This is a genomic window from Chlorogloeopsis sp. ULAP01 (genome assembly GCF_030381805.1).
Taxonomy (GTDB): domain Bacteria; phylum Cyanobacteriota; class Cyanobacteriia; order Cyanobacteriales; family Nostocaceae; genus Chlorogloeopsis.
The window spans coordinates 115,344-173,014 of record NZ_JAUDRH010000006.1; the positions used below are offsets into that span (position 1 = coordinate 115,344).

Genomic DNA, 57,671 nt, shown 5'->3' on the forward strand with positions numbered 1-57,671 from the left:
GTCGAGAATATCGTTGACTAGACGGATCAGGCGTTCGGTATTGCTGATGGCAATGCTGAGAACTTTTTGTGCTTGTTCGCTCATTGTTCCCAGCTTGCCTGCGCCTAAGATATCTAATGCTCCCATAATTGAGGTTAAAGGTGTACGCAATTCATGGCTAACCAAAGAAATAAACTCGTTTTCCAGGCGCTTACGTTCGGTGATGTCATTAGCAATCAACAAGGTACACTGCACATTAGCTATATCAATAAATTCTATAGATAGCAGTATAGTTTTTAACTCTCCTGTCTTGGTACGAAATTCAACTTCCTGGTTGTGTAATGATCCTGTTTCCTGGAACTTTTGAATGATATGAGCGAGGGTTTGGGAAGAAGATGGCAAGTCTAGTTCTGTAGCAGTATGCCCAATTACTTCTTCCAGAGAATAGCCGCAAAATCTTAAAAAGCTGGGATTAACATCAATAAACTGTCCTTCCTCTAATGTGGCGATCGCGATGGGATTGGGGCTAGAGCGAAAGGCTTTAGTAAACCGCTCTTCTGCTAATTGACGAGAGTGAATTTCCTGTTGCAGTTGCTCATTTTGTGTTTGGAGTTGTTTCTGCAATCTCCGAATCGTCAAATGGTTTTCGATTCTGGCTAAAACTTCCTCTACTTGAAATGGTTTGGTGACATAGTCTACTCCACCGACTGCAAAGCCTTTCACCTTATCCAGCACATCCCCTAAAGCGCTGATAAAAATGACGGGAATTTCACGGGTGCGCTCATTTGCTTTCAAGTGTTCGCAGACTTCATAACCATTCATCTCCGGCATATTAATGTCGAGCAAAATTAAATCCGGAGGTGCTGCTGTCGCTCCCCGCAATCCTGTTGAACCTTTAGTCACGCTGCGAACTTTGTACCCCTGCTCCGTCAACATTGCAGATAAGAGGTTCAAATTTTCCGGAGTATCATCAATCACCAAGATATCTGCTCTGGGTGTGCTAACTGACTGACTGGGCATTGCAATATTTTGTTTGCGTCAGAACTGGCAACTAAATATAGAGATTGTAGCTTGAGTTGATCGTAACTATTTGCCGTACAGAGACGAAAAAATTTTTTCATCATCTCCTCTAGTTCTCCCCGATTGTTTCTTATTCTGCAAATTATCGACTACCTCCAGTACAAGTCACAGTCATCTTTCAGGGAGGGTTCTCAAGGTGAAGTGCAAAAACTCAGTTATTATCTACTTTCTTCGGCGTTGCTCTTGTCAAAACAACATTGATATCAGCACCATCTTTACAACCTTGTGTTCAGCCGCACACTAACTTTCTATCTGGAAGTAAAGCGAATTCTGTGGTAGTCGAGGGTATGCCAAATATAAAAAAATCTGTTTACAAGCAATTAGGTAACACCTTGATTCGAGAATCTGCAAATAAATTGCTTATCCCAGAAGCACCATACCCATCCACACCAATGAAGGTTAGAAATTTACAATTTCTAGGGATTCCACAACGACGTGAAGCGGGGTAATGAGTAAAAGGCAGAGGGCAAATGGCAGTAGGCAGAAGGAAGGCTACTGATTAATTTTGAATTGGAATGCGATCGCCAGACTCTTTTATGAATCAGCAAAATACTATATTATTAGCTGTTTTAAATCATACAATCTGGAAATAGCAATAAAAGACCCCGATAGTAATCTACCGGGGGAGGAGGTTTTCGCAATTCGCTAAAGGACGGCATGTATTAACAAAATTACCCGTTTTCAATGGAATATGTTGCCAGAATGGCAGATTTCTTTGATGTTTCAGATTTTGTATTTCCGCTCTCCATCAAGAAATATAGGACTAGTATTTGATTTTTGAATACAAATGCGATCGCGTCTTTAATTAAATTCCATCTATGAGTCACCTAAATCCCCAACCCATCTCTAATATTTTGCACGATCACATCTGGTGGTGCGGAAATATCTATGTATAAGCTATCAGCAGGCTCTTCAAGAGTATCTAGCTGACTTTTAAGGAGATTTGCGGGCATAAAGTGATTTGTACGCTCTTGCAGACGTTTTTGTATCAACTCAAAAGAACCTTTGAGGTACACGAGCTTGATGCGTTCATCGCCAATTAAAAAATATTGGCGGTAGCTAGCTTTGAGTGCCGAACAAGCTAATACAACATTTTGATTTTCTTCTAACCATTTTTTGATAGCTGTTTGTATGTCTTGTAGCCAAGGTAAGCGATCAGCATCATCTAGAGGAATACTACGCTGCATTTTTTCGATATTTTCAGGCGAATGAAAATTATCAGCATCGTAAAAATCCCATTGCAAAATATCCGCTAATAATTTTCCAATGGTGGTTTTTCCAGAACCGGCAACACCCATGACTAAAATTATCATTGCTAATTTATGCGATCGCAAATTTTTTAGCTTGCTAGGCTTGTGCATCCCAACATCTATTTAAGCTGATATGTGAGCATATTGTCTTTGCAAAAGTTTCAGCATGGGTGACGAACTTCTACAACAAACCACCTCAGACGATAAGTTGCGCTCGCTCTTTTGCTAAGTAATCAAGTCCTAGAGTAACTGATATCACTCTTAAGTTAAGTAAGACTACAGACATAAAAAATGCGATCGCCACACTAAATATTTATGCCATTGAGTAACGAGGAGATATCAGCCTGCTCTCAGTTATTGACAGTTAACTTGCTGCAACCTGATTCCAATTTAAATATGGCAAGTTTGCTGCTGTTGCTCGAATTTGATCGGCATGAGCCACCAACTGTCCGCAAGCATCCCAAGTACCGGAAACAAACATATTTTTGGCACCTTCGCTCATAAAAATAGGAGCAGAAAACTCGCTACATTGCACCTGCATAGCTTCTAAGTTAACTGTCATGGGTGCTTGAGGATGAGCAGCCAAAATATCTTGCAGTTGTTTAACAGTATTTGCATCCGCACTCACGCAGGGAATTCCCATTGCCACACAGTTACCAAAAAAGATTTCTGCAAAGCTTTCACCGACAAGTGCTTGAATTCCCCATTTAGCGATCGCCTGGGGTGCGTGTTCCCGCGAAGAACCACAGCCAAAGTTACGATTGACAACCAAAATCTTTGCCCCTTGATACTGCACTTGATCAAAGGGATGTTGCCCACCTAGTGCAACGCGATCGTCAGCAAAAGCGTGTTCGCCCAAGCCATCAAAAGTGACACAGCGCAAAAAACGAGCAGGAATAATGCGATCGGTATCAATGTCATTGCCGACTAAAGGAATACCGCACCCGGAAATTGTTTTAACTTCACTTACCATAATATTCTTTTAGGGATTAGGGGCTAGGGACTAGGGGCTAGGGACTAGGAACTAGGGGCTAGGGACTAGGAATAAAGAGATCCTAATACCCAATCCCTAATCACCATTACCCAATACCCAATCACCTTTACAACAACTCACGCACATCAATTACTTCACCTTTAACTGCTGCTGCCGCAACCATTGCCGGACTCATCAGTAAAGTGCGGCCGGAGGCTGAACCTTGTCTACCTTTAAAATTACGATTAGAGGAAGAAGCACTTAGTTGACGTCCCTCTAATTTGTCGGGGTTCATGGCAAGACACATTGAGCATCCCGGTTCACGCCACTCAAATCCTGCGGCGGTAAAGATTTTGTCTAATCCTTCGGCTTGTGCTTGCTGTTTCACTCGTTCGGAGCCAGGAACTACGAAGGCTTTTACTCCTTGGGCAACATGACGTCCTTTGGCAACTTTGGCAGCTTCGCGCAAATCGCTAATTCGTCCGTTGGTACAACTGCCAATGAAGCAGACATCGACTTTAGTGCCACAAATTGGCTTACCAGGAGCAAGATCCATATAGCTGTAAGCTTCTTCAGCAATTTGGCGATCGTCTGGAGGTAGTTGTTCGGGAACAGGTATAGACTGGTTAATACCAATGCCTTGTCCGGGGGTGATGCCCCAAGTGACGGTAGGAGGAATGTCGGCAGCGTCGAAAACTACCACATCATCGTACTCGGCATCGGCATCACTTTTGATGGACTCCCACCAAGCAACTGCTTGCTCCCAATCTTTACCTTTGGGGGCAAAGTCTCTACCTTTGAGGTATTCGTAGGTAACGTGATCGGGGTTGATATAACCGCAACGAGCACCGCCTTCAATGGACATATTGCAGACAGTCATCCGCTCTTCCATATTCATTTGCTCAAAGGTAGTGCCTGCATATTCGTAGGCGTATCCCACACCACCTTTGACGCCAAGAGTACGGATGATATGCAGGATCACGTCTTTGGCATAGACACCAGGTTTGAGAGTGCCGTTGACTTCAATTTTGCGAACTTTGAGTTTAGAGAGGGCAAGGGTTTGGGAAGCAAGAACATCCCTGACTTGACTGGTACCGATACCAAAGGCGATCGCTCCAAATGCTCCATGAGTTGAAGTATGACTATCACCACAGGCGATCGTCATTCCCGGTTGGGTAAGTCCTTGCTCTGGTGCAATCACATGGACAATTCCCTGACTGCCAGAGCCAATATTGTAGAAAGTAATACCGTTTTCTTGACAGTTGCGCTCTAGCGCTTGCATCATTTCCTCTGCCAGAATATCAACAAACGGACGTGCTTGATTGGTTGTCGGCACAATATGATCTACTGTGGCGATCGTCCGCTCTGGAAAAAGTACTTTTAAGCCTCGTTCCCGTAACATAGCAAAGGCTTGGGGACTGGTAACTTCATGAATCAGGTGTAGCCCAATCAATAGTTGCGTCTGTCCCGAAGGAAGTGTACCAACTGTATGTAAGTCCCAAACTTTATCAAAAAGTGTACCTTTGCTCATATTGAAATTCGTTTTTAGCCGTAGCATCTTTAGATAGTATCAAAAAAGTGAATTACCCACTGCCAAGCTTTATCAGCTATGAAAGGGGTTTCTTTTTACCCCTCCTCTAACAGAAGGGCTAATCTGCGAGAAACTTTGGAATAGGAATATTTATTTTGAATCTCCTTATTTACCACAGTAGACAAAGCTGCTTAAGTATGTCCAATATATTTTTGTCTTCTCATTAATATTTAAAAGATATTAATTTCACATTGTATCTTTCCCCGGCTCCGCCTGATGAACATGAGGCGGAGCCTGCCAGTTTTCATCACCATGCAGAGTATGTCCTTAAGACAGCAACAGTGCCGAGAATAATATTAGGATTGAGAGATTACGAAACCTTCTATACCATAAAATGACAATTTCTGTAGTTTACTTGACGACAGTTTAATAAAAAATAGCCTAGACTAGGAGTATAAGTAATAAGCCTCCCATTAAAAAATTAGGGAGAGCTTGAATATGCGAGGAGGTAAATCCTATGCAAAAAGTTCTGGGATCAACAGAATTAGAATATGCTTTTCTTTTTACTTTAAGAAAGGTAAATTCTATCAATCCAGAAGGTTTCAAACCATTTTTTGACAATCTACCTGTCGATCCTTACATTCAAGGTAAATATCGCTATAGAAGATTATCGCGTTTTATAGTTTCCGGAGATAGTGTAATTAAATTGCCTCATGGATATCTCTTTCAAAGTAAAGACTATAATCCTTTGGTGGGTGATATCAAAAGAGAGTTTGCAGAATTAGATAATGTGCTTATAGAACAGGATATATTTAGAAACATGATCCTAGCATTTAGTGATTCTTGTAAACTACATCCAGAGGCAGAAATAGGAGTACATCAAATTAGAACTACTTGCTCGCCGGATAATTTTGGTAATCCAGCACCTGAAGGTATTCATAGAGACGGCACTGATTTTATCGGTATCTTCTCTGTTGATAGACACAACATTCAAGGTGGAGAAACACATTTATACACTACTAAAAAAGAGAAGCCTGTATTTAGCAAAATTTTGAATCCAGGTGAACTTCTTCTCATCAACGACCATGAATTTTTCCACTTTACCACTCCTGTTAAACCAATTGCTGAAGGTGTAGGTACAAGAGATGTTTTTGTACTAACTTCACCAAGCTTGCTTTCAGATTAAGTAGTAAAATGCTCTCTTTAAGATCCCCGACTTTTTAGAGAAGTCGGGGATCTGTGTTTTCATAGCATAAGCAATTCATTAGGTAATACCATTTCTACTCAATTAACAGCAAATATTTTGCAGTCTACAAGATATGGGGAATTGAATATTGTCATTTCCCCAGCTTTTTTACCAGGAATTGGAAATAATCTTGCTGACAAAGGTTTATCTAGCTTAATGGCTAAAGTTGCCATATCAATTAATATGGCTGCAATTTTTTCGATTGTAATATCACCTGGAATCGGTACTGTATCAAGTCCACAACCACAGACTGCGGAATACAATAATAAATTAGTAATATCGAAGGTTTGCTCGTTAGCTCTGACTGCTAAACCCACATCTTCACAAACAGGAAGCATTAAACCAGAGTAACCACAAATTTTGACTGGTACATTTTTCAAAACACGAGTTAACATACTAGAAATGAAAAGTGTCCCTTGATGTCCAAACTTGCCGTCCATAAGTTTTTCATAAGCGAAAGCAATACTTTCCTTTTTATCTAATGGTGATGTCAGAGATGTATCAATACCTTTGTATTTAAGAGCAAACTTTTTAGATATTTTCTCAGCAATATATTCTATTTGCTTTAATTCTTCTGCTAAAAGTAATTGGAGGTTTTTCTCTGCAATTTCAGGTTTGTTTTGAGCTTGTGAGAAAGCTTTCATCACTAAGTCACTACATTCTATGCCAATAGCAAAAGATGTATCACCCTTATGGTAAGCAGTAGGGAAAAATGGTGTGCCAGATTTACAGTTTGCCCAAGCACAAAAACGAAAGTTGCCATAACCATTTTCGCTTTCTTGGGATATACGTTTAATCGCTTTTGCTGATTCCCACACATTTTCAAAGTTGATACCTGTTTTGCTGTCTCCAATTTTACTGGAAGCGTAAATAACTGATGTATTTTTGTTTATATCTGGAATGATTGCAATTGTTTGAAGTTGATTAGCATAACCAATATTGAAAAAACTGATATTTAATTCTTGGCAAATATTTTCTAGACTTTGAATTTTACTAATAATTTCGTTTGTAGATAAGTTTTGTAGATATTCTTCCCAAGAATTTGTAGCTATCCTCGTTGTTTGAACTTCATAGCCAGATTTTTCAAACAAATATTTTGCTTGCTGATTAAATTCAACAGCTTGTTTAATTTTGTCTATTTCTTGAGGAGATTGTAGTAGTATACCCGTAGTAATAGTTCTGATTTTCATATGTAAAATTATCCAATAAGTTAGTTATTTATTGCTATAATATCTGTTGCATTGTGTTGCATAATTGTAGAGTGTCATTTTCATATCTTATAAATCTATACTGACATAAATTTTTAGAAAGTCCTCTTGATAATCAGAACTCATAATGTAAAGTTACTCATATCTTTTATCTATGCCCTTGTCCGCTAAGAAATAAATTTCTAGGCTTCAAGCTAAAGTCAGTTAACTATAAGCCTGGAATTGAAGCTCCAGAGGTTTTAAGGGCAAGGTGCAAGATGTGAAATATGTATTCTAGATATTCCAACACCCCAGAAGAGTGCGGCTAATGTAGAAACGCGCTGTTTGAAACTTTTCTAAACATCACCAAATCTCACTCGGCTGATCGGAGAATACGGCTTTCCACAGAGTATTCTTTTTTGTTAAATTTTGAGTTTTGCCAAACCTAAGTAGCGAATACCAATCGGTGAAACTTCAAAACGACAGGGTAAAACTTCTAAACCCAGAGCAAAAGCTTCTCGCAGTAACTTACCATATACAGGATCGGCGCGATCGCCTGGAGTAAACTCATCGCAATCGCCCCGGTTGATAAAGTAAAGCATCACTGCACGACATTGAGGTAACAGTGCAATCAATTCTCGCAGGTGTTTTTGTCCCCGTGTTGTTTCCGTGTCGGGAAAGAGCGCTAATTTGCCTTCTACCCAAGTAGTGTTTTTAATTTCTAAATAAATCGGCCGATTTTTATCAATTATTACCGAATTAATATCTTCTACTGCTGGTTCTTCAAGCAACTTATTATTTTCTGAGTCCAGTTGCAGCTGATTTAAGTTTTGAATTTCTGGTGGAGTTGAAGAGAGAAAAAAATCTACTCGACTTTTTTTATCTTGTCCGTAAACAACTTCACCACGAATTTGACTATACTCACCCAATTCTGGGAAAAGATACTTTTCTAAAGCTAACTTAATAATTCGATTAGGTAAAGCAGTATTGACACCAACCCAAGTCGGTTCGTTATCATACACTTGAATCATTTCCCAAGTGTAGGCTAATTTACGGTTTGGGCTGTCACTTTTAGAAAGCTGCACTGTATTACCAGGAATGCAAACTCCTGTCATAGGGCCAGTATTCGGGCAGTGTGCTGTTACAATCTCTCCAGAAGCAAGTTGAACATCAGCAAAAAAGCGTTTGTAGCGTCTTAATAGGATACCAGAATATAAGGGTGGGTAGCGGTAAAGATATTCAGTAGTCATTAGTTATTTGTCAATAGTCATTGGTAGGGGAGGCAGCGCGTTGTTGAGAGAAGCGCAGTGCGGGGCTTCCCCTCGTTGGGGCGACTTCGGAGGGTTCCCTCCGTTGTAGCGACTGCCGTGAGGGTTTTGTTGATGATTTTTGGATTAAAACCGAGAATCTATCTTCTAAACCCGCCCTTACTCTATGTGGGTAGGCGCAAATATTTATAACTATGTAAAGACAAATTAAGTGTAGGGTGTGTTGTCGCCAAGCGCAACGCATCGCTAATAATTCAAGGTGCATTGTCTCCTTGTCTCCTTGTCTGCCCCTGCCCTTCTCTTACTCGCTCTCCTCATTTTTGGCAAATTTATGATGTTTTGTCGAAAATAGGAAATAGGTTGAGTCGGCATGAATATATACAAAATAGGGATGAGCAACTAATACCAATTTAAAAAATGATTAAGGGCAGATGGATTTACGGAACCAGGATACACCAAGGCGATTTTCAATTCCATTTTCCAAAATCGTATAAGACAGACTATCGCAATATATCTTAAACATCAACTAGCTGAGTTTAATAAGCGCTATGAATGATGATTTTTACAATCGGGGATTAGAAAAAGCTAGACAAAAAGACTGGGCTGGGGCGATTGAGGAATTTAACAGTGCTATAGGGCTAAATCCTTACTTTGCTGAAGCTTACTTGCAAAGAGGTTTGGCATACTATGATTTAGGAGATATTCTCCAAGCTGTTTCTGATTACACGGAAGCTCTAAAGCGAAATCCCAAAAGTATAGAGGCTTATTATTGTCGCGCTTTAGCACGAGTAGGGCTAAAAAATTTCCCAGGAGCGCTGACAGACGTAAATCAAGCTATTTTTTTGAACTCTAATTATGCTTCAGCTTATAATTTACGGGCAATAATACACCGCAAACAGGGGTATATCCAAGATGCGATCGCTAACTTTAAAAAAGCTGCAGAATTATATCTACAGCAAAAAGATAAAGAAAACTGCCGCCTTTGTTTGGAAAAAATTAAGGAACTACAACCAAAAGAAAAACCTGTTCTGGTACGGCAGGTAAGTTCTCAAGCTTCATCAATTCAATCACCACAGGCATATTTAACCCAATTGTTGGAGAAGGCAGAAAAGGGAGATATTCGCCAAGCATTAGAAGATTTAAACTGGGCGTTGCAAGTCGATCCCCAGGATGCCCAAGCTTATTGCTGTCGCGGAGTTGTGCGTTGCAAACAAGAAAATTATCGGGAGGCGATCGCTGACTTTAACCAAGCACTGCTATTGAATTTCCAAGATTCAATCGTTTACCGCAATCGAGGTAGAGCGCGTTTTCATTTAGGAGATTATCAAGGGGCGATCGCTGATTTTAACCGAGCACTCCAAATTCAACCACAGGATGCGCTGCTTTATATTGCCAGAGGAAATACCTATCGAGCAATGGGCCATTATTTGGCAGCCATTCAAGATTATACCCAAGTACTGCAAATTAATCCCGATGATGCCCAAGCTTACTACAATCGCGGTATTGCCTACGCTCACTTAGAAGAAATGCAAGATGCTATTGCAGATTATCAGCGAGCAGCAAGTATTTTTTGTGAAAAAGAAGATTGGGGAAATTACCAACAAGTGCTAGATAGTCTGAAAAAAATTCAGTCTCCTAGCTCTGAACTTAAACAGGCAAGGCATAACATACTGCGACAGCGCCTGTTGAGGTTGGTGGGAGGATATTGGGAAATTGCCCAACGACTGATTGAGCAGGCAAAAAGATACTATCCCGGTATGTCTGAAGAATGGTATATGGAAAAAGTGATTGATGATTTAGAAAGCGATCGGGGTAGGTGAAGACAGAGGGTAGGGGCAGATGGAAATATGTCAGAAGTAAATAAATAATGTCACTCATTACTAAAGTCGATGAATTATTCATCCAGTGGGATAAACCTGATTCTCCCGGATGTGCTCTTGCTGTTATTCAGAATGGGGAGACAATTTATCAGCGCGGTTATGGTATGGCTAACTTGGAATATAAAATTCCTATTTCCTTTAATTCTGTCTTTGATATCGCTTCTAACTCCAAGCAATTTACAGCAATATGTATCGTTTTACTAGCCAGACAAAATTTTATTAATTTAGATGACGAATTGCAAAAATATATTCCAGAAATTCCTCAATATAGTCAGCCTATTACTATTCGTCATTTACTCGAACACACCAGTGGTTTGCGCGACTATTTGGCTTTGATGTTCTTTGCTGGAGTGATGTTTGAAAATAAGTATTCAAACGAAGAAATTATTGCCTTAATTTCTCGACAACAAAACTTAAATTTTGAACCTGGAACTGAGCAATTATATTGCAATTCTGGCTACATTTTACTAGCAGAAATTGTGAGACGCGTCTCTGGCAAATCTTTACGTGTATTTGCTCAAGAATATATTTTTGCTCCGCTAGGAATGCAAAATACCCATTTTCACGATAACTTCAAGGAAATCGTGGAAAATAGAGCCAATGGATACGCTCCAAAAGATGGAGGTGGTTTCCAGCTCGATATGTCTTTTCACGATTTCTGTGGAGATGGGCAGCTTTACACGACGATTGAAGATTTACTACTTTGGGATCGAAACTTCTACCACAATATCTTAGGTGGCTATGGACAAGATTTAATTGAAGAGGTCACTACTTTGCGCAAACTCAATAATGGCAAAGTTATATCAGGTTCATTTGGGTTGCAGATTGGCAATCGCGGCGGCTTGAAAACAGTTAGTCATGGAGGCTCTTGGACAGGTTATCGGAGTGACTTTGTTCGATTTCCTGATTGCCAATTTTCTGTTATCTGTCTGGCTAATTTAAGTACGATTAATCCAACGAAATTAGCTTTTCAAGTTGCTGATATATATTTAGAAAATGATTATATTGAAGATATCGTTAAACCTATTTCGTGTTCTATTAGCTCTATTATTTTACCCGTAGATGAACTACAACTAAAAACTGGATTTTATTATAATCCCACGACTGGAAGCATATGGAAGTTAGAGATAAAAGATGGAAAATTAATGGCTAAATTAGCATGGATGTATTTTCAAATTGTTCCAATTGACACCAACCATTTTCAATCTGTTGATAATGAGATTGACTATGACATTGAGTTTTTTGAAGATTTTACTCGAATGATAGTCAAAGTAGATATTGGCAATGAAATTAAAATCTCCACTCTTGAAAAAATGCTAGATTCTCCAAAAGATTTATTGACAGATTATCTTGGTACTTATTATTCTGCTGAATTAGAGTCTGACTTTAAAATAACTTTAGCAAATAATAAATTATATTTTAAGAGCAAAGGCTATTCACCATCTCATCTCAGAGTTGCTGGGCAAGACCTCTTTCTTATATATCTTATATGTACAGATATATATGCAGATAAGTTTGAATTTGTGCGAGATCAAGAAGGTCGAGTTGTCGGTTTATATCGTTGTAGTGACAGGATACGAAGACTCTACTTTAGCAAACAATAAATAATCAAGAGCAGTAACGAACCCACTGGAGGAATTTATTTTATAAAGTTGTGTGGTTCACCTCTACACGGTTAATGTCACTTTGCCGACTGCGTTCCCAGATTCAGCGTATCGATGTGCTGAGGCGACTTCGGTAAAATTAAATTCTTTAGGATCGAGCAAAGGCAGACACAATAAACCAAGTTTCACTACCAGGCATGAAAATTTAAGTCCCCGTGTCACCGCCTCTATTTCAAGAAAGTCTGTTGGTATTTATAACTCAGGTAAGCCTTTCCGCTTATGGATGCGATCGCCTCACACCTGCCAAAATAAAAGCGATCGCTTCTTGGGTATGTTCCTCAATCATTTCTTGACTAAGCCGATCAATATTTGGCGTTAGATGTTTCCAGTTTTCATGCACTGTGAAATAAAACAGACAAACACTCAAGATATGGGTAAGTGCCAAAAAAGGTTGGAGGGGGCGAAAACACCCTCCTGCGATGCCTCGCTCTAAAATTTTGAGTAGATGTTCATGGAGACTCAGAACATTGCATTCCTTGAAATAGGCTCCTTGATTTTGACTTGCTTCCTGAAACCACAGCATTTGACGTTGGGGATTTTGAGCTTCATTGGTAATCGCAATCCGGATAATCTGTTTAAGGGCTTCTTCGGGGGATAAAGCATCAAAGTTCAATTGCCCAAGCAGAGTTTGAACTTCATCAACCGGACGTTGCAAGACTGCTTTATACAAGCTCTCCTTACTCTCAAAATAGTAATGAAGTGTTGCTGTTGTCACCTTGGCACGATTAGCGATCGCGCTCATCCGCGCACCGTTTAAGCCATGCCGTGAAAATTCATGTTCTGCCGCATCCAAAATTTGCCGTTGTGTCATCTGGGCATCTCGAACTGGGCGGACAGATTTCGCAGCTCTTTTACTGGATCGAACCACTGGATCTTAATTAGTCATTTGTTTTTCTATCGTACCAAATAGGCAACTAGGTTGAGGTCACTCTACCTTTGAATTGACGTCATGGCAAGCAATTGATAAACTTACTAATTAGTTAGTAAGTTTATCTTCGTAGCTATGAAGCAACTACAAGGCGCACCGTGGCTTTTGGCGCATCGTTCCATGCTAAAGCCCAATCAGCCAATGAAGATTTCTCTATTGGGTTATGATTACGTACTTTGGCAAGACAGTCATGGCAAAATTAGCGCCTTGCCTAATGCTTGTCCTCACATGGGTGCAATGCTATCACAGGGGTGGTGTGTAACTAAATCGGATGGCAGTAGCGCGATCGCTTGCCCCTTTCATGCGTTGGAATTTGACCATTTAGGCTGTACATTTTTACCAGGTTCCAACAAACTAACCAAATCGCTTATCCAACCTTTGAAGTTAATTATCCAAGGAGATTTTATCTGGTCTTATGGCGGATATAAACCGCAGATCCCAATTCCAACACTCATGAATGAGATTGCGGCAGAGTACGATTTTATCGGAGTCACGGGAGAACGTACTATTTCAACCGATATTCTGAGCTTGCTGCTGAATATGCATGACTACAATCACCAAAATGGAACTCATCGAGAATTATTTGAGATTGAACAAGTGGTAGTGAAGCGGTTTGTTGATGAGGGGTTACATTCTCACGCTTACTTATCGCAACCTAGAAAACAACCGAAATTTCGCGACATTCTAAAAAACCCCGGTTTACTTGCGATGCCGAAGGTGCTGGAGGCACATCTAGAAAACTTTTTCCCATTCATGGGATTGCTGCACGCCGACAATAAGTTGTTGAGCTTGAAGGAATGCCACTTCTATCTTCCAGAAGCAGATCGTCAATCTCGTGTGTTTGTGTTGATGTATATGAAAGCGTATTCTCCGATTGCACACTTGCTAAAAAGTAATCTGTTGAAGTTGATTGATGTAGTTGTAGATCAAGACGCAAAGATTTTAGGTAAGATTTATACCGATACAATACAACAAATCAAGTTGAATAATGAAGTAGGAATGGATTGGGTGCGGCGCAATTTTAAAAGTTTTCCAGCAGTTACCGAACCGAATCTATCTCGGTAGTTACAGCCAATGCGAAATCTCACAATTGTTATTTACGGTTCTTTATTAATTACTCTCCACTAACTTTAACCAAGATTTGAGATTAGCTGGTAACTCAGAGACAAGACTTAACGGCAGTTGAGATGTAGATAGAGATTGAGCATAAGCCGATGTAAGAAACTGTTGGTAAGTTTTTGCTTCTGGTGTCAGTTGTTTGACAAATGCTAAACTCACACCCTGCAATAGCTGGCGTAAAGCTTTAGTTTCTTCACCCCGTCGTTCTTTGACGATGGTATTAGCATTAATTCCCAAATATTTTGGATCGCTAATACTCAAATGAGTACCACCAATTGCACTTAATAAATACTTTTCACCCTGCAATTTGCTAAAAGGTGCTATTTGATGTTTCAAGGCTGGGGTAAGGGCATCTTCGGTTCCAGTTAAAATTAAGACTGGCTTATTAACTTGAGTTAACCCGTTTTTTCCAAACAGATTGCCAACCAGAGGATTAAGTGCGATCGCACTATTTACTCTTTCATCTTTGAGTTGTAGTTTTTTCCCTGGCAAAGAAGCTGCTGCACATTGCAACCAGTCACCAGGAGCTTCACCGATAGTTAAAGAATTTTGGCAGAATTGCCGTAACTGTGGCAAGTCAATCTCTCCTCCCACCAAAGCTAAGGCAGTATAACCCCCCAAAGAATGCCCAATCACTGTTACTTTTTCTGTATTTAATTTTCCTTGCAGGGAGCCTGTTTGATTGTTTAATATCGCCAGTTCATTGAGCAAAAAACTAATATCTTTTGGTCGATTTACAAATTCAGAGGCTGGTAATAATTTTGCTAAACTCGCTTTATTGTTAGCTCTTGCTACAGCAGCAACGTTGCTATCTGGATGTTCAAGGGCGGCAACAGTCAAACCGTGAGAAGCAAGATGACGTGCTAAATAACTAAAAAATCTGCGGCTTGCTCCAAATCCGGGAGATATGACAACTAGTGGATCTTGCGCCTTACTGCTACCCCAATAAATATCCACAGGTATGCTACGATTTCGCTGTCGATCCTGCAAAATAAATGTTTGTTGCTGAACTGTTTCTTTACCGATCACTGCGGGATCTAATTTTTTTTGAAAAAGATTACTATTTGCAATAGATGATTCCCGTGCTAATAAGGCTCCGAACACTTGACTTTGCCAGTAATTAGGATTGAATTCCACTGCCAAAGACACAACTTGGGAAGCATCTACGGTAATATTATCCCCTGGATATGCCCGCAAGAAACCCAATGGACTCAAACCATTGGCTTGCCTTAGCGCTATATTCATCGCTGCTTGTAGGCTTTCAATGCTACTGCCTGGAATTGCTGCTGTTAATGATGAGACAAATTTTTTGCCTGCTGGGTTACGGTTCAATTCATCAAAGAGTTTATCAGCAAAAGCCGGATCTACTTGCAAACGTCTTGTCAGCAATTCTCGAATTTGCGGCGTCAGTATCGATGAAAATAATTGTAGATTGTCTGGCAGTTTTCCAGTTTTGGCAAATTTTTCTAAATCGGCGATCGCGACAGACTGCTGAAACGGCCCTAAAACAATAGTAACTGTTTCTGCTGCAAGAGTAGGAGGCATTCCTACACTCCCACCGCAGGCAATGGTAAGACAGCACAATATTCCTCGCAGCCAATATACCTGACGCCGATATCTATCCATTTGAGATTTTATATTAGTCATTAGTTAATTAGTTATTGGTAACTAATAACTAATAACTGATTATTCACAACTTTTGTTTCCATCACAAGTCTGGGGACTAGTGTGATTGAAAAGCGCCCCCAGTTAAAGATACACCTAAAAGCCAGTGAATATACTTCTGATAATACCGAAGACTGTACCGATAGGATTGAAGATAGCACCCACTGAATCACCAGTTTTAGCTACTCCAGAACGGTAAACTACCACAACATCATTATTGCGGAGGATGGGATTGGTTTTGTCGTTAATGTCAGCAGAAAAATCCATTTTTACTTTACGTTTGGTTACAGAACCATTCGGATTGAGACGGATTAAATCTACAGCAGAACTACTTGCTCTGGCATCATTAAATCCACCAGCCGCAAGTACAGCCTGATTCAAAGTACTGTTGGGCAGAAGTTGTAATCTGCCTGGAGTTTTGACTTCCCCAACCACACCAACTGTAATTGTTGACGGAGATAAAGTAGTTTGAGCTAATTCTTGAGATTCTGCTGTATTCAGTGTAGTGGCAGTGGCAGTGGGAATAAAAATCGTATCTCCTTCTTGTACAATGATGTCTTGATTGGTGTCACCCTCTCGCAACAATCTCCACATATCAATATTAATTGTTTGTTCTGTCCCAGTTCTTGTCGGGCGACGGACTATAATATTACGGATATTAGCTTCTGGTCTAATTCCTCCAGCAAGTTGAATTGCTCTTGACAAAGTTGGTTGTCCAGAGGCGACAGCCGCACCAGTTCCACCACCAGCAGTATTATCTGCGCCACCAGTATCTGCGCCTCCTTGAGTAATAAGATAGGTACCTGGGCGGTAAACTTGACCCACAACAGCTACTGAACGAGGTCTGGTGGGATCAGCAGCAAAGCTAGCAGCAGATAAATTACGAGCTTCTGCTAAATTTAAAGTAGTTGCTGTTGGTACAAAAATGGTGTCGCCGTCCCTTAATGTTACATCCTGCGGCAACCTGCCTGATTGTAAGTAATCCCGTAAATCTAAATTAACTATTTGTTCTGGCCCGCGACCAAGCCGTCGTCGCAATTGTACTCTAGTAACATCTGCTGCTTGAGTAATTCCCTGAGCTGTAGTTAGTGCCGCTAATACTGTTGGATACTGTACCCCAGGATTATCACCTGCACCTCCTTGTAAACTAAGGGCATAAGCTCCTGGACGTGTCACCTCTCCTGCAACAGTGACATTGATGGGACGAGGTGCTAAAAGATTCACTGAAATCAGGGGACGCTTGAGAAAGCGAGAATATCTTTGCGAAATATCGTCAGCTGCTTGTTCTGGCGTTAGTCCTTCCACTGGCACACTACCAATCAACGGTAGGTTAATTGCTCCACCAGGAGGAACTGTATACTCGCCTGTATATTCGGGAACTTCAAATACGTTGACGCGAATGCGATCGCCACCACCTAATGTATAGTTGGTGTCTATTTGCGTAGACGTAGGTGAGGGAATAGATTGTGAAGGCGGTACTACAGGTTGTGAGCTTGGAATTACAGGTTGTGAGGGCGGAACTACAGGTTGTACAGGTTGCGAAGGTTGAAATATCGGTTGTGAAGGCGTAGTTGTTGGTTGTGTAGGTCGAAATATCGGTTGTGAAGATGGAGCTGTGGGTTGTACTTGTTGAGCAAAACTAGCCTTAGGAAAAACTACAGAGAAAGCTGTTAACAATGCCAGACCTAAAACAGGCTGGCTGATAATTTTAAGCAAACAAGCGTTGAGCATACAGTCCTCACACTACAACCATGAACTAAAGTGTTGTCTAATCAATCAATATATTGACTATACTTAAGTATTTGAGTTCCTCAATAATCTTAATTTTCCGAAAAAACCGTGTTTCTCAGGATAATAATTATATATTGGAATTGAATTTTTAGTGAAGTTAGTTTAAAGAAGTCTCCTGTGAATCTAGTAAAATAAAAAAATATTTGTGCCAATCATAACATTTATCTGTACCTGTTTACATCAAAAGATAAACAAGTAGCAATACGAAGATTTACTGAATTATAATCTAGATGAAAAACAGCTTGACTTTAATAGCTTTCATTTCTAAGTTAAAGTAAAAACGAATCTCTTATACAAGCTTTCATTAGCCTTTATATGCAACACTCATGCAACACCCATGCAACATGGGAACACTATAATGCTTGTTATTTTGTAAAATTGCTGCAAAGGTTTATGTAAGCATTGATAAAGATATACATCATCAAGTTTAATTAACTAAGTTTTTGTGTTTTTGAATTTGTTGGATAAAAAACTCTTCTAGAGAAGGACGAAACAATTTCATCGCCAAAATTCTTCCACCCATAAGATTAAGACTGGCAACAAAATCATACATATCTCCTTGCAATTCACCCTCCCAAGAAGTATCTGGCTGAAATTTTATATTAGGAAGCCATTTTTGCAAAATTTCCCAATCTCCACCTTGTCCTTGAACTTGATAGGTTTCACAAGTTCCAAGAAGTTCATTGAGGGAACCAGAGCAAATTAATTTACCTTGGGCAAGAATAGCAACGCGATCGCAAATTAGTTCTACTTCACTAAGCACATGACTGTTGAAAAAAATTGTTTTTTCAGCAGCTTTGAGAGATAAAATAATCTCTCGCATTTGACAACGTCCAACTGGATCTAAACCAGACATAGGTTCATCCAAAAACACTACTTCTGGATCGTTAATTAGTGCTTGTGCCATACCTACACGCTGAAGCATACCTTTAGAGTAGCGACGCATTTGCTTTTTACGAGCATCAGCCTGAGATAAGCCAACTAAATCTAGCAGTTCGGGAATCCGTCGGTTTTGCACACTTCTGGGAATTTGGAATAGCCCAGCCGCTAGCTGCAAAAATTCCCAACCAGTTAAATAATCATAAAAGTAGGGATTTTCTGGTAAATAACCAATTCGTTGCTTGACAGCGCGATCGCCCAATGGTTTACCCAACAACAATCCTCGGCCAGAAGAAGGACGGATAACCCCTAGTAATAATTTTAACAACGTGGTTTTACCAGCACCATTCTGTCCAAGCAACCCAAAAGTCTCTCCCTTGTAAACTACTAAAGAACAGCTTTTGAGAGATGCGACTTTTTGATTTAAGAAGAAACCTGTACTGTATACTTTTCGTAACTCGGATGTAAGAACTACAGGAGGTCTATCCGGTATATTCGTTTCAAGATTGTCAATGTCTACAATAGACGTCATTTGAATTTACTAGTGTCTAGAGATACTTATAGTATATTATTTAAGTAAATATAAATTTGTAAATAAATAACCAGTAGTTTCAACTTACTGTCAGTGTTTTTATATTATAGTAAACTCTGTCAATCCAAATAGCTATATTTATTACGTATAATTTTATACAAATATTTTACTCATTATTAATACACAAAACATATAAGATCACTAGTATGCTATGTAACTATAACAATTATAATAAATGTATATTTTTTTACTGTTTTATTAAGCTTGTAAATGAAATATAAGTTATTTTTATTACAAAACATTAAGTACAAGTACTAAATACAACAAATCTTCTTAAATCAATACGATGATTGATGTCAACATTAATCTCTAACCCTTAATTTATTAAAGTCTATAGTTAAGCAAAGATTATAAAGTCACCCTTTATATAGTCATCCATTATTTATTTGATTGAGTTTAAAGATTGAGGAATAATGACTGCTGCCGTTGGTACACTACCCAATGGCACCTAAATATTTTCAATGACTCAACAAGTGAGGGAGAGAAATTCATGAGTAAGTACGACAGAATATTTAACTCAGAAGAGGTTTTAGAGGAATCACTGACTGCGGAAGAAGCAGTGGCTGCGATCGCAGTTGTCACAGCAGTTGCTGATTCTTCTTTAGAAAAGGTAGATGCAGATTTTTTGGTAGATATCTTGTGGGGATTTGAAATTTTTGAAGAATATTCAGATGACGAATTGTTAGAAATAGTTGATAAACTTATATCTCTTGCGGAAGATGAAGGAATTGGGACGCTGTTTAATACTGCTTATGAATGTTTAGCAGATGAATTAATTTTGGATGGTTTTGCTGCGGGGGTGAGTGTATTAGTAGACGAGGAAGAATTAAAAATTCCTGAGAGTAAAATCACTTTGCTCAAAAATTTACAGGCAGGTCTAGAAATTGAAAATGAAGAGGCAAAAGAAGTAATAGAGGAAGTAATTAACTCTTTTGAAGAATTAGAAGAGGAAGAAGATAGCAATGACGAATATGAAAGAGTTTTTGAACAAGACTTTAATCAGGAAATATATGAATCGCCTTTAGGTAACTTTACAGTTGTAGTCCCTGTCAGTCTCCAGCAAGGTGGTAGGATTGACAGTCAAGAAGGGGCAGTTAGCTTTTCTGATGACTTTGGCACGTTGTTAAGAATTGATTATTATTCTCTACCCTCTCAAGAATTTATCCAAATTGATGCTGTAGGACAAGAAGAATATCTGCGATCCATTCTTCTAAACAAGTATGTGCCAGGTGTAATTGCTGCTAATTTACCAGATGCTTCTGTCGGTTACACCGAATATTTGCCAGATACGCTAGAGGGTGCTTACTTTACATTGATCGATATGCCTGAAGGTTCAACAATTTCAAAGACACAAAACAATGGCACTGCTGTACGATTAAATGCTTATCGAGGCTTGTTAGCATTTATCTATGGTGATTTTTTGTACATTGTCAACAGCCAGCACAGTTTTTTTGATGACGAAATTCCTGGATCTATCAAAGAAGAAGCCGAGGAATTTAAACGGAAACTCCTGAGCTTTGTCAACACTATAACCTTTACATAATTACAAACAATTAACTAGATGGCGATATTTAAGGAATGTTTACCTCTGGAGGTGTACAAGTATTTGGTGTAATAAGTGATTTTTATAACTTGACTGATGTCTCCCCAATTTTTCAGAGAGTACAAAGCTGCTTATCTTGCTACACTACCCAATAAATAGCATTCTCACATCTGCAATTACACAAGAAATGACGGAGGTAGTCATTCATTATGGCAAAGTACGACAAAATATTTAAATCCGAAGGGGCATTGAAAGAACCATTGAGTTCAGAAGAAGCGGTTGCAGCGATCGCTGTTGTGACTGCGGTGGCTGATTCTTCCTTAGAAGAGGTGGATGTAGAATTTGTAGCCGATTCCCTATGGGAACTTGAGGTTTTTGAAGATTCCTCAGACGACGAATTGATAGAAATGGTGGATAAACTTTTATCCCTTGCAGAAAAAGAGGGAGTAGGAGCACTTTTTAATACCGCTCGTCAATCTCTTTCCCAGGAGATGACTCTCGATGCTTTTGCTAGCAGCGTAATTCTCCTGGTAGATGAAGATGAATTACGGATTCCTAAAGGGAAAAAAAATTTACTAAAAGAAGTCCAAAAAGGATTAGAAATGAAAGATGAAGAAGCACAGGAAATTATCGACGAAGTACTTTCGAGCTTTGAAGACTTAGAAGAGGAAGAAGAAACATAAAGCAGAGATTATTTAGACTTCCTTAGCAAGTCCAGTTTACTCAACTGCAACCAGTGCTCATGGTTTTGAAAAGTGAGCCTATCTTGACCAAAAAAGTCTTACAGTCTCTGTAGCAAGATTTTTAATAGTGAAAGGATAACTAGCACAATCAGGCAGAAGGCAGAGGAGACAGTGCGGTGGTGAGCCAGCGCGCCCTTGCGGCTTTGCCGACTTGTAGGCGCGTAGACGCGGAGCGGATAGAAGTAGGTACAACTGGCGTAGACACGTAGACGGACGTAGTCCGGCTTCTCGCAGAGTAGTGGATAAGCGAAAGTAAGGGTTTCCCGCCATCAAGGAGCGTAAGCGCCCTTGCGGGTTAAGCGCGTCGAGTGCGACTGGCTTCAAGTGGCGTCATCTGCCGTGGCAGTATGCAGAAGGTAAAAAATTTATCATGTAGATTTTTCAGCCTTCTCAAACGGTATGTTTATTTCCGTCGTGTTGTACTAGCAAATGTGTTCTCATAACTTAGGGGTGATTTCACCAATGCCTTAATAGAGCAGTGGTCATAATCTGTTATGTCAAAATCGCCCCACCCATTAATCGTTCATGCCGATATTTCAATTCTTCTTTCATTAAATACCAACGTTCTATAGTTGCATCTATTTGTATAATTTTTTCTGCTGCTTGCCGCGCTAAAATTAACACTTCTTCATCTTCTACTAAACTCGCTAGCGTAAAATCTGGCACACCAGATTGCCGAGTTCCTAGCACTTCACCCGGGCCGCGAAAACGCATATCCATTTCAGAAATAAAAAAGCCATCCTGGGACTGTTCCAATACTTTCAGCCGTTGCTGTGCATCTGGACTTCTAGAACTGCTCATCAACAAGCAGTAAGACTGAGCCGCACCTCTACCAACACGCCCTCGTAATTGGTGTAATTGAGACAAACCAAAACGTTCCGCATTTTCTATGAGCATAACGGTAGCATTTGGTACGTCAACCCCAACTTCGACAACTGTTGTAGAAACCAAGATTTGAGTTTCATTGTCGCGAAACTTATTAATCGCCTCGTCCTTGTCTGCTGAACTCATCCGACCGTGGAGCAGTCCCACCCGAAACTCTGGAAAGATACTTTCTTGTAGCTTTTTATGCTCTTCAACTGCCGATCGCAAATCCAATTTTTCAGATTCTTCTACTAGGGGCAAAATGACATAAGCTTGCCTTCCCTGGGCAATTTCCCTACGGATCAAATCGTAAGCGTTTTGGCGTTGCTGACTCGTTAATACTGTTGTTTGAATTTTTTGCCGTCCTGGTGGCAATTCATCAATCTGGCTCACATCCAAGTCCCCGTGAATTGTCAGTGCCAGTGTCCGGGGGATGGGTGTGGCTGTCATAGTTAAGACGTGGGGTTGCTCACCTTTGTGCTGCAATCGCGCCCGTTGTTCTACACCAAACCGATGCTGTTCATCAATTACCACCAAACCCAAACGTTGAAAGTTAACGGGGTTTTGAATTAGAGCATGAGTCCCCACTAACAAAGGCAATTCTCCCGTTTCCAACTGAGCGTGAATTTCTCGCCTTTTTACAGTTTTTGTCGAGCCTGTCAGTAATTCTACTGGTAAATGCAGTAAATTAAACCAACTTACTAACTTGCGGTAGTGCTGTTCTGCTAATACTTCTGTAGGAGCCATTAGTGCTGCTTGGTACCCGGATTGAATTGCTGCAAGAATAGCAACTACTGCCACAACTGTTTTTCCGGAGCCAACATCACCTTGTACTAAACGATTCATCGGTACTGATTTTTGCAAATCGGTGAGAATATCGTTGATGACTCGTTGTTGAGCGTTGGTAAGTTGAAAGGGTAGTATCTCGTAAAATCTTTCTAATAGCTGTCCTTGAGGAGCAAGTATTGCATTAGTTTGAATTTGTTTTGCTCGATGCTGACGTTGTAGTAAACCTAGTTGTAGATAGAAAAACTCATCAAATACTAAGCGGCGACGGGCAGGTTGGAGAGTATCGCTGTCTGGAGGGAAATGAATATTACCGATCGCATCCTTTAATTCCATTAACCCATACTTTTCCCGTAACCCACTAGGCAGAGGATCTTTGAGATGAACCACAGCAGCTAAAGCCGCAATTACCGCCTGCCGCACCAAATCTGCCCCTACTCCTTCCGTAAGAGCATAAATTGGCACTACCCGGCCGATAGTTAATGAGTCAATCGTATCGCCTGGATGAGCCAAAACTTCTAATTCTGGATCTTCCAGCGTCAGACCGTATTTACTTTCTTTCACTAAACCGCACGCTGCCACAATACTACCAACTGGGTAGCGACGTTTTAAACTTTCTTGCCAAGCACGACTGCTAAAGCGCGTACCTGCGAAAAAACGACTAATTTTGAGTTTACCAGTATTATCCCGTAGCAAAAGTTCCAAGATGGTTAATTTTTTATTCTTGGGACTAGTAAAACAATTACAACTCTTGACTTTTGCCACTATCGTCACCGTCTCGCCCGCCTGCAACTCGTAGATATTCACCTGTCGGGCATAATCAATGTGATCGCGGGGATAGTAAAATAGCAAATCGCGCACAGTATATAAACCGAGACGTGCTAATTTTTCAGCTTTTCTCAATCCAATTTCTGGTAAATCCCTGAGTTTTTGCTCAAGTTTTGGGGCAAGAGTGCGACTAACTTCAGCAACAATTTGAGATTTGGAAGAAGGCGCGGAGAGGGGAAAACGGGGTGACGCTTGTGAAGACGCAAAGACATTTAAACCCGCAGACGCGGAAAGAAAATTCCCCGCCTCCTCACCTCCCCACCTCCCCGCGTCCTCTTCCTGCTGTTGCAGTTGATATAGATACCTGCGAGTATTTGCGACTAAGCTTTGCCTACTTTCTAGTTCCAGATTGGGATAGCTAGCAAACTGAGTCGCTAGTTCTTGCCAGCGCAGACGCTCAGTGCTTGGTAAGGCTGTTGGGAATTTGCCGAAAGTGAGGGTGAGAAACTCACTAAAGCGATATTGTTTGCCTACTAAATCAGTAAAGCCTTGTTCTGCTTCTATCGCTAAGGCTTTTTGCAATCGTATCCAATCTGGTTTATCAGTAGTCATTAGTCATTAATCATCAAACCAACTAGCACGCCATGCTGCTTCAGCTTCAGCTATTGATCGCTCTCGCTGTTTTTTTTGATAGTCCAGCCCAATTTTGTTGAGTTGAGCAATTATACTGCGGATCTGTTTGCGCTCAGACGAAACTTTTGTGTCGGCAAATTCAATTTCCCCCAGCCGCAGGTTAATAGCCATAATCTGTGTCAGACTCGTTTCTTCTGACTGCTTTTCACTTTCAATTTCTATCACTAAGTTTAAAAGGTTGGGCGGCCCTGGTACAACTTCGGCAGAAGCTTCTGATACCGCCACAGCCGCTTCCAATATTGGTTCGGGCAATTTCTTAGGTAAAATCCCCGCTTTTTGTAACAAAAGATTGGCCTCACGAGAAACTCTTTTGAGGGTATCTTGGGTAGATCTCTCCAGATACTGTTGCCATTTCATCAGTTCTACTGGATTAGAGGTATTTGGCGTCATAAGAGTTTTTGAGACTATGGTACCAGCAGAGACTGCTTCTAAAAAGAGGGTATCAGCAACACTATCTTCCTCTATTTTCTCTACTTCTTCAAATTCCTCTACTTCTTCAAATTCCTGTGCTTGTGTTGTTTCTCCTGCTTTTATATCTTCTTGTTCTTCCTGTGGCTGTGGTTGCTCATGCTCATTTTGAGTTAAAGTTATTAACTGCTCAGTTGCCTGTTTACCCAAATTACGAATGCCTTGTTGTAAATTTTGCCGCTTACTCAAGCTTAATTTCAAAAATTTTTCAGGATACCCTTGAGTACACAGATGATAGCTAGCCAGAATTAGTTGCTGTTGTAAAGCTTTACCCAAGCTGGTTAGATAACTGGCATAAGCAGTTTGGAGTTCTTTTGCGATCGCGGCTATCGCCTCTTCTAAGACTGCAATATCCCGCTCTATCCGCTCAATTGGTCTTGCCATATCTTCTCATTATTGCCCATTTGAACCAGAATAATTTGGTACAAATGTACACTTACATTGTTAGCTTCACTATACTAAAGGATTTTAGATGTTGGTTAGATTTACAGTTAACGAAAGACAGGCCAACCATAATAGCTTGACCTGTCTTTCAATTAATTACTGAGGTAGCAACAACTAGCAACTGAAATTATTTGCCACCCATTTGTGCAGCTACTTCTTCAGCAAAGTTAGTTTCTTGCTTTTCAATTCCTTCACCAAGAACGAAGCGAACGAAGCGACGTACTTGGATGTTTTCACCCAGTTGAGCGATCGCTTGTTTAACTAGTTCATCTACAGTGATACTTTGGTCGCGAATATAAGGCTGATCTAGCAAAGTCAATTCCTTCAGACGCTTTTCAATTCTGCCCTGAACAATTTTTTCTTTAACAGCCTCAGGTTTGTTACCCAAGTCGTCTCGCCCCATTTCAATTTCTTTTTCCTTGGCGACAACATCAGGTGGAATGTCTTCTACTTTCACATACTCGACATTCGGACAAGCCGCTACCTGCATAGCCACGTTCCGCACCAGAGTTTGAAACTCCTCGCGGCGAGCAACGAAGTCAGTCTCACAGTTTACTTCAACTAGCACACCAACTCTACCGCCAGTGTGAATATAGCTGCCGATCAATCCTTCTGCTGCCACGCGATCTGCTTTTGCCCCAGCTTTGGCAATACCCTTTTTGCGCAGCCATTCTTCGGCTTTTGCCATATCACCATCGTTTTCTTTCAGCGCTTTTTTGCAGTCCATCATGCCAGCGCCTGTTTTTTGGCGTAGCTCTTGGACAAGTTTTGCAGATATTTCCGCCATTTTGCCTCAATTCCTACTTGACTGACAGTTGTAATTGCTCTCGGATTTTGAGTATTTTTCAGTTAACAGTAAACAGTTTTGAGATAGTAGCTGTTCACTGGTAACTGGTAACTGATAACTGACTACTCTTCTTCTTCGTCGTCGGGAATCAGCGAATCAGTGTAGTCGCTTTCTTCGTAATCGTAATCTTCTTCAGCACCTTCGTAATCTTCGTATTCCTCTTCTACATCCAATTGACCGTGACGCCCTTCATAAATTGCATCCGCCAATTTGCCGACGATTAGCTTGATTGAGCGGATGGCGTCGTCGTTTGCTGGAATTGGAATATCCACAACATCTGGATCGCAGTTTGTATCCAACATGGATACAATCGGTATTCCCAATTTAATACATTCTTGAACTGCGTTGTATTCCCGTCGTTGGTCTACAATCACGACTACATCTGGGACTTTGCGCATGGTTTTAATACCGCCCAGGTATTTCTGAAGCTTCGCCAACTCCCGGCGTAACATAGAGGCTTCTTTTTTCGGCAACAAGTCAAGAGCACCGCTTTCTTCCCGGCGTTCTAAGTCTTTAAGACGGTCTACCCGCGTTTTGATTGTCGCCCAGTTGGTGAGCATTCCGCCCAACCAACGCTGGTTAATATAATGAGCGCCACAACGAGAGGCTTCTTGGGCAATAATACCAGCAGCTTGCCGCTTAGTACCAACAAAAAGGAACTTCTTGCCCTGTTCAGCTTGCGATCGCATATAAGTATATGCTTCTTCCATCAACTGGGCAGTCTGCACCAAGTCGATGATGTGTACTCCGTTGCGAGCGGTGTAGATGTAAGGAGACATTTTTGGGTTCCATCTCCGGGTTTGATGGCCAAAGTGAACCCCTGACTCCATCATTTGAGCCAATGAAACAACTGGCATATTTTCTCAACTCCGATTCGGGTTAAACCTCCATCTAGGCGTATTTCTTGGTCAGAAACACCCGAAATCCTAGATGTGCGAGATTAAAGAACCATACTAGGGTAGCATATTTGTGGCTAATAATGGGAAATAGTCATTTCTAGTAGGGGCGGGTTTATATAAATAATTTCTTTGATTTTACAGAGGTTTTGTTAAAACCCGCCCGTACAGTAGTTGAGTTGTTAATAGCTAATTGTTCATTGCCAGTCTTCTGTTAGCAATTAGCTATTATCGGAGTTGAGCATAAGCTTCATAAACGCCTTTAACGTTATACCAGTTCAGAAAAATTCGAGCGATTTCTAAAGCCAGTTGGGGTTTACCCAAATTAATCAACCATCGCAAAAATGGAGCCATTGTGCGTTCGTTCAAAGTACCGTTCAACGAGAGAATTCCCCACAATAAGCGGTGTAACCAAGTCATTTGAATCATCATTCGCACTTCCCAAGTTGGGTGCTTTTGATAAAACAAAACTCCCATGCGTCCTCGCTGAATTTCTTTGTCAATCAAACGGGGAATTTGCTCTAAGTTAAAGGGCGGATGCCAGTGATAACCAACAGCAGCAGGACATTTAATTAGTTTCAAACCCAGGTTTTTGAGCCTTACGCCTAATTCCAAGTCTTCCCAGCCATAGAGTTGAAAGCGAGTATCAAAAAGTCCAGCTTTTTCTAACCAATGCTTAGGAATGGCTACATTGCCTGTTGCAAAAAAAGCTGCTGAAAAATCTGTGACTTTGTATGGTTCGGAGCTGGGATTGTCAAAATTACAAGTATTAATCACCGCACCATAAGTGAAGAAGCGATCGCTTCCCAAATTTTTTTGTCCTTGCACTAATGCATCAGCATGAGCTTGCAGAAAATTCTCTGTGACTACCAAATCGCTATCTATAAAGATGATAATATCTCCCCGTGCTTGCTCTACCCCCAAATTCCTTGCGGCGGCAGGCCCTTGATGGTCTTGCTGAAAGGTTCGCACGTGAGGAAACTCGTCTTTGTGTTCTGCTAACCACTCCAATGTGCCATCAGTGGAGCCGTCATCTACTAAGACAACTTCATAATCACTTACTGAACTGGATACACTCAACTGTTGTGTCTCCAATGCTTTGAGACACTTTTGCAAAATCGGCTTGCGATTGTACGTAGGAATAACAACGCTTAAAAACACAGTCTCACTCACAACACTATTGCCCACTTCTAAGATAGGACAACCAAGACACAAACGCTGTTCCTTTACTAAATACTTTTAACTTTGCTTATCAAACCAAAATTAATCAGTGGTGATGAGAACAAATCCTGACCAATACATAAAACATAAAACCTGATTGTTTGGAAAATTATAAATAATTCATATATTTTTCAATTTTGAAATATTGTTTTTAGTTTTTACATATAAATTTTTCTATTTTTTTATCTATATTGCAACTTTTTATAGTAAACAGTTCAGTTTAATATTTACTTAATAATTAAATAATCTATTTTTAATCATCTAAATTATCTTTAATTAACCACTACATAATCTATTCTTAATATTTGTTGATTAAATTATAGTTTGTCAATAATTAAATTCTTCTTTCTTGGCATAAAACTATTGCTTGGTTTTATGAATTGCTAACCAAAAATTAAGCAGTAGGTAAAGCTAGCTTAGATTCTGATATCACATTTAAGTTATTTTTTAAATTCTTGAATTTATAAAGCTGAATTTAAAATTGGCTTAATGGATATTAGTAAGCTTCAAAGATACGTCGAATCTTTGAAATTTATAGGTAACACATCTACAAAAGATTTTCTATTTGTTGTTTCGACATGAATTGGTAGACCAATAATTAAACGTTGAAATTAGATGATTTCAGGATTCAGTGATTGATACCAGGCTTTGTCGATAGATGCTAAAAAATTCATATCTCCAAATTTTTTTACATAGTCTTTCCCCCAGAAAATAAATAGCAAATTTTTCAATCCTACCTAAATGGAGTATTCAGAATGAAAGGTTCCCTTCATCCTAAAAATGATGTGACCATCAATCCATCCGGCAACGAATCAATCCGTGATGTAATTGAACGTTTCAGCATGAGCCGTCGGCGGTTCATTATTACGGCGGCGAGTACATCGGTACTTACCGTCATGGGTGAGGTTTCCATTGGTGGCTTCCTCCACAGTGTTGAGGCAGCGCCAATTCCACCAGGAACAGGATTTGGTGGCATTGGTTTCAAGAGTATCCCACCGAATCTGAACAACCCAGCTACAGGACTTCTAGAAAAGGATCTTGTTAGTGTTCCTGAAGGTTACAAAGTCGAAGTACTTGTCGCCTGGGGCGACCCGATTATGCCTGGCGCGCCAAACTGGCGATCAGATGCATCACAAAATGCTGCGGCACAGGAAAAGCAGTTTGGTATGCATACTGATGGAATGCACTACTTCCCACTTCGAGAACGCAGTTTTTTTGGCCGGAAGCGGACATCAAATCGTGGACTTCTATGTGTAAACCATGAATATACCCATGAGGAAATCCTTCATTCTGATGGTCTAACCTTCGTTCCAGCAACAGAGACTGCACCCCAGTTGGGGCTACCTGGATCGCAAGTCACGATTGAGAAGGTACGCAAGTCTCAAGCTGCTCACGGCGTATCTGTTGTAGAGATAGCCAAGACTAGCAATAGCTGGAAAGTTAACCGTAATTCGCCCTATGGTCGCCGCATCACCGCCAATACAGAGATGTACGTTTCCGGCCCGGCAGCAGGTGATGCTCTTTTGAAATCAAAGAAGTTCTTACTCACGCCGAATGGTTCGGTTGACACCGGTATACAAAACAATGCCTACACAGCATACGGTACCCTCAATAACTGCGCCCACGGCTATACTCCTTGGGGTACCTACCTAACCTGTGAAGAAAACTGGAACGGTTACTTTGCTAACCCTACTGAAGATGTAGTTTTGATTCCGGGAGTTGAGAAGTCTGATATTTTGATGGGACAGAAACGCTACGGCATCTCGAAAACAGGATTTGGTTATCGATGGCATGAAGTTGATCCACGCTTCGATGCCAGCACAAATCCGCTTGAACCCCATTTGTTCGGTTGGGTAGTTGAAATCGATCCCTACAGCCCGCAAAGTACACCAGTGAAACGTACCGCCCTTGGTCGCTTCAAGCACGAGAGCGCTCAGGTTGTTGTGGATGACAATAACCATGTGGCTTTCTATATGGGCGACGATGAGCGCAACGAGTATATCTATAAGTTTGTTTGCGCCAGACCTTTAAATCCTTATAATCGCGCTGACAACAGCGATATGCTTGACCACGGTATCTTATACGTTGCTAAGTTTAAGGATAATGGTACTGGCGAGTGGCTTCCTTTGGTATATGGTCAAGGTGGGTTGACACCTGAGAACGGATTTAGAAGCCAAGCAGAAGTACTTGTCAAGACACGGCAAGCAGCAGATAGAGTTGGTGCAACGATGATGGATCGACCAGAGTGGGTTGCTGTGCGTCCACGAATTGGCGGATACCAGGAGATTGAAGTCTACTGCACTTTGACAAACAATAATCGTCGCGGAACTACTCCAGCCTCTTCTAACAAGCCTGATGGCACAACAAATGCAGGCAGCGCCCGTCCTCCAGTCGATGCTGCCAACCCTCGTCCCGACAACCGTTACGGTCACATCATTCGCTGGCGTGAAGATGGGCGTACTGTTAAAGCCACTACCTTTACTTGGGATCTTTTCGTTGAGTGTGGTGATAAACTCGCTTCTGAGCCAAACCTTGTCGGTAATATTAATGGTGACGACTTTGGTGCTCCGGATGGTCTGTGGTTCGACGACTTCGGCCGCCTCTGGATACAGACTGATCAGGAGGGTGATGGTCTAGGTGATTGGAAAAATATCGGTGGTAATGTGATGATGTGTGCTGATCCCAACACTAGACAGATCAGACGTTTTTTGACTAGCCCAACGAACTGTGAGGTAACTGGTGTAATCACTACACCCGATGGTAAAACTATGTTTGTTAATATTCAGCACCCCGGCGATGGTGCAGTAGCCTCAAATCCCACACAGTTCAGTAACTGGCCCCATAGTCAAGGATACGGCCCGTCCGGACGCCCGCGTTCTTCAACAGTTGTGATTACACGCAAAGACGGCGGCATCATTGGTGGACTGTAACCGTTTTTCTTAGAAAACTAACGTCAAAGTGTAGATTTGTTTTGCGATCGCTTTTTTCAAGCCAGTGACATACCGTAGAGATTTATTTTTAGAACTCTACGGTTTTTTTGCATTTTTTAATTCTTCTTTTCTAAAAAGAATTATATTTTTGCCTTTGTGAATACATACAAAGCTAAATTTTAATCTAAAAACAACAGTGCTATTTTCTTATTTAGAAATAGCTAATCGCTTAACTTTTGCAGTCTCAACCAGAAACCCGAATTCTTTAATAAGTCAGGGTTCTACACCTTGCTTTATATATAAAGAAGCACTTTGTGATGAAAATTTAATAGATGCTCATAAGTGGTTGCAATCATCCAAAACTCAATTATTAGCGTTATTGTATATAGATTTTCGGAAAAATTACTACTAATTATATTGATGACTAAAATATGTAGTGATGAATTGTATATAATAATCACTCACTCTTTGCTTTTTTAACTGGAGAAACTGATGGGTCGTGCCAAAAAGGTTGTGCTGGCATATTCTGGCGGAGTAGATACATCTGTATGTATTCCCTACCTCAAGCATGAGTGGGGTGTAGAAGAAGTGATTACCCTGGCAGCAGACTTGGGACAAGGAGACGAATTAGAATCAGTTCGAGAAAAAGCCTTGAAATCTGGTGCTAGTGAATCTCTAATCGTGGATGTTAAAGAAACTTTTATCAAAGATTATGCCTTTAGCGCTATTCAAGCCAATGCGTTGTACGAAAATCGCTATCCCCTGGCAACAGCCCTTGCTCGTCCGCTAATTGCTAAGGCACTAGTAGAAACCGCAGAAAAATACGGTGCTGATGCGATCGCTCACGGTTGTACTGGTAAGGGTAACGATCAGGTTCGTTTCGATGTTGCCTGTGCTGCCCTCAATCCCAATCTGAAGATACTAGCACCAGCTAGAGAATGGGGAATGAGCCGTGAGGAAACTATTGCTTACGGGGAAAAGTTTGGCATCCCAGCACTAGTTAAAAAATCGTCTCCCTACAGCATTGACAAAAATTTACTAGGGCGGAGCATTGAAGCCGGTGTACTGGAAGATCCGGCATTTGAGCCACCAGAAGAAATTTATGAGATGACTAAGGCGATCGCCGACACTCCAAACGAGCCAGAATACATCGAAATTGGTTTTACTAAAGGCATTCCTACTAGTCTCAACGGCGAACACAAAGACTCGATTCAGATCATCGAGCAACTCAATCATTTCGCAGGAAATCACGGTGTTGGACGCATCGATATGATTGAAAATCGTCTAGTAGGAATTAAATCGCGGGAAATTTACGAATCTCCCGCAATGGTAGTCTTAATACAAACGCACCGTGATTTAGAAAGTCTAACTTTAACGGCAGATGTTACCCACTACAAACGGGGTATCGAAGAAACTTACAGCCAATTAATTTATAACGGTTTGTGGTATAGCCCCTTAAAAGCAGCCCTCGATGGGTTTATTCAAAAAACGCAAGAGCGAGTGTCTGGAACTGTGAGAGTAAAGTTATTTAAGGGTAACGCTACTATTGTTGCGCGTCGTTCCGAAAACTCCCTTTACACTCCCGATTTGGCAACTTACGGAGCCGAAGACCAATTTGATCATAAGGCAGCTGAAGGTTTTATCTACATTTGGGGTTTGCCTACTCGGATTTGGGCACAGCAAACAAGGGGCTAGGGATGACACGGTGACGCGGGGACACAAAGACACGGAGACAAAGAGTTGAGGGAGTTGAGGGAGTTGAGGAAGTGATAAGAGTAAATTCTTCCCCATCCTTTCCATCTTCCCTATCTCCCTCATCTGTTCTTCCTCTACTCTCCTAATCCCTAATCCTTTGCCCCCAGTTGCTCTTGCCGAGCTTCTAACCATATCGGGATCGCAATTACAGCTACAAGGATGAGTAATGCAGCGATCGCAAATTGACTTACCCAAGCAACTAATTGTTCTAGGGAAATAATCCTGCCTGCAAAGAAAGCAAGCGTTACCATCACACTAGCCCAGACGCTGGCTCCTAGTAGGTTAAAAAATAAAAATTTTCCGAATGGCATTTCAGCTATACCAGCCAGTGGAGCAGCAAAAATTCGCAACAGGGCAAAGAAACGTCCAAAAAACACTGCTTTTGCCGCATTTTCACTAAATTGTTCTTTGATATTTAAAAGTCGCACTTCTGATATTCTAAACAGGCTGCCAACTCTTACAAGTAAAGGCCAGCCGCCAATTCTACCAATCCAATAACCGCAAACTCCCCCGATCGCCGCTCCTGCGATCGCGTCACCTAGAACTAGCCAGTAACTCAGTTCGTGGCTACCAGCCAGGAAACCGCCTACTAATGTTACGGTTTCACCAGGAATGGGAATACCCAAATTTTCTAATAAAATACCCAAAAAAACTGCCCAATAACCATACATATGGGCAATTGCTTGGATATTTTCTAGCGAGATGAATTCAACAGACATTCAGCACCGCTGCCTTTACAAATTTTTACTTTTACTATAATCTTGTCTCCTTTCTAGTTAATGTGTCAATCCAGATGTACGAGATTAGAGATCAACTACGACTTTATGCAACTGCATAGGAAGTAAAGTTAATAAAAACTGAGAACCCCCAATTCAGAATATTTTCACTGAACAGAGTTCTTGATTTTGGTAAAATTTTTTAATTAAACTCAGTATTATTACTAGTACACAACACAATATTTGTTTTTTAACTTACCCAAATTTTAATAATTCATACAATCCTAGATAGATTTACTATACAAATTTCTATCATAATTTTTTTAAAATTGGTATTATTAACAACAAACATTAGGATAATGTTAGTGGTAATCGTATACCACATAGTTATACATACTGAAACATAGATATTTCTTATTTTATAAAAACTTTATAAATAGCTCGGAATTTTATAAAAATTTGTTAAAAGATACAGATGCTACCAAAATTCTTGGGCGCTTATGCCTATATTGGGGAAAGTTAAAACAAATTATACGGCATGAATACTGATATCACTCTTTGCAAGTCCATAGCTGCGAATTCCAAAAAGTTTGGATGAGGCAGTAAGTTGAGTATTTGCAGGCGAAACAGTGTTTGTGTCAAATTTCTGCTTTTTTGTTTCAGTCTTTCAACTACCCAGTTAAGTTCATGACTCTAACATCAGAACATCAAGTGATTTTGTTCAAACCCCAAGGACGCATAGACTTACACGGTGGGATGGCTTTGAGTGAAAAGATGGCTGGAGTATTACCCCAGCAGGATCAGCTCTGGGTGATCGACTTTGCCGAAGTGGATTTCATGGATAGTTCTGGGCTGGTTTCATTGGTTCAAGGGTTAAAAGCCGCCCGTCAAAGTGGTTGTCGTCTACTACTTTGTAATGTGCAAGCTCCTGTCAGATTAATTTTAGAGCTTACTCAGCTAGATTCAGTATTTGAAATTGTTAATACTTACGAAGACATTCCAGAATCATCAGCAAAAGCAGTCTGCTGCTAGCAAACAATAAAAACTAGACTCATTGCAAAAATAATGGCTATAGCTGGTGAGCGACATAGGCTATAGTTATTATTTATTGCTAAAAGAGTGGTATTTTGTCTGTAAGTACCACTCAAAACCAAAAATATTAATACCTTGCTACTGGTAGATACTGTGCAAAATGCTAATTAAGCTGAAGTACTTCTAGGCATTCTGTACAGGTTAGTAATACTAAATATTAAGCTAATTTAACCAGACACCGGGCGTGAAAAGTTGGGCAGATCGATGCCACTGTGAGAGGCAGTACGAGTTTTTAGTGCTAGGCGATAACTTACACTTTGTAGTTCTGCTTGCAACTGGCGGTTTTCTCGTTGTAGCATTACTACCTTTTCCCTAACAGGAGCCATGCGCTCCTCAAACTTACGACGATATATTTGAGGTAACTCCTGTACTACTTGCTCTAACATTCGGCTGCGATCAGTTAGTTCTTGCACTGACTGACGTAACTGATAAATTTCGCCATCGCGAGTTGCTATTTGCTCTTGGTAGAACGTCAGCTGCTCCTCAACTGCTTGTATTTGTTCCTGTAAAGCTTGGAGTTCGCTTTGATGACGCTCTGAGACTTCCGCTTGAGGCATAAAGTTAGTATTACCCTTTACTAGTCGGAAGAGTTCTTGAGACAACTGTTGTACTAATTGATCGCGAAGTTGCAATTCCTGGCGCAATTTCGATACTTCTATAGAGAGCGTTTGGATAGTAGATGTGTCATTTTGGCTCACAGTGGCAACTATCTCCCATGTCAAAACTTTTTATGTGTTTTAAGTAAAAACACGGAAGTGTTAATTTAGGCAAATACTTCCGAGTACTTGCTAATTTAGCATTCTCGGAGAAATCAGCAAGTAGGGAAAAGCAATTTTTTTTACTTTTTTACAATTTTAATAGCTAGTAGTTAGTAGTTACTAACAAACAACTAACCACTAGCCTAAATTATGCGGCTTCTGTAGGAGCTTGGGGTTGTTGCACTTCTTGCTTAATAGTCAAGTAGCGGATTACTTCTTCACTCAAACGCATAGCCCGTTCTAAAACAGCGATGATGTTTCCAGGAGCAGTGTAATTCATTTGGATATAAATACCATCCCGTTGCCTATTAATTTCATAAGCTAAACGTCGCTTACCGCGATTTTGAATTTGGATATTGTCAGCTCCTTGTTCTCGAATCAAGTTTTCGTATTTAGAAATAGCCTGTTCTACCTGCTCATCTCCCAAATCTGGGCGCAGAATGTACATTGTTTCATAAATTATTTGCACGATTCATCTCCTTTTGGACAATATGGCTGCTAATGTCAACAGATATCCAATGTCTTTTTTAATACAAATACCTATCAACATCTAAAGCAACAAGGAATTATAATTTTACCAGCTTTCTATTTTAACGCTTAACTAAATCTGCTCAGTTAGTCATTAGTTTACAAACTGTGAACTATAGACTATTGACTTTAAAAGGTGATTTGATCTCAAACAGTAGGATATTAATCAAGGTTATGGCGCAGCGCTATGTGCGAGTTCAAAATCAAGAAGGACAGATTTACTATGGGTTGCTACAACTCTCCTTAAGAGTGCAGGCTCTGGATGCTCCGCCTTGGTTACAAGGTCAACCCACCGATTTGGTATTGGAACCAGAGGATTATCAAATCTTGGCTCCCTGTGCTCCTTCAAAAATTGTGGCGGTAGGAAAAAATTATGCAGAGCATGCTGCAGAAATGGAAAGTGAAGTGCCAATTGAGCCACTCCTTTTTTTTAAACCGCCTACTTCTGTGATTGCTTCTCTGGCAGAAATTCAGTATCCATACCAATCACAAAGAGTCGACTATGAAGGAGAATTGGCTTTGGTAATCGGCGATCGCGCTGTTGATTGCACAACAGAGGAAGCCCAAACGAGAATTTGGGGTTACACGATCGCCAATGATGTCACAGCGCGGGATTTACAAAGAAAAGATGGGCAATGGACACGAGCTAAAGGATTTGATACTTTCTGTCCCTTAGGCCCGTGGATCGTCCGTGAAGTCAGTCCAGGAGCCAGATTGCAAACATTCTTAAATGAAAGTTTCACTCCCGTACAATCTGCTACTATTGACCAGATGGTCTTTTCCCCAGATTTTCTGGTGTCTTATATTAGTCAAGTTATGACACTCTTACCAGGAGATGTAGTGCTAACCGGCACACCAGTGGGAGTTGGGCCGTTAACCATCGGCGATCGCGTCCGTGTGGAAATTGAAGGCATAGGCCGCCTAGAAAATAAAGTGGTGGCTCGTGAAAAACTAGCGCGGTAGTTGCATATATACTGCGTCAGATATAGCGGGGATTTCTGCGTAACGTCCCCACAGCGACTGAACTATGGAATAAACCACTGCTACTACTATGCCGATAAAGATAGTACTTGCCACCGTTTGGAGTGCAAAACTTAAACCAGGAAGCGCTACAAGGCGCACAATGATGCCACACAGATACACAATAATGTTTAATAGTAAGGCTTGTAATGTGTTAAATCTAATAAAGTGATTGATTTTTTCGTTCCTAACCACTAAAAGAAATAGAGCAAAGAAAATAATCAGTTCGCCATATGGCCCTAAAATACCGTAGAGTACTAGTACGGGTTGAAGCGGTATAAACAACACTTGTAGTGCTGGAAATTGTCGGAATAAATATAAACCGAATCCAAGTACACCAATCAAAGGCAACAAATAAGGCAAGCTAGCAAAAATTCTATCTTTAACCGTTGTAGACCCGCGCCAAGTCATATTGCGTTCTCCTATGGTCAAACTGCAATAGTTACATGAACCTAGAATAACGCAGTTAAGTAACTAGTTACATCTTGGAGGTTCTGTTCATTCAATATTAACAATCCGGAACCCCATCAGACACTCGTACTGGTCTGGCTGCTGCTCAGTAATTTTACGGACTACATGACCACAGCGAAGTTGACCTTGACGCCACCGAGGTTGACCACTACTATCAGCGAGTAAACAAGATTGGCAAACCTGGTGAGGGGCAAGGATTTGATCCTCCATTAAAATCACTAGCATCCAATCCCTCCTTATAGTTCCTCAATTGTTTCTCATATTTCCTCTTGGGCTGATATTTTGACTGTGGCTTGCGATTCGTCTGTTGTAAACAGCTAGTTCATGAATTGTATAGCAGTTGGGTGATTTGTAAGGGCTGAGGATTCAAAGACTCCGTCAAAATTACGATGTCATCCGTTGCTATGTTAATTGACTTTGCTTGCTTTGGAAAATTTTGTTTGATAGCAACCCAAGCATAATTACCCAAGTGGGCTTTAAATTCATTGTAAGTTGGATATTTAAATTTGTAGTAAAAAGCAATACATAAATTCACGAGAACAAGTTGCAATCAGAAATAGTTCATACTTGATATTAAGAAAAGAGCGTTATGATTATTAACGCACTTATCGAGCTTGCGTCTGGTAATTCAGTTCAGTCAAGACAAATAAATATCAAAATTCATCAGTCAATTGTCAACAATCAAAAAAACATTGAAGCCTAGACTTTTGACGTGGACTCTTGACTATGGACTCGAATATATACGCTGCTGCCTTGTACCTTACACCAACTATTGTGCAAATTGACCCAAGGATAACTGAAAGTGACTCTCAAACATTCAGATTTTCTGACTTCCTCCGATCCTATCGTTGCGGAGTTAATTAACAAAGAACTAAAGCGTCAACGCGATCATTTGGAGTTGATTGCTAGTGAAAATTTTACCTCTGCTGCTGTACTGGCTGCACAGGGTTCAGTGCTGACAAATAAATATGCCGAGGGATTACCCGGTAAACGTTACTATGGCGGTTGCGAATTCATAGACCAAATTGAACAGATAGCAATTGACCGAATCAAACAATTGTTTGGTGCTGCTCATGCCAATGTTCAACCCCATTCTGGCGCACAGGCAAATTTTGCGGTGTTTTTGACACTACTAGAACCAGGGGACAAAATTATGGGCATGGACTTGTCTCATGGTGGACATCTTACCCACGGTTCACCAGTGAACGTCTCTGGTAAGTGGTTCAAAGTTGTTCATTACGGTGTCAATCAAGAAACAGAACAATTAAACTATGACCAAATTCGGGAGCTGGCGCTAAGGGAGCGTCCTAAGCTGCTGATTTGTGGTTATTCTGCTTATCCTCGAATTATTGATTTTGAAAAATTCCGCAGTATCGCTGATGAAATTGGTGCATACTTACTAGCAGATATTGCTCACATTGCTGGTTTGGTTGCTAGCGGTTTGCATCCCAATCCCCTGCCTTATTGTGATGTAGTAACAACAACTACTCATAAAACTTTACGTGGCCCCAGGGGTGGTTTAATCATGACTCGTGACCCAGAATTGGGTAAAAAATTGGATAAAGCTGTTTTCCCCGGAACCCAAGGAGGGCCTCTTGAACACGTGATCGCAGCTAAAGCAGTATCTTTTGGAGAAGCCCTCAAGCCAGAATTTAAGACTTATTCTGCCCAAGTCATTGAAAATGCTCGCGCTTTGGCTGCACAGTTGCAAAAACGTGGTTTTAAGCTCGTATCAAATGGAACTGACAATCATTTGATGCTAGTGGATTTACGTACTATTGGATTGACAGGCAAGAAGGCAGAACAGTTTTTGAGTGATGTGAATGTCACGACTAACAAAAATACTGTTCCTTTCGATCCAGAGTCGCCATTTGTAACTAGCGGTTTAAGGCTGGGTTCTCCGGCAATGACAACACGGGGTATGGGAGTTGCAGAATTTACCGAAATTGGTAATATTATTGCCGATCGCCTGTTAAATCCAGATTCTGAAGCAATCAGCGAAGATTGTCGCCGACGCGTGGCAGCTTTGTGCGATCGCTTCCCCTTGTACACACATCTGGAAAGTTCTGTACCAGCTTTAGCATAAGGGATAGCTAGTAGCTAATGGCTATGAGCCATTAGCTAACCCTGAGAACAAAAATCTATCAACTTTGGTACCGAACATTACCTGAATTGGGAAGCACTCCCGCCAATTAATCCCTATTCCCCAATCTCATGAGTGCAGAAATTATTTGTGTTGGCACTGAACTGCTACTAGGAAATATACTCAACAGTAATTCTCAATATTTGGCAATTGAATTAGCAAAATTAGGCATTCCTCACTATTATCAAACAGTAGTAGGAGACAACCCCCAAAGGCTAAAGCAGGTTATTGAAATTGCTAGTCAAAGAGCAGAAATTTTAATTTTTACTGGTGGACTTGGCCCTACACCTGATGATCTCACCTGCGAAACCATCGCCGATTTTTTTGGTGTCCCCTTAGTAGAATGCCCAGAAATTATTGAGGACATTGCTCGGAAATTTGCCCAGCGCGGACGCCAAATGACTCCTAGCAACCGTAAGCAAGCTTTGATACCCCAAGGAGCAAAAATTTTACCTAATCCCACTGGCACGGCACCGGGTATAATTTGGCAGCCAGATTCTAAATTGACTATTTTTACCTTCCCTGGTGTACCGAGTGAAATGCAAAGAATGTGGGAAGAAACAGCAGTACCTTATCTGAAAAGCCAGGGTTGGGGCAAGGAAATCATCTACAGTCGGATGTTAAAGTTTTGGGGCATTGGTGAATCTGCCTTAGCAGAAAAAGTCTCAGCTTATCTTAAATTGCCCAATCCAACGGTTGCACCCTATGCCAGCAAGGGAGAAGTCAAGCTCCGAGTATCTGCCAAAGCTGCTTCGGAAACTGAGGCGCAAGCGTTAATTGCTCCTGTAGAAAAACAACTCATAGAAATTGCCGGACTGAATTATTATGGTGCTGATGATGACACACTTGCTTCCGTAGTTGGTCATAGTTTACGGAAGACAGGAGAAACGCTTTCTGTGGCAGAATCCTGCACAGGTGGTGGACTGGGACAGATGTTGACAGAAGTATCTGGTAGCTCTGATTACTTTTGGGGCGGGATAATTTCTTATGACAACTCGGTAAAAGAGAGGCTTTTAGAGGTTAATCCAGAAGACTTAGTAAAATTTGGGGCGGTAAGTGCTACCGTGGCAGAGCAAATGGCATTGGGAGTACGATCGCGCTTAGGTACTTCTTGGGGATTGAGCATCACTGGTATTGCTGGGCCGACTGGTGGAATAGAGACTAAGCCAGTGGGTTTAGTATACATCGGTTTAGCAGGGCCAAATAGCGTGGAGAGTATTGAATATCGCTTTGGTACTGGGCGGAGTCGGTCGTTTGTCCGGCATTTGAGTGCTTGTACAGCATTGGATTTGCTGCGACGGAAGTTGTTGACGAGGTAATAAATATGGTAAACTTGTCATACATTAGTATGACAGGTAAAAAAGACAATGCGAATTAATGCCCGATTAGATGAAGAGTCTGCTCGCAAACTAGCCTGTATTAAACAGCAAACCAATCAGGCAGTTACCGATGTGATTAAGTCTGCTATTGACTTATACTATCAAAAGCTTCAGCACCAGCAACAGAACCCTCATAAATTGCTAATAGAAACTGGTTTTATTGGTTGTGGAGAGGCAGAACCAAATTTATCTGTAAACTACAAGTCAATTTTGAAAGATAGCTTGAAAACCAAATATGGTTATAGTTGATACGGGGTTTTGGTTAGCTTTGGCAAATCGAAGCGATCGGTATCACACTCAGGCAATAGCGATACTTGCCAATGTAAATGAACCTTTAATTACAACTTGGGCTGTCGTTACTGAAACTTGCTACTTACTCCTCACTACGATGGGCAACCATGCTCAAGTAAGTTTCATAAATAACTTATCTTTAGAAGTAATTACAGTTTTTGATTTACAACCCCATCATGGCAGACGCATTTGCGAACTGATGGAACAATATGCAGACTTGCCAATGGATCTTGCCGATGCTTCGCTGGTGGTTTTAGCAGAGCATTTGGGGCATGGAAGAATTTTATCGGTAGATTTTAGAGATTTTAACGCTTACCGTTGGAAGAATCAGTATCCGTTTGAAAATTTGATGTTGTTGGATGGTTGAGGAGTGGAGGGCGATCGCTACTATCCAGCTACAACTAAACCATCCTGAACACGAATAGTCCGTTTTGTTTGGGCAGCTATATCTGGTTCGTGAGTCACAATCACAATTGTGATTCCTTGATTGTTCAATTCTGTCAACAATTGCATAACTTCGTGGGAAGTTGTGGTGTCTAAAGCTCCTGTTGGCTCATCTGCTAAGACTAAAGCCGGTCGATTTACCAAAGCGCGAGCAATGGCAACCCGTTGTTGTTGCCCGCCCGACAGTTGGCTGGGGCGGTTATTGATGCGATCGCCTAAACCTACCTTAGTTAAGGCTTCAATTGCTCTTTGGCGGCGTTGTGGTTTTGGTACATTGGCATAAACCATCGGTAGCATCACGTTATCTAATGCCGTCGCCCGCGACAAAAGATTAAATTGTTGGAATACAAAGCCGATGCGTTGATTGCGGATATACGCTAACTCATCATCATCAAACGTAGTCAAGTTTCTGCCCTCAAGGACGTAATGCCCTGTTGTCGGACGGTCAAGGCAGCCAATAATATTCATGAGAGTGGATTTACCGGAACCCGACATACCCATAATGGCAACGTACTCCCCTTCCTCAATAGATAAATCAATTCCCTTGAGTACTGGGACATCCACTTCTCCTAAGCGGTAGGTTTTGGTGATAGATTCCATCCAAATCATTGTTGTCATATTAGTCGCTCCGCAAAGCGGCAATTGGATCTAGTTTGGCGGCGTTGCGTGCAGGGATCACCCCAGCCAATAACCCAACTATGAATGAAAGTCCAAACCCGGCAATGACTGACAAGGGAGAAACGACAAACGGAAACTTAAAGATAGTTGCGGCGGTGGCGGCAATGAGAATACCCGCTCCCATGCCAATGCCTCCTCCAACGGTAGAAATGACGATCGCTTCTGCTAAAAATTGATTGAGAATGGCTCCATAAGTTGCTCCTACTGCTTTGCGAATGCCAATTTCCCGCGTTCGTTCGACAACGGAAACTAGCATAATATTGGCGATTCCAATTCCCCCAACTAACAATGAAATCCCGGCGATCGCTACCACCATCACCGTAAATAAACCCACAACATTAGTAAAAGTATTGACAATATCAGCTTGATTCGTTAACCGGAAATCATCAACTGCTGGTGGATAAATATTGTGTCGCAGACGTAAGAGATTGGTTACCTGAAACTGAGCAGCCTCTAACTGCTCTTGATTGCTGGCTTTAATTAAAATTCCACTGACGGAAACACCTGCTAAAGCATTATTACCAACTAATCTCCGTGACATACTGGTGAGGGGAATGTAAATTTGGTCATCTCTATCCATAGGCCCCTGAGAACCCTTAGGCTCCATTACCCCGATCACTTCGTAAGCTTCTCCCCGAATCCGGATTTTCTGACTCAGAGCATTACCACCTTCTCCAAAAAGTGTTCTCTGCACTGTCGGGCCAAGAACAGCAACTTGCGTGGCACTATCAAGTTCTTCTTGAGTAAAAAATCTGCCTGTTTGCGGGTAGACATTTCTTACTTCTGGGTAGTTCAAATCTGTGCCGTAAATTGTTGTTGATGTATTCTGTCCACCATAGACAACTTGTGCATTTCGCTGTAAGTAAGCAGAGACAATCTGAGCAGATGGTGCTTGCTGGGCGATCGCCTGAGCATCTTCCCAAGTCAAAGTACTAGTTGAACCAAGTCCTTGACTGATATATCCGCTTCTAGCAGCACCAGCTAAGACTTGCAAAACATCTGTACCCAATGCTTGTATTTGTTGTTCAACTCCTTTTTGCACACCTTGACCAACAGAAGTAATCGCAATAACAGAGGAAATACCAATAATTACGCCTAGCATAGTTAATCCTGTGCGTAATTTGTTACTCCACAGTGCCTCCGCAGCCATTGACAAGATTTCTAGGAATGAAACTGTACGGGTACTCTTTTTTATGTAAAAACCCTTAAGCATAACAGCTGCATTTAAAACCTATTTTACAGAGATCTGCCACCTCGACCACCACCAGAACCACCTCCCATACCAGGAAAGACTCCGCCTCGCGGTGTTGATTGCGGTCGTGAGCCTGGTGGAAAGCTAAGTAATACCCTCTCAGTTCCTTGCAATCCAGATTTGACTTCTGTAAAGTTGTTGGCTGTGGCACCAGTTTTAATAGGGGTAAATACGGCTTCGTTACCCACTCCTGTAACGAATACACCTGTGCTTCCTTGCCGACGCACAACTGCTGCTGTTGGCACAACAATAGCATTTTGCAATTGACCAACTTGGAAATCTGCTTCCACATTCATCCCTGAGCGCAGTAGATTTTGGGAGTCAGAGACAATAGAAATTTTGACTTGAAAACTAGTAACATTTTGTTCTACTGTCGCCTGAGCAGCAATTTGACTGACTTTACCCTCAAAAGTTTTGCCTGGGAAGGCATCTGCTCTAATCATGACTTTTTGCCCCAGACGTATTTTGGAAATATTTGTCTCAGCTAGATTTGCGACAACCTGATTTGTAGAAGCTAAAGACAATATCGAAGAAGAGGTTGCTGAGGAAACATCACTGCCTGAGGTTGTTGGCGTCACAAAAGCACCGGGATCGGCGTACTTTTGAGTAACAACACCATCAAAAGGCGCTCTCAGTACAGTGTCATTGATTTTTGTTTGGATCGTTTGCAGCGAACCGCGAGCAGAAGTTACCTGAGCTTGAGCTGCGTCAATATCTTCTTGGCGCGTTCCAGCTTTGAGGAGTGCCAGGGCTTGTTCTCTTTGCCTTACTACTGCCCTCAGTTGTTCAATATCCTCTGAACGCGATCCTGCTTTTTGCAATGCCAATGCCTGCTGCGCTTCATTCACCGTAGCTTGTACACTGTCACGATCTGCACGTGCTTGGTTTAAAGCCTGAAGGGAAATAGCTCCCGCATTGTAAAGTTGCTGGTTGCGGCGGAAATTATCTTCTGCCTTTGTCAAAGTGGCTTGAGCATTGTTTAAACGCGCTTCAGCTTGTCCAATATCCTGAGGACGATTGCCTGCGATCGCCCTTTGCAAGTTCGCTCTAGCCTCGTCTAATTGTGCTTGTGCCTGTCCAATATCCTGAGGACGATTGCCTGCGATCGCCTTTTGTAGGTTCGCTTGTGCTTGTGCTAGTTGTCCTTGTGCTTGGGTGAGTTGCCCTTGCAAATCAGAATCATCCATTTGAGCAAGTATTTGCCCTTGTTTAACTGTATCTCCTTCTTTCACTAACAATGCTTTAAGTACGCCTGATTCTTTAGGGCTAACGTTAATCGAGCGTTCGGGCTTAACTGTACCATTGGCGGAAACTGCAATTGGTAAGCTCTGCCTTTGGACAGGAGCAGTTAAAACCCTTTGTTTTGCATTTCGATTGGGAACAATAACCAGTTGACGATATACAGCAAAACCAACTCCACCTAAAAGCAAAAGAATGAGCAGCCAAGATAGCCAACCAGTTCTTTTCTTTTTCTTTGCTTCTGGAAGGAAATTTGATGTATCTAAGGAGTGTGGGGTATCAATTTTCATTTATCCTTTTGTGTTTAGGAGTGATGGCTACTACAGAGGTACTGCTGCAAGAATTCAAGGTCACTGGATTGTGGTAGCCCTAGAGTTGTAATTTTTTTAATCTGTGTTATTTCAATTATCTATTTCTAAAATGTTCCCCTTGGGAAGTTTGATGTCACCATATACTTAAGTCTTGTAATTCTCCAGAAGAAACGATATCTCGATTGGAAGCTTTTATCTAAACTTTGACGAATGCTGGCTTAAATTTGCTCATTGTGACGACCCACTATGGCTGCAACTAACATCGTATAATTCGCTCTGGTGCAAGTGTATGATGCGAAAGTCCCAATTTTATACATGACCTAAGTCATAAATTTTGCTGAGATCTAATTGGATATCTTGACCCATCTATCAGCACAATCAATCGACAAACACTTGCTGCATCCTTCACAATTTGTTACAAAAATACAAAGAACTTCTAGAGGCATCAACTCAAATGTTCGGCGGACTTACAGGTTTAACAGATCCCAAAGGCACCGACTGGGGAGAGCGGATGCTCAACACCGTTGCTAGCCAAACGATTCGCCACCTATTCACCAAAAGCGAGTCAGTAGAAGTCTTTGTCCGCTGTTATCCCTCCAGCAAACTCTTACAAGGCAGTATTGACAGTTTTAAAATGAGTGGTCGTGGCTTAGTGATTCGCAAAGATTTTGCAGTCGAGGAAATGTCCTTTGAAACTGATGCAGTTGCGATTGATTTTGGCTCTGTTTTGAGTGGCAAATTGAATTTGAAACAACCAACACAAGCGATCGCCCAAGTCGTATTATCAGAAGCAGGTATCAACCAATCTTTTCAGGCAGAACTGGTAAGAAATCGTTTAGTGAATTTATCTTTACCTGCTTTGTCAGCATTATCTGGTGGGAAGCCAGTCTCTTTTAGTGACATTCAGGTGGAGTTGTTACCCCAAAATCGCCTCAAACTTTTGGCAAAAGCAGATTTAAACAACGGTGAACTCGTGCCATTAAACATGACTGTAACCATAGCTGTAGAAAGGCGCAGACGTATTTCTTTTCAAAACCCGGAAGTTGAACTTGAGCAAGTGCCAGAAGCACATCGAGAAATGTCTAAAACCTTAAGTCTGGCGCTAGCGGAAATTTTAGATAATATGGTCGATTTAGATCGCTTTGATTTGGATGGAGTGAAAATGCGGCTTAACCGTTTAGAAACCGAGGGAAAACGATTAATTTTTAGTGGTTATGCGGAGATTGAGCGTATACCTCGTAGCAGTTGATTAGGAGCGATCGCTTCTTCTAAGCTTGCGTCAAAATCCCTACCAAAATCTGCATCAATACTTCTAAATCGGTGGGAACTCGATACAGCATCAAATCCTGAGTTACCATCCGCGATGAGCGATGAAAACTACCAAACTGCCAGATATCACCTGTTGTCACAGCACCATAGAGAATTGAGTCTTCTGTCTCAACCCAACTATCGAGAGCAATCAACTCAGTTGCTAATTGGGTAAATCCCCGTGTGATATCTGCTTGCTTTGCTTCTACAACCAGTACACTGTGTTTTGCTTGTAAATAGTAGTCTAATTCTCCTCTAAGGTACTGATCGACCTCGATTGGGTATTCAATGTTTACTGTAGCCTCTGTAATATGTGCTACTTCTAAGAGGATGGGAGCGATTAAGACTTCACGTCGCGCTGCCTCACTGGTTAAGCTAACACGAGCAATTCCTTCTTCGAGACGCTGTCGTAAGTCTTGGAGTCTAGTAAATTGACTTGAATCAGCAATTGGTAAATTGATTGCATCCTTAACCAAGTTCGCTCCTAACTCCTTGAGAATATCTGCCGGAGCAAATTTCATCAAAAAGTAACTGCGGAAAGTATACGTCTCATTCGGTTTAAGAATCGGGGGACGTGGTGTTCGTTGTGTCAAAGCATATGCTCCCCAAGTACATATTGTTACTGATACATTGACGCGACATTTGCCCGGAATTGTCGGACAGAGTAACGATAGCGCTGTTACCTTCAAAGGTAACAGTGGCGGTATCCCGCAAAGCTTTTAGGAGAATCCCAAAAGCACCGTTAAAATCTCGTGGTATAGATTGACCACAGTTTGGGCAATTAAACACTTTAGAACCACCTAATTTAGTGTGTATATGACCACACTTTGTACAAGTTTTTGATGTATATTCTTCAGTTACGTCAATGACTTGGCAATTTCTCAAATTAGCTTGGTGTTTAAGTGTTTGTTTGAATCTGTAATGCGCCCATGTCAGCATTGCTCTAGCAGTTTTTGATCGAATCTTTCTACACGCTTTGGCTACGATTTGGGAAGACTCAAAAGTAGGTAAAAATACGATTCGATAATTGCTAGTTAAATAACAAGCCGTTTGTTTTTGGCACTCATCGATGAGATTCCGAATTTTAATCCTCATCTTATGAGCGGCTTGCCTCATGCGTCTACGCTGACACTTTACAGCTTTGCTCATTCTACTTGTTAAGTCATCCAAATGCTGACATAAACGAGTAATTCGCCCAATATCACCATTACCAAACTCAACAAATTTATTACCATCAAAGCCTGTCAAAAAAGTTCTAACACCTGGATCTAATGCAATCATTCCTGTTGACTCAGTTGGCTGTAAATTGGCTGAAACAGGAAACACACCAAACCAACGACCTTTACAGAAAACAAGTTGTGTACCTTGCTTACAATCAGGGATAGGTTCAGAGGATTTAAACTTCAAACCTTTAGTTAGGGAGGAATACCATGTGCCTTTACTAAAGTTTGAGTCATTGAATTTTATAGCTTGTGAATAATCTTGGACACTGCGAAATTTAGCATTTTTACTAGCTTTGAATGCACGATGAGCATCAAAAATAGCATTTTGCCTAATATGACAAGGTGTGTCTTTTACCCATTCAGGTAAGTCGCCTTGCATTATTTTGTTTCGTAATTCTAACTTGCTCAATTTTTTACGCTTAAGCTGCAATGCAATCGCTTGATTAAAGCAATATCTACAGGCTGCTAACCACTGACGCCAAACTTTATTAAGTTCAGCTTCTGGGTAGATCCTTATCTTCTTTGATTTGAGATTTGTATTTTCTGAGTCCGTACAATCTACTACTGAAACAGTGGAGGATTGCGAGGATATCTTCAACCATTTCTCGTTCTGGGCTAAGGTTTGTTTCGTTGAGTACCACGAGTTCACACCTGTTTTGATCACAAAGCCATTTGAACAAGTCAAAGCCGAATCTTGCCAACCTGTCTTTGTGGGCAACGACAACCATTCTGATATCACCTTTGAAAATTCGTTCCAATAAGGTGAGCAGTTTCTTTCTTTTGAAGTTGAGACTTCCGCCAATTTCGCTGATGATTTCCGCTTGGGGGTATAGGTTGCTGAGTGCAGCGATTTGTCTATTGAGGTCTGGCTGTTGGGCGCGACTACTAACTCTGGCGTAGATAACAACGATGCGGTTATCGGTTGATTTGGCATTACTTGTGTAATTATCAACGTTGTATCTGCGTTGCCCTGAAGGTGTTCTGATCGCTTGGATTTTCCCAGCTTCTTCCCATCTTCGGAGTGTTCTTTCATTGACTCCAAGGATTTCCGACGCTTCCTTGGGACTGACGTATCTGACAATAGGTTTCACCTCAATTATTGTTCTATTATCACCTATTGTCCGGATATGTCTGGTAAATTAATTATTTAATCCACCTCTTCTGAGTGTAGTGCGATCGCATCATTTCGCTAAAAGTAGGTAATGTTAAAGTTTTTAGTAAAATAGCCAAGATATAAAAAACTTTTTCTTGTCAACTTTGTGAAAACTGACAGTATCTTCTATCGTCTCTTTCAAGAATTTCCCGATATCTTTTTTGAACTCATAGGTGAACCAACACAAGAGGCAAACACCTATCAATTTTCCTCAGTTTAAATCAAACAAACAGCATTCAGAATTGATGGTGTATTTCTTCCCACAGACGAAGAAAACCTTATTTACTTTGTTGAAGTACAGTTTCAAGCTGATTCAAAATATTTACGCCCGACTATTTGCAGAAATCTTTCTATACCTACGGCAAAACTTACCACAAAATGATTGGCGTGGTGTGCTCATATTCCCCAGCAGTAGTAAAGACACGTCGAATATACAACATTACCGAGAATTATTTAAACAAGAAGGCAAATTAGAAGCAGTACCTCGGCTATTGGCATGGGGATTAACTGTAGAACAGATCGCAGAGGCATTAGGTTTAGAAGTCGAACAAGTCAGGAAAGCTTCACAAAATCAATCATCAAGTTGATGCAGCAGCTATCAGCCTATTGCTAGCCAAAATATTTCTCCGTCTTCAAGGAATTGATTGTGCCAAACTTGTAATTAAATTTTGTTAAGATTGGACTCGACGTGAGTCTGCCTTCGCTGCTAATTGCCTACCTTGGAGACACCCAATGTTGCGACTAGAACATATCAGTAAAATTTATCCGACTGGTGAAGTCCTCAAGGATATCAACTGGGAAGTCAAATCTGGCGATCGCATTGGCTTAGTTGGTGTCAATGGTGCCGGAAAATCAACACAACTTAAAATTATTACTGGCGAGGTTGAACCGTCCTCTGGTGAAATTATTCGTCCTGCCAGTTTGCACATAGCTTACCTCAACCAAGAATTTGATGTTGATCCCTCTCGCACAGTCAAAGAGGAATTTTGGACAGTCTTTAAGGAGGCAAACCAGGTAAATCAGTCTCTAGTGCAAGTGCAACACCAAATGCAAACTGCTTCGCCAGAAGAACTAGAAAAATTAATTAATAAATTGGATCGTCTCCAACGGCAGTTTGAAGCTTTGGATGGTTACGGTTTGGAGGCACGCATTGGCAAAATATTGCCGGAAATGGGATTCGAGCCGGAGGATGGCGATCGCCTTGTCAGCGCCTTTAGTGGTGGCTGGCAGATGCGGATGAATCTAGGTAAAATTTTGCTGCAAGAACCAGATTTGCTGCTATTAGATGAGCCAACTAACCACCTAGATTTAGAAACAATTGAGTGGCTAGAAAATTACCTAAAAGGATTAACCACACCGATGGTAATAGTCTCCCATGACCGGGAGTTTCTTGACCGTCTGTGTACCCAGATTGTGGAAACTGAACGTGGTGTTTCCACCACCTATCTTGGTAATTACTCTGCATACTTGCAACAAAAATCAGAAAACCAAGTAGCGCAATTGTCTGCTTACGAACGCCAGCAAAAGGAACTAGAGAAGCAGCAGGCGTTTGTTGAGAGGTTCCGCGCTAGTGCTACTCGCAGTACTCAAGCCAAAAGCCGGGAAAAGCAACTAGAAAAAATTGAGCGTATTGAAGCACCTACCTTTGAAGTCAAAACATTGCACTTCCGTTTTCCACCTGCACCTCGTAGCGGACGGGATGTTGTAAAAATAAAGGATTTAACTCATATTTACGATGACAAAATTTTATTCCTGGGAGCAAATCTCTTAATTGAAAGGGGCGATCGCATTGCTTTTCTCGCTCCCAATGGTGCTGGTAAATCTACGTTATTACGCTTAATTATGGGTATAGAAGAACCCACAGAAGGTAGCGTTAGCTTAGGCGAGCATAACGTGATCCCCGGTTACTTTGAGCAAAACCAAGCAGAGGCTTTAGATTTACAAAGAACTGTCGTGGAAACCATCCATGATGAAGTCCCTGATTGGAAAAATGAAGAAGTTCGTACACTACTGGGACGCTTTTTGTTCAGTGGTGACACGGTGTTTAAAAAAGTTGTTGCTCTTAGCGGTGGAGAAAAGGCGCGTTTGGCATTGGCAAAAATGCTTTTACGTCCAGCGAATTTACTAATCTTAGATGAGCCAACAAACCATTTAGATATTCCAGCGAAGGAAATGCTGGAAGAAGCACTGCAAAATTACGAGGGAACTGCAATTGTTGTCTCCCACGATAGGTATTTTATTTCTCAAGTAGCAAATAAAATTGTGGAAATTCGGGATGGGGAATTCCGTGTATATTTAGGTGATTATCACTACTATCTAGAAAAAATTGCTGAAGAAAAAGAACAAGCTAGACTAGCGGCGATCGCTGCCGAAAAAGCTGCCAAGAAAGCTGCTAAAGCTGCTAAAGCTGCGGGCAAGAAGAAGTGAGGGACTAGGAACTAGATTAGGGACGCTTGAAGAGAAGCCAGCGTCGTGGTGAGCCAGCGCTCTTGGTAGGGTTTGCAACGGACAGTTCCTACAACGGGGGAGACCCTCCGAAGTCGCCCCCAACGGGGGGCTTTGGGGCCCCACGGAGTGGGGTTGGGGGGAAACCCCTGCACGGCGCTTCTGTTGGCAACGGACTGTCCTCCTCCACAGGCGACTGGCGTAGACGCCGAAGGCGGATAAGCGAAAGTAAGGGTTCCCCGACTTGTAGACGCGCTTTGCGCGGCTTCCCGTTCCCCGGAGGGGTTCCGAAGGTAGGGTGGCGACTGGCGTGAGTGGGAGAGTGTCCGAGTGGAGATGAGGGAGATAGGGAAGATGGGGAAGAATTTACTCTTATTACTTCCTCAACTGCCTCAACTGCCTCATCTCCGTGTCTCCTTGTCCACGTCTGGTGTCCTCTTCTTGCCAATCCCCAATCCCCAATCACCACATAAATGAGAAGACGTTTACGAAAGTTTAAGAAATGTCTAAAAAATCGGAAAATCGTCATAAAAGAAGTTAGTAAGCAGAAATTCACTTGCGGCTGGGGTTAGCAGTGGTATCATTCGGGTATTACAAAAAGTAAAGGGCGAATTTATTATGACCAAAGCACCTGTTGCTCCCGTGGTGCTAGTCATTTTAGACGGATGGGGCTACTGCGAGGAGATACAAGGAAATGCTATTGCCGCTGCTAACACTCCGGTAATGGATAGCTTATGGGCAGCATATCCGCACACCCTTATCCGCACATCAGGAAAAGCCGTGGGGTTGCCAGAGGGTCAAATGGGCAACTCTGAAGTTGGTCATTTGAACATTGGTGCTGGGAGGGTTGTACCCCAAGAATTGGTACGCATTTCTGATGCAGTTGAAGATGGTTCCATCCTGCAAAATCCAGCACTTGTCAACATTTGCCAACGAGTGAAAAGTCAAAATGGCAAGTTGCATTTAGTCGGGCTTTGTTCTGAGGGTGGGGTACATTCGCACGTTAGCCATCTGTTCGGACTACTTGATCTAGCTAAAGCTCAAGGAATATCAGAAATTTGCATACACGCCATCACTGATGGTCGAGATACCGCTCCCACAGAGGGTGTCAATGCAATTGCGCTGATCCAAAATTACATAGAGCGCATTGGGGTAGGACGCATAGTTACCCTTAGCGGGCGGTATTATGCAATGGATCGCGATCGCCGTTGGGATCGCGTTAAACGCGCCTATGATGTGATGACACAAGATAGTCCCGGCAGCGATCGTTCTGCTCTAGAAATTCTGCAAGCATCCTATGCAGAAGGTGTAACAGATGAATTCGTGGTTCCAGTCAGAATCGCACCTGGAGCTGTAGAAGCAGGAGATGGGGTAATATTTTTCAATTTCCGCCCCGATCGCGCAAGACAACTGACTCAAGCGTTTGTTAGTTCGAAATTTAACGGTTTTGAAAGACAGCAAATTACTCCACTAGAGTTTGCTACTTTTACGCAGTACGATCCAGACTTAGCAGTTGCAGTCGCTTTTGAACCACAGAACCTCAGCAATATTTTGGGCGAAGTGATTTCTCAACACGATCTCAAGCAGTTTCGCACTGCCGAAACAGAAAAATACGCCCACGTCACCTACTTCTTCAATGGCGGACTAGAGGAACCTTTTCCAGGCGAAGACAGGGAACTAGTCAACAGTCCAATGGTTGCCACCTATGACAAAGCACCGACAATGTCAGCCGAAGCAGTCACAAAGGTAGCAGTAGCAGCAATTGAAAAGGAAATTTACTCCCTTGTTGTGATTAACTACGCTAACCCAGACATGGTAGGACACACAGGTCAAATTGAGGCCACAATTAAAGCCATTGAAACTGTTGATAGCTGTTTGGGTCGCTTACTGGTAAGCGTGAGTAAAGTTGGAGGTACAGCAATTATTACTGCCGACCACGGTAACGCAGAACATATGATAGATGAGGGAGGTAATCCCTGGACAGCTCACACTACCAACCCAGTTCCCTTAATTGTGGTGGAAGGAGAAAAAGCAAAGATCCCCGGACATGGTGGAAATGTTGCCTTGCGAAACGATGGTAAGTTAGCCGACATTGCCCCTACTATTCTAGAGATTTTACAGATTCCTCAACCCCAAGAAATGACAGGGCGATCGCTGGTAGATTCTGCCGAGTATGATGTGCAATTGCCTCGTACTCCCGTGCAGGTTGGGCTGTAGAAGAATAATAAGTTATGAATTATGAATGAGAATTGAATAAAATTCATAATTTATAATTCATAATTATCCATTACGTTTATATTGCTACCATGACTGTTAGTAACGTCGTACAAGGTATCTGGGTTTTTTCTGCCATTGCTTTGGTTGTTCTTGTGTTACTACATAGCCCCAAAGGTGATGGTATTGGAGCTATCGGTGGGCAAGCCCAGTTGTTTAGCAGCACCAAGAGTGCAGAAAATACATTAAACCGAGTTACTTGGGCATTGACAGTTATTTTTCTCGGTTTAACTGTGGTTTTAAGTGCTGGTTGGCTCCCTAGTTAAGGGTAGGGGGATAGGGAGATGGGAAGAAAAACCCAACACCCGATACCCAAGACTCCAAAAATTTTTATTTGGCGGCGTTTACTGGCATTTTTAGGATTAGTTATGCTCACCGGACTGCTCGTTATCTTCATTAACGTGCAGTCTTTTGCTATGTTTACACACGGGCAATATCCAACAGGCACCAAAACTTATTCCCTCATTTCCCACTCTCCCACTCTCCCTTTGCCATCCCCAAAAACCCATCCTTTACCAACCACGCTAGCTCAGTGGCAAGATCGCACTAACAGTGGAGATTACTTTTCCCAAGTTGCACCGACACAAGTAGGCTATTTAGTCTGGTCGCAATTTCCTGTTACGGTTTACATAGAAATGCCAACAGTAATCAGCACCAAGCAGGCTGAAACTTGGGTAAATGAAGTTTTACAAGCTGTGCAAGAGTGGAGTACCTATTTACCTTTACAAGTAGTAGAAACATCAGAGGAGGCTGATATTACAATTTTGCGGAAAGCTCCTCCACTTCAGATTTCTCCAGGTAATAAATTCCCTCGCGCACGTTCTGCGCTAACTACTTACTTTTTATATACAAAAGGAAACTTTTTATACCATTACTTTACCATCTTGTTGCATCCTAGTCAAACAGGGAAATATCTTTTGGCAGCAGTTCGCCACGAATTAGGTCATGCACTGGGAATCTGGGGACACAGCCAAGCAGAAAGTGATGTTTTATACTTTTCTCAAGTTCGTAATCCACCGCCAATTTCTCCTAGAGATATAAATACGCTGAAGCGAGTGTATGAACAGCCAACGAGTTTGGGATGGACTTTGCCGAAGGCAGAGGGCAGAGAGAACTCAGAGCGCTCTCGCACGGCGATTTGAAGTTCGGTGGGGCAGTAGGCAGAAGGAATCAATAGGGACTAGGGAGGCTTAAATTTTAGATTTTAGATTTTGGATTTTAGATGAAGTTCCAATCCCAAATCCAAAATTTAACTGCCCAATCCCCGATCCCCAATCCCCAATCACTAGTACCCTATCTTAGAAGAAATATGCAATCTGAATTCAAATTTTTTCAAAACTGGTATCCTGTATTACCTATCGAAGATATTGATCCCCAACTGCCAACTGCTATAACGATTTTGGGAACTAATCTTGTGATCTGGAAACCAAAATCATCTGAAACTTATCGAATATTTTTAGATCAATGTCCTCACCGTTTGGCTCCTTTAAGTGAAGGGCGTGTTGATGATCAGACGGGTAATCTAATGTGTAGTTATCATGGCTGGCAATTTGATTCTCAAGGAATATGTACCCACATTCCCCAGGCAGAAAATCCAGAACTGGTAACTAAAAATAAAAAAAATTTGTGTGCGGTGGCGTTACCTTGTCGCCAACAAAATGATTTGCTGTGGGTTTGGCTCGATCCTCAATCTGCACAACAGGCAGACACTACACCATTACCTTTGTCACCTCAAATAAACGCCAGCAAAGGTTTTGTTTGGTCGTCTTTTGTACGTGATTTGGAATATGATTGGCAAACACTGGTTGAGAATGTGGCTGATCCGAGTCATGTTCCTTTTGCTCATCATGGAGTGCAGGGCGATCGCAACAAAGCAAAACCGATTCCAATTGAAATTGAGGAATCAACAGTGGATTTGATTGTGGCAACTACTTCTAGAGGTTTCCAAACCAAAATTACGTTTGAGCCACCTTGCCGTTTAGAATATGCTATTGGTTTTGGAAATGCAGGAAAGCAGATCGGACTAATTACTTACTGTATTCCAGTATCTCCGGGTAAGTCTAGAATTATAGCTCAGTTCTCCCGTAACTTTGCCAAAACGCTCCATTATCTCACTCCGCGTTGGTGGGATCATATTAAGAACCGCAATATGGTTATTGATGGAGATATGATTCTTCTACATCAACAAGAGTACTTGCTCCAACAAAAACAATCAGTTGCGAGCTGGAAAAATGCTTACAAGTTGCCGACAAGTGCAGATCGCTTGGTAATTGAGTTTAGGAGTTGGTTTGATAAATATTGTCACGGTAGTTTACCGTGGAGCGAAGTTGGAATCAGTGTTCTAGAAAGCTTGAATATTAATGAAAGCCGCGAGGTAGTCTTGGATCGCTACAGCCAACACACCCGGCAGTGTAGTAGCTGTCGAGGTGCGCTGAAAGTCATACAGCGCCTGCAAGCTTTTCTTTTTGCGTACTTTGTGATGACTATTTCTGGGGTTGCCATACTTCCTGATACTCTGCGATTGAGGTTTGGTTTGCCTCTTGTTGCGATCGCATTACTCGGTTTGGTAGTTTATGGTTGGCTAAAGTTATGGCTGACTCCTAAATTTTATTTTGTTGATTACGTACACGCAAAACGAAATTAAAAGGGAACAGGGAACAGGAAACGAGGAACAGATATAGGACTTACGCACCCAAGCGCGGAACTCTGATCTCTCCTAACCCCCTTTTTAAGGAGGTTGGGGGATCTGAGTGCGTAAGTTCTAAGATAAAAAAGCCTCTCAGAGCGAGAGGCTAGAACTAGATTCAGCGGAGACAGCTTAAATTTATTTACGCTATTTACAGCACAAAAGCTACTGCTAGCGCCCCTGCCAATGCGGAGAATACTCCAGAGACGATCGCTGTAGCAAATAACCACCAAGCTGCTGATGCTGCGGCTTTGCGGGTTTCTTCAGCTTGGCGCTGTGCTTGGCGCTTGACTTCTTCTAAGCGTCGTTGGGCTTCTTGTTGGATGCGTTCTGCCCGTTGTAAGACACTATTACGTGCTCGTTCAATTTGCTCAACAATGCGGTTAGCATCTTCCTCAGAAATGTCATCACGAGAACTCAAGATTGCAACATATGTCTCGCGGTTAAAAGCAGATAGGCGATCGCGTAATGCTTCAAATCCTGCTTGCGGATCATCAAACACCTTACGCACATCCCGCTTGATACCATCGTAGTTGAGTTCCGGACGCTCTAAGGAGTTGAGGTAGTAGCGAATACGGGCAAAAATGCCGTCAAGTGCATCTTGAATGCGGCGCTGAATACCCCGCACTTGTTCGACAAAGTTATCGCGTACTGACACGATTGTATCTGCAATCCGGGCTGCTTCTTCATCACTGAGGTCTTCCCGCAGTTTTAACAGGGCGATAATCGTGTCACGATCAAAGTGGGAAAGGCGATCGCCTAAACTTTCCATCCCCACGCGCGGATCGTGTAACAATAGGGACAAATCACGTTTAATACCTTCTGGGTTAAGTTCATCCTTACCAGTTCGCCGGAGATATTCCTCCAGATAATCCTGGAAATTTTGTACTCTTTGCTGTGTCCGGGTGGCTAAACGGCGTGGTGCGCGTACAATGTTGCGGATCGAGTTTTGTACGGAATCGATGACTTGATTAACTTGCTCTTCACTTAAATCCTTTCGCTGACTGAGCAATTTTACTAAGGTATCTCGATCCACTTGCGATAAACGCCTGCGCAGGGCGATCGCTCCTTCTTTAGGATTTTCAAACAATCGATTCAAATCACGCTGAATGCCTTCTGGATTGAGTTCTTGTTTCCCAGTATTGCGCAGATAATCTGCAATTATGGTTGTGACAGAATCATACTGTTCTTTGGCTTTATCCACTACTGCTTGCGGCGCGTGGCGAACACTCTGCCACGATTCCTCTACAGTGTTGATAATTTGATTTGC

50 protein-coding genes and 1 pseudogene (2 of these 51 cut by a window edge) are annotated in these 57,671 nt (G+C 41.6%); 22 read left to right on the forward strand and 29 right to left on the reverse strand.

Annotated elements, in window-relative coordinates:
• Positions 1–999: the 5' portion of a hybrid sensor histidine kinase/response regulator gene (locus QUB80_RS13275; protein WP_289789982.1), read on the reverse strand. Its footprint begins 591 nt before the window's first position; only the first 999 of its 1,590 coding nucleotides appear in the window; the start codon lies at positions 997–999; its stop codon lies off the left edge, out of view.
• Positions 1,000–1,346: 347 nt separating this feature from the next.
• On the opposite strand from QUB80_RS13275, the gene QUB80_RS13280 reads away from it, so the two are divergent.
• Positions 1,347–1,508 carry a hypothetical protein gene (locus QUB80_RS13280; RefSeq protein ID WP_289789983.1) on the forward strand — a complete coding sequence of 54 codons (162 nt, stop codon included), beginning with the start codon at positions 1,347–1,349 and terminating at the stop codon, positions 1,506–1,508.
• A gap of 378 nt (positions 1,509–1,886) precedes the next feature.
• Here the strand turns inward: QUB80_RS13280 and QUB80_RS13285 are convergent, their stop codons facing one another.
• From QUB80_RS13285 to leuC, 3 genes are all read right to left on the reverse strand, one after another.
• Positions 1,887–2,372 carry a gluconokinase gene (locus tag QUB80_RS13285; protein ID WP_289790267.1) on the reverse strand — a complete coding sequence of 162 codons (486 nt, stop codon included), beginning with the start codon at positions 2,370–2,372 and terminating at the stop codon, positions 1,887–1,889.
• Positions 2,373–2,673: 301 nt separating this feature from the next.
• Positions 2,674–3,282, reverse strand: a complete 609-nt coding sequence (leuD, locus tag QUB80_RS13290) for a 3-isopropylmalate dehydratase small subunit (protein WP_289789984.1) — start codon at positions 3,280–3,282, stop codon at positions 2,674–2,676.
• A 127-nt stretch (positions 3,283–3,409) separates the two neighbouring features.
• Positions 3,410–4,813, reverse strand: coding sequence for a 3-isopropylmalate dehydratase large subunit (gene leuC / locus QUB80_RS13295; RefSeq protein ID WP_289789985.1), 1,404 nt, complete (start codon positions 4,811–4,813; stop codon positions 3,410–3,412).
• A gap of 517 nt (positions 4,814–5,330) precedes the next feature.
• Between leuC and QUB80_RS13300 the strand changes: the two genes are divergently transcribed.
• Positions 5,331–5,999 carry a 2OG-Fe dioxygenase family protein gene (locus QUB80_RS13300; protein ID WP_289789986.1) on the forward strand — a complete coding sequence of 223 codons (669 nt, stop codon included), beginning with the start codon at positions 5,331–5,333 and terminating at the stop codon, positions 5,997–5,999.
• A 98-nt stretch (positions 6,000–6,097) separates the two neighbouring features.
• Here the strand turns inward: QUB80_RS13300 and QUB80_RS13305 are convergent, their stop codons facing one another.
• The 3 genes from QUB80_RS13305 to QUB80_RS13315 all read right to left on the reverse strand — a co-directional run bounded on the left by QUB80_RS13305 (position 6,098) and on the right by QUB80_RS13315 (position 8,779).
• Positions 6,098–7,249 (reverse strand): DUF711 family protein, encoded by a 1,152-nt coding sequence (locus QUB80_RS13305; protein WP_289789987.1) that lies wholly within the window; start codon positions 7,247–7,249, stop codon positions 6,098–6,100.
• A 419-nt stretch (positions 7,250–7,668) separates the two neighbouring features.
• Positions 7,669–8,496: a DNA/RNA nuclease SfsA gene (sfsA, locus tag QUB80_RS13310; RefSeq protein ID WP_289789988.1), complete on the reverse strand. Its 828-nt coding sequence runs from the start codon at positions 8,494–8,496 to the stop codon at positions 7,669–7,671.
• A gap of 10 nt (positions 8,497–8,506) precedes the next feature.
• Positions 8,507–8,779: a hypothetical protein gene (locus QUB80_RS13315; protein ID WP_289789989.1), complete on the reverse strand. Its 273-nt coding sequence runs from the start codon at positions 8,777–8,779 to the stop codon at positions 8,507–8,509.
• Between the two features lie 283 nt (positions 8,780–9,062).
• Between QUB80_RS13315 and QUB80_RS13320 the strand changes: the two genes are divergently transcribed.
• Positions 9,063–10,334, forward strand: coding sequence for a tetratricopeptide repeat protein (locus QUB80_RS13320; protein ID WP_289789990.1), 1,272 nt, complete (start codon positions 9,063–9,065; stop codon positions 10,332–10,334).
• A 47-nt stretch (positions 10,335–10,381) separates the two neighbouring features.
• Complete coding sequence (locus QUB80_RS13325) at positions 10,382–11,998, forward strand: serine hydrolase domain-containing protein (RefSeq protein WP_289789991.1); 1,617 nt, start codon at positions 10,382–10,384, stop codon at positions 11,996–11,998.
• A gap of 277 nt (positions 11,999–12,275) precedes the next feature.
• On the opposite strand, the gene QUB80_RS13330 is transcribed toward QUB80_RS13325, so the two are convergent.
• Entirely contained in the window at positions 12,276–12,926 is a 651-nt protein-coding gene (locus QUB80_RS13330; protein WP_289789992.1) for a TetR/AcrR family transcriptional regulator, read from the reverse strand.
• A 135-nt stretch (positions 12,927–13,061) separates the two neighbouring features.
• Between QUB80_RS13330 and QUB80_RS13335 the strand changes: the two genes are divergently transcribed.
• Complete coding sequence (locus tag QUB80_RS13335; RefSeq protein WP_289789993.1) at positions 13,062–14,051, forward strand: Rieske 2Fe-2S domain-containing protein; 990 nt, start codon at positions 13,062–13,064, stop codon at positions 14,049–14,051.
• Positions 14,052–14,096: 45 nt separating this feature from the next.
• Here the strand turns inward: QUB80_RS13335 and QUB80_RS13340 are convergent, their stop codons facing one another.
• The 3 genes from QUB80_RS13340 to QUB80_RS13350 form a co-directional block, all read right to left on the reverse strand.
• The gene (locus tag QUB80_RS13340; RefSeq protein ID WP_289789994.1) at positions 14,097–15,752 is read right to left on the reverse strand and encodes an alpha/beta hydrolase; all 1,656 of its coding nucleotides are present in this window, start codon (positions 15,750–15,752) and stop codon (positions 14,097–14,099) included.
• 114 nt (positions 15,753–15,866) lie between these two features.
• Positions 15,867–17,501, reverse strand: coding sequence for a polysaccharide biosynthesis/export family protein (locus QUB80_RS13345; protein ID WP_289789995.1), 1,635 nt, complete (start codon positions 17,499–17,501; stop codon positions 15,867–15,869).
• Positions 17,502–17,988: 487 nt separating this feature from the next.
• Positions 17,989–18,972 carry an ABC transporter ATP-binding protein gene (locus QUB80_RS13350; RefSeq protein ID WP_289789996.1) on the reverse strand — a complete coding sequence of 328 codons (984 nt, stop codon included), beginning with the start codon at positions 18,970–18,972 and terminating at the stop codon, positions 17,989–17,991.
• 550 nt (positions 18,973–19,522) lie between these two features.
• Here QUB80_RS13350 and QUB80_RS13355 point away from each other — a divergent pair.
• Entirely contained in the window at positions 19,523–20,575 is a 1,053-nt protein-coding gene (locus tag QUB80_RS13355) for a tellurite resistance TerB family protein (RefSeq protein ID WP_289789997.1), read from the forward strand.
• A 209-nt stretch (positions 20,576–20,784) separates the two neighbouring features.
• Positions 20,785–21,258, forward strand: a complete 474-nt coding sequence (locus QUB80_RS13360) for a hypothetical protein (RefSeq protein WP_289789998.1) — start codon at positions 20,785–20,787, stop codon at positions 21,256–21,258.
• A 552-nt stretch (positions 21,259–21,810) separates the two neighbouring features.
• Here the strand turns inward: QUB80_RS13360 and recG are convergent.
• The 5 genes from recG to QUB80_RS13385 form a co-directional block, all read right to left on the reverse strand.
• Positions 21,811–24,348, reverse strand: a complete 2,538-nt coding sequence (gene recG, locus QUB80_RS13365; RefSeq protein WP_289789999.1) for an ATP-dependent DNA helicase RecG — start codon at positions 24,346–24,348, stop codon at positions 21,811–21,813.
• A gap of 6 nt (positions 24,349–24,354) precedes the next feature.
• The gene (locus QUB80_RS13370) at positions 24,355–25,281 is read right to left on the reverse strand and encodes a hypothetical protein (protein ID WP_289790000.1); all 927 of its coding nucleotides are present in this window, start codon (positions 25,279–25,281) and stop codon (positions 24,355–24,357) included.
• Positions 25,282–25,468: 187 nt separating this feature from the next.
• A complete protein-coding gene (tsf, locus tag QUB80_RS13375; RefSeq protein ID WP_289790001.1) occupies positions 25,469–26,128 on the reverse strand; it encodes a translation elongation factor Ts in 660 nt (219 codons plus the stop codon).
• A gap of 122 nt (positions 26,129–26,250) precedes the next feature.
• The gene (gene rpsB / locus QUB80_RS13380) at positions 26,251–27,045 is read right to left on the reverse strand and encodes a 30S ribosomal protein S2 (protein WP_289790002.1); all 795 of its coding nucleotides are present in this window, start codon (positions 27,043–27,045) and stop codon (positions 26,251–26,253) included.
• A gap of 267 nt (positions 27,046–27,312) precedes the next feature.
• The gene (locus QUB80_RS13385) at positions 27,313–28,272 is read right to left on the reverse strand and encodes a glycosyltransferase family 2 protein (protein ID WP_289790003.1); all 960 of its coding nucleotides are present in this window, start codon (positions 28,270–28,272) and stop codon (positions 27,313–27,315) included.
• 788 nt (positions 28,273–29,060) lie between these two features.
• Between QUB80_RS13385 and QUB80_RS13390 the strand changes: the two genes are divergently transcribed.
• Positions 29,061–31,235, forward strand: a complete 2,175-nt coding sequence (locus QUB80_RS13390) for a PhoX family protein (RefSeq protein ID WP_289790004.1) — start codon at positions 29,061–29,063, stop codon at positions 31,233–31,235.
• A gap of 492 nt (positions 31,236–31,727) precedes the next feature.
• The gene (locus QUB80_RS13395) at positions 31,728–32,930 is read left to right on the forward strand and encodes an argininosuccinate synthase (protein WP_289790005.1); all 1,203 of its coding nucleotides are present in this window, start codon (positions 31,728–31,730) and stop codon (positions 32,928–32,930) included.
• Between the two features lie 149 nt (positions 32,931–33,079).
• Here the strand turns inward: QUB80_RS13395 and QUB80_RS13400 are convergent, their stop codons facing one another.
• Entirely contained in the window at positions 33,080–33,709 is a 630-nt protein-coding gene (locus QUB80_RS13400; protein WP_289790006.1) for a DedA family protein, read from the reverse strand.
• Between the two features lie 684 nt (positions 33,710–34,393).
• Between QUB80_RS13400 and QUB80_RS13405 the strand changes: the two genes are divergently transcribed.
• Entirely contained in the window at positions 34,394–34,738 is a 345-nt protein-coding gene (locus tag QUB80_RS13405; protein WP_289790007.1) for an STAS domain-containing protein, read from the forward strand.
• A 227-nt stretch (positions 34,739–34,965) separates the two neighbouring features.
• Here the strand turns inward: QUB80_RS13405 and QUB80_RS13410 are convergent, their stop codons facing one another.
• Together QUB80_RS13410 and rpsF are read right to left on the reverse strand one after the other, a co-directional pair.
• Positions 34,966–35,496 carry an Npun_F5560 family protein gene (locus QUB80_RS13410; protein ID WP_289790008.1) on the reverse strand — a complete coding sequence of 177 codons (531 nt, stop codon included), beginning with the start codon at positions 35,494–35,496 and terminating at the stop codon, positions 34,966–34,968.
• A gap of 208 nt (positions 35,497–35,704) precedes the next feature.
• On the reverse strand, positions 35,705–36,025 hold the full coding sequence (rpsF, locus tag QUB80_RS13415) for a 30S ribosomal protein S6 (RefSeq protein WP_289790009.1): 321 nt from the start codon (positions 36,023–36,025) through the stop codon (positions 35,705–35,707).
• A gap of 233 nt (positions 36,026–36,258) precedes the next feature.
• Between rpsF and QUB80_RS13420 the strand changes: the two genes are divergently transcribed.
• Positions 36,259–37,047, forward strand: coding sequence for a fumarylacetoacetate hydrolase family protein (locus QUB80_RS13420; RefSeq protein WP_289790010.1), 789 nt, complete (start codon positions 36,259–36,261; stop codon positions 37,045–37,047).
• Here QUB80_RS13420 and QUB80_RS13425 read toward each other — a convergent pair.
• The gene (locus tag QUB80_RS13425) at positions 37,036–37,515 is read right to left on the reverse strand and encodes a Tic20 family protein (protein WP_289790011.1); all 480 of its coding nucleotides are present in this window, start codon (positions 37,513–37,515) and stop codon (positions 37,036–37,038) included. The genes QUB80_RS13420 and QUB80_RS13425 overlap by 12 nt on opposite strands.
• Before the next feature lie 87 nt (positions 37,516–37,602).
• A complete protein-coding gene (locus tag QUB80_RS13430) occupies positions 37,603–37,800 on the reverse strand; it encodes a hypothetical protein (RefSeq protein WP_289790012.1) in 198 nt (65 codons plus the stop codon).
• Positions 37,801–38,377: 577 nt separating this feature from the next.
• On the opposite strand from QUB80_RS13430, the gene glyA reads away from it, so the two are divergent.
• From glyA to QUB80_RS13450, 4 genes are all read left to right on the forward strand, one after another.
• Entirely contained in the window at positions 38,378–39,661 is a 1,284-nt protein-coding gene (gene glyA / locus QUB80_RS13435) for a serine hydroxymethyltransferase (protein WP_289790013.1), read from the forward strand.
• Between the two features lie 128 nt (positions 39,662–39,789).
• Positions 39,790–41,037, forward strand: coding sequence for a competence/damage-inducible protein A (locus tag QUB80_RS13440; protein ID WP_289790014.1), 1,248 nt, complete (start codon positions 39,790–39,792; stop codon positions 41,035–41,037).
• A 48-nt stretch (positions 41,038–41,085) separates the two neighbouring features.
• A complete protein-coding gene (locus QUB80_RS13445; protein ID WP_289790015.1) occupies positions 41,086–41,346 on the forward strand; it encodes a ribbon-helix-helix domain-containing protein in 261 nt (86 codons plus the stop codon).
• On the forward strand, positions 41,333–41,755 hold the full coding sequence (locus QUB80_RS13450) for a type II toxin-antitoxin system VapC family toxin (protein WP_289790016.1): 423 nt from the start codon (positions 41,333–41,335) through the stop codon (positions 41,753–41,755). Before QUB80_RS13445 ends, QUB80_RS13450 begins: the two co-directional genes overlap by 14 nt.
• Positions 41,756–41,775: 20 nt before the next feature.
• Here QUB80_RS13450 and QUB80_RS13455 read toward each other — a convergent pair whose 3' ends face one another.
• The 3 genes from QUB80_RS13455 to QUB80_RS13465 are packed head-to-tail and all read right to left on the reverse strand — an operon-like array spanning position 41,776 to position 45,291.
• Positions 41,776–42,450 carry an ABC transporter ATP-binding protein gene (locus QUB80_RS13455; protein WP_289790017.1) on the reverse strand — a complete coding sequence of 225 codons (675 nt, stop codon included), beginning with the start codon at positions 42,448–42,450 and terminating at the stop codon, positions 41,776–41,778.
• Position 42,451: 1 nt separating this feature from the next.
• The gene (locus QUB80_RS13460; RefSeq protein WP_289790018.1) at positions 42,452–43,723 is read right to left on the reverse strand and encodes an ABC transporter permease; all 1,272 of its coding nucleotides are present in this window, start codon (positions 43,721–43,723) and stop codon (positions 42,452–42,454) included.
• A 23-nt stretch (positions 43,724–43,746) separates the two neighbouring features.
• Positions 43,747–45,291 carry an efflux RND transporter periplasmic adaptor subunit gene (locus QUB80_RS13465; RefSeq protein WP_289790019.1) on the reverse strand — a complete coding sequence of 515 codons (1,545 nt, stop codon included), beginning with the start codon at positions 45,289–45,291 and terminating at the stop codon, positions 43,747–43,749.
• Positions 45,292–45,766: 475 nt separating this feature from the next.
• On the opposite strand from QUB80_RS13465, the gene QUB80_RS13470 reads away from it, so the two are divergent.
• Positions 45,767–46,561, forward strand: a complete 795-nt coding sequence (locus QUB80_RS13470; protein ID WP_289790268.1) for an LmeA family phospholipid-binding protein — start codon at positions 45,767–45,769, stop codon at positions 46,559–46,561.
• Between the two features lie 19 nt (positions 46,562–46,580).
• Here QUB80_RS13470 and QUB80_RS13475 read toward each other — a convergent pair whose 3' ends face one another.
• From QUB80_RS13475 to QUB80_RS13485, 3 genes are read right to left on the reverse strand one after another with little or no spacing between them, the layout of a single operon-like run.
• Positions 46,581–47,213 carry a hypothetical protein gene (locus QUB80_RS13475; protein WP_336622321.1) on the reverse strand — a complete coding sequence of 211 codons (633 nt, stop codon included), beginning with the start codon at positions 47,211–47,213 and terminating at the stop codon, positions 46,581–46,583.
• Positions 47,179–48,360 (reverse strand): RNA-guided endonuclease InsQ/TnpB family protein, encoded by a 1,182-nt coding sequence (locus QUB80_RS13480; protein ID WP_289790270.1) that lies wholly within the window; start codon positions 48,358–48,360, stop codon positions 47,179–47,181. The genes QUB80_RS13475 and QUB80_RS13480 overlap by 35 nt, the downstream gene beginning before the upstream one ends.
• Positions 48,338–48,925, reverse strand: coding sequence for an IS607 family transposase (locus QUB80_RS13485; RefSeq protein ID WP_502875298.1), 588 nt, complete (start codon positions 48,923–48,925; stop codon positions 48,338–48,340). Before QUB80_RS13485 ends, QUB80_RS13480 begins: the two co-directional genes overlap by 23 nt.
• A 177-nt stretch (positions 48,926–49,102) precedes the next feature.
• Between QUB80_RS13485 and QUB80_RS13490 the strand changes: the two are divergent.
• Positions 49,103–49,460: pseudogene (locus QUB80_RS13490) on the forward strand (Rpn family recombination-promoting nuclease/putative transposase); the annotation flags it as partial.
• Between the two features lie 268 nt (positions 49,461–49,728).
• On the forward strand, positions 49,729–51,423 hold the full coding sequence (locus tag QUB80_RS13495; protein WP_289790020.1) for an ABC-F family ATP-binding cassette domain-containing protein: 1,695 nt from the start codon (positions 49,729–49,731) through the stop codon (positions 51,421–51,423).
• A gap of 88 nt (positions 51,424–51,511) precedes the next feature.
• On the opposite strand, the gene QUB80_RS13500 is transcribed toward QUB80_RS13495, so the two are convergent.
• Positions 51,512–51,970 (reverse strand): hypothetical protein, encoded by a 459-nt coding sequence (locus QUB80_RS13500; protein WP_289790021.1) that lies wholly within the window; start codon positions 51,968–51,970, stop codon positions 51,512–51,514.
• An 89-nt stretch (positions 51,971–52,059) separates the two neighbouring features.
• On the opposite strand from QUB80_RS13500, the gene gpmI reads away from it, so the two are divergent.
• The 4 genes from gpmI to QUB80_RS13520 all read left to right on the forward strand — a co-directional run bounded on the left by gpmI (position 52,060) and on the right by QUB80_RS13520 (position 56,359).
• The gene (gene gpmI / locus QUB80_RS13505) at positions 52,060–53,658 is read left to right on the forward strand and encodes a 2,3-bisphosphoglycerate-independent phosphoglycerate mutase (RefSeq protein ID WP_289790022.1); all 1,599 of its coding nucleotides are present in this window, start codon (positions 52,060–52,062) and stop codon (positions 53,656–53,658) included.
• 89 nt (positions 53,659–53,747) lie between these two features.
• Positions 53,748–53,981: a preprotein translocase subunit SecG gene (gene secG / locus QUB80_RS13510; protein ID WP_289790023.1), complete on the forward strand. Its 234-nt coding sequence runs from the start codon at positions 53,748–53,750 to the stop codon at positions 53,979–53,981.
• An 18-nt stretch (positions 53,982–53,999) separates the two neighbouring features.
• Positions 54,000–54,857 carry a matrixin family metalloprotease gene (locus QUB80_RS13515; RefSeq protein WP_289790024.1) on the forward strand — a complete coding sequence of 286 codons (858 nt, stop codon included), beginning with the start codon at positions 54,000–54,002 and terminating at the stop codon, positions 54,855–54,857.
• Between the two features lie 167 nt (positions 54,858–55,024).
• Positions 55,025–56,359: an aromatic ring-hydroxylating dioxygenase subunit alpha gene (locus tag QUB80_RS13520; protein WP_289790025.1), complete on the forward strand. Its 1,335-nt coding sequence runs from the start codon at positions 55,025–55,027 to the stop codon at positions 56,357–56,359.
• A gap of 193 nt (positions 56,360–56,552) precedes the next feature.
• Here the strand turns inward: QUB80_RS13520 and QUB80_RS13525 are convergent, their stop codons facing one another.
• Positions 56,553–57,671 carry the 3' portion of an MFS transporter gene (locus QUB80_RS13525; RefSeq protein WP_289790026.1) on the reverse strand. The gene runs 2,019 nt beyond the window's last position, so 1,119 of the gene's 3,138 nt are visible here — the last part of the coding sequence; the start codon falls outside the window, past its right edge — the gene reads right to left on this strand; the stop codon is at positions 56,553–56,555.

What these genes read in the sequence shown, in the direction of transcription:
- gpmI (WP_289790022.1), top strand. Translation starts at nt 52,060, where the DNA reads ATGACCAAAGCACCTGTTGCTCCCGTGGTGCTAGTCATTTTAGACGGA.
- QUB80_RS13305 (WP_289789987.1), bottom strand. Translation starts at nt 7,249, where the DNA reads ATGAAAATCAGAACTATTACTACGGGTATACTACTACAATCTCCTCAA.
- QUB80_RS13445 (WP_289790015.1), top strand. Translation starts at nt 41,086, where the DNA reads ATGCGAATTAATGCCCGATTAGATGAAGAGTCTGCTCGCAAACTAGCC.
- QUB80_RS13405 (WP_289790007.1), top strand. Translation starts at nt 34,394, where the DNA reads ATGACTCTAACATCAGAACATCAAGTGATTTTGTTCAAACCCCAAGGA.
- QUB80_RS13285 (WP_289790267.1), bottom strand. Translation starts at nt 2,372, where the DNA reads ATGATAATTTTAGTCATGGGTGTTGCCGGTTCTGGAAAAACCACCATT.
- QUB80_RS13370 (WP_289790000.1), bottom strand. Translation starts at nt 25,281, where the DNA reads ATGGCAAGACCAATTGAGCGGATAGAGCGGGATATTGCAGTCTTAGAA.
- secG (WP_289790023.1), top strand. Translation starts at nt 53,748, where the DNA reads ATGACTGTTAGTAACGTCGTACAAGGTATCTGGGTTTTTTCTGCCATT.
- QUB80_RS13345 (WP_289789995.1), bottom strand. Translation starts at nt 17,501, where the DNA reads ATGCTCAACGCTTGTTTGCTTAAAATTATCAGCCAGCCTGTTTTAGGT.
- QUB80_RS13430 (WP_289790012.1), bottom strand. Translation starts at nt 37,800, where the DNA reads ATGCTAGTGATTTTAATGGAGGATCAAATCCTTGCCCCTCACCAGGTT.
- QUB80_RS13400 (WP_289790006.1), bottom strand. Translation starts at nt 33,709, where the DNA reads ATGTCTGTTGAATTCATCTCGCTAGAAAATATCCAAGCAATTGCCCAT.
- QUB80_RS13395 (WP_289790005.1), top strand. Translation starts at nt 31,728, where the DNA reads ATGGGTCGTGCCAAAAAGGTTGTGCTGGCATATTCTGGCGGAGTAGAT.
- QUB80_RS13280 (WP_289789983.1), top strand. Translation starts at nt 1,347, where the DNA reads ATGCCAAATATAAAAAAATCTGTTTACAAGCAATTAGGTAACACCTTG.
- QUB80_RS13500 (WP_289790021.1), bottom strand. Translation starts at nt 51,970, where the DNA reads ATGACGATTTTCCGATTTTTTAGACATTTCTTAAACTTTCGTAAACGT.
- QUB80_RS13325 (WP_289789991.1), top strand. Translation starts at nt 10,382, where the DNA reads ATGTCACTCATTACTAAAGTCGATGAATTATTCATCCAGTGGGATAAA.
- QUB80_RS13300 (WP_289789986.1), top strand. Translation starts at nt 5,331, where the DNA reads ATGCAAAAAGTTCTGGGATCAACAGAATTAGAATATGCTTTTCTTTTT.
- tsf (WP_289790001.1), bottom strand. Translation starts at nt 26,128, where the DNA reads ATGGCGGAAATATCTGCAAAACTTGTCCAAGAGCTACGCCAAAAAACA.
- QUB80_RS13335 (WP_289789993.1), top strand. Translation starts at nt 13,062, where the DNA reads ATGAAGCAACTACAAGGCGCACCGTGGCTTTTGGCGCATCGTTCCATG.
- QUB80_RS13515 (WP_289790024.1), top strand. Translation starts at nt 54,000, where the DNA reads ATGGGAAGAAAAACCCAACACCCGATACCCAAGACTCCAAAAATTTTT.
- QUB80_RS13440 (WP_289790014.1), top strand. Translation starts at nt 39,790, where the DNA reads ATGAGTGCAGAAATTATTTGTGTTGGCACTGAACTGCTACTAGGAAAT.
- QUB80_RS13495 (WP_289790020.1), top strand. Translation starts at nt 49,729, where the DNA reads ATGTTGCGACTAGAACATATCAGTAAAATTTATCCGACTGGTGAAGTC.
- QUB80_RS13340 (WP_289789994.1), bottom strand. Translation starts at nt 15,752, where the DNA reads ATGACTAATATAAAATCTCAAATGGATAGATATCGGCGTCAGGTATAT.
- QUB80_RS13460 (WP_289790018.1), bottom strand. Translation starts at nt 43,723, where the DNA reads ATGCTTAAGGGTTTTTACATAAAAAAGAGTACCCGTACAGTTTCATTC.
- rpsB (WP_289790002.1), bottom strand. Translation starts at nt 27,045, where the DNA reads ATGCCAGTTGTTTCATTGGCTCAAATGATGGAGTCAGGGGTTCACTTT.
- sfsA (WP_289789988.1), bottom strand. Translation starts at nt 8,496, where the DNA reads ATGACTACTGAATATCTTTACCGCTACCCACCCTTATATTCTGGTATC.
- QUB80_RS13315 (WP_289789989.1), bottom strand. Translation starts at nt 8,779, where the DNA reads ATGCACCTTGAATTATTAGCGATGCGTTGCGCTTGGCGACAACACACC.
- QUB80_RS13450 (WP_289790016.1), top strand. Translation starts at nt 41,333, where the DNA reads ATGGTTATAGTTGATACGGGGTTTTGGTTAGCTTTGGCAAATCGAAGC.
- QUB80_RS13420 (WP_289790010.1), top strand. Translation starts at nt 36,259, where the DNA reads ATGGCGCAGCGCTATGTGCGAGTTCAAAATCAAGAAGGACAGATTTAC.
- QUB80_RS13320 (WP_289789990.1), top strand. Translation starts at nt 9,063, where the DNA reads ATGAATGATGATTTTTACAATCGGGGATTAGAAAAAGCTAGACAAAAA.
- QUB80_RS13520 (WP_289790025.1), top strand. Translation starts at nt 55,025, where the DNA reads ATGCAATCTGAATTCAAATTTTTTCAAAACTGGTATCCTGTATTACCT.
- QUB80_RS13390 (WP_289790004.1), top strand. Translation starts at nt 29,061, where the DNA reads ATGAAAGGTTCCCTTCATCCTAAAAATGATGTGACCATCAATCCATCC.
- QUB80_RS13470 (WP_289790268.1), top strand. Translation starts at nt 45,767, where the DNA reads ATGTTCGGCGGACTTACAGGTTTAACAGATCCCAAAGGCACCGACTGG.
- QUB80_RS13455 (WP_289790017.1), bottom strand. Translation starts at nt 42,450, where the DNA reads ATGACAACAATGATTTGGATGGAATCTATCACCAAAACCTACCGCTTA.
- leuC (WP_289789985.1), bottom strand. Translation starts at nt 4,813, where the DNA reads ATGAGCAAAGGTACACTTTTTGATAAAGTTTGGGACTTACATACAGTT.
- QUB80_RS13350 (WP_289789996.1), bottom strand. Translation starts at nt 18,972, where the DNA reads ATGACGTCTATTGTAGACATTGACAATCTTGAAACGAATATACCGGAT.
- recG (WP_289789999.1), bottom strand. Translation starts at nt 24,348, where the DNA reads ATGACTACTGATAAACCAGATTGGATACGATTGCAAAAAGCCTTAGCG.
- QUB80_RS13425 (WP_289790011.1), bottom strand. Translation starts at nt 37,515, where the DNA reads ATGACTTGGCGCGGGTCTACAACGGTTAAAGATAGAATTTTTGCTAGC.
- QUB80_RS13465 (WP_289790019.1), bottom strand. Translation starts at nt 45,291, where the DNA reads ATGAAAATTGATACCCCACACTCCTTAGATACATCAAATTTCCTTCCA.
- QUB80_RS13360 (WP_289789998.1), top strand. Translation starts at nt 20,785, where the DNA reads ATGGCAAAGTACGACAAAATATTTAAATCCGAAGGGGCATTGAAAGAA.
- QUB80_RS13355 (WP_289789997.1), top strand. Translation starts at nt 19,523, where the DNA reads ATGAGTAAGTACGACAGAATATTTAACTCAGAAGAGGTTTTAGAGGAA.
- leuD (WP_289789984.1), bottom strand. Translation starts at nt 3,282, where the DNA reads ATGGTAAGTGAAGTTAAAACAATTTCCGGGTGCGGTATTCCTTTAGTC.